Origin of the sequence: Halomonas sp. 113 (assembly GCF_904067645.1) — a bacterium.
GTDB classification, from domain to species: Bacteria; Pseudomonadota; Gammaproteobacteria; order Pseudomonadales; family Halomonadaceae; genus Vreelandella; species Vreelandella titanicae.
This window is the reverse complement of record NZ_LR881453.1, coordinates 2112459-2170129: the sequence shown is the minus strand read 5'-3', so window position 1 is coordinate 2170129 and position 57671 is coordinate 2112459. Positions and strand designations below refer to the sequence as shown.

Below are 57671 nucleotides of genomic sequence, written 5' to 3'. Positions count from 1 at the left end.
CTGAAGCGTCCCGCCCGACCAGGTCAAAGGCACGAAACTGCTGAGCTGAACCTCGCGAAATACCTTGAGGTATTCGCGGAACAGGCTGCCGCGTTGCTCCGGGTCGACACCGAACGCCGGGAACTCTACCGGACGGTCACCGGAAGCTACGCCGAGTAACAGACGGCCACCACTGAGTTGATCGACACTCGTTGCGGCCTTGGCAGTGTGCAGGGGATTACGGATTGGCAGGATGACCGACGCGGTACCCAGCGCAATCGAGCGAGTATGTGCGGCCATAAAACCCAGGTAGACCCAGGGATCGAACACCTGGCCCGAATCCCCGAAGCTGGGGTCGCGTAACGGCACGTCCCGAAACCAGAGAGCAGAGAAACCCAGTTGCTCGGCACGTTGGGCCAAGCTCACCTGGTTGGCCATAGTCGGCATATCGCCGGTAAAGGCTTCGAGAGGGAAGAAAAGGCCTAGGCTCAGGCGGCCCTGGCGGTAGGTGCGCTGAAAGCCAGGTTGTTGCTGATAGGGAATGGAATTCGGAGTAAACATGCTCTTTCCTCCACTTATTCCCGCTGCAAGGCGGCGAGACACTGCGAGACGGTCGAGTACACCGGGTCTATCCCATTAGTCCCCATTAGTCGCTTCTCCCCTGGCCGCAGCTTCCGTGGCTTCGTTACTCCGGTTCGGAGGCAGGCACCCTTGTTTCCTTCTCCCAGCGGACCTCACTTCGCCCCTTGTCGTAGACGAAGCGCAGGCTATCGCCTTCCTCTATTTCGCCGCGCAATACGGCACTCGCAAGGCGCGTCTCGATCAGGGAACGGATCTGGCGACGAAGTTCGCGCGCACCGAACTCTGGCCGGTAGCCGATATCCGCCAAATGGTCGATGAGCGAGTCGTCAAACTCCACGGTCAAGCCCTGCCCGTGCGCGATACGCTTCACGCGTTCGAGCTGCAGACCTACGATGTCACGGATCTGTTTGCGGTCGAGCGCGTGGAACACGATGATCTCATCGATGCGGTTGATGAACTCTGGGCGGAGATAGCGACGAAGCACGTTCAACAGTTCCGACTTCAATTCCGCGGCGTCCTTGCGCTCGTCCTCCGGGGCCTCGAGGTTTTCCCGGATAACATCGGAACCGATGTTGCTCGTGGCGATTATGATGGTATTGGTGAAGTCTACGACACGCCCTTTCCCATCAGTGAGCCGCCCATCATCGAAGACCTGCAGCAGCACGTTCTGGACATCCATGTGTGCTTTCTCGAACTCGTCCAGTAGAACGACACTGTACGGTTTTCTGCGCACCTTTTCGGTAAGCTGCCCCCCTTCCTCGAACCCGACGTATCCGGGAGGCGCCCCGATGAGGCGCGCAACCGTATGCCGCTCCATGTACTCGCTCATGTCAATGCGGATCATCGCCTCTTCATCACCAAAGACCGTTTCCGCAAGGGCTTTGGTCAATTCCGTCTTTCCCACTCCCGTGGGTCCGAGGAAGAAGAAGGTTGCGATGGGACGGCGGCGGTCGCCCAGCCCGGCGCGAGACAAGCGCACGGCATCGGATACGGCTCTTACCGCCTCGCCCTGACCGACGACCCGCTGATGTAGACGCTGTTCCATCTCCATCAGCCTGGTGCGCTCCTCCGTGGTGAGCTCTGCCACCGGAACGCCGGTCAGGCGCGACACGATCTGTGCCACATCCTCGACGCCCACCTGGTTAGCGCTAGTACTCCGGGTCGTGTTCCATTCCTCCAGGCCTTGGTCATAGTCGCCCTGGTGTTCTTCAATACGAGCTTCCAGCGCGCTCGCGCGCTCGAAATTCTTGCGGTTGGATGCGTAGTCACGCTCACGCCGCAGCTGGTCGATCTGTGCACCGAGCTCGTGAAGCTCCGGCGGCCGCGAAGTGCCACCGATTCGTACCCGGGCAGCCGCCTGATCTATCAGATCAATGGCCTTATCCGGCAGGAACCGGTTGGTGACGTAGCGGTCGGCCATCTCCACTGCGGCGACAATCGCCTCATCGGTGATCGTCACCTTGTGGTGAGCCTCCAGTCGATCCCTGAGCCCTCTTAGTATATTGATGGTCTGCTCAATCGTTGGTTCGGCGACGAACACCGGTTGCAGCCGCCGCTCCAGCGCAGCGTCTTTTTCGATGTGCTTCTGGTATTCGCCCAGCGTGGTCGCCCCGACCAAATGCAATTCACCACGCGCCAGTTGGGGCTTGAGGGTATTCGCGACGTCCAGCCCGCTTTCGCCCCCGGTCGATCCGGCGCCGACAATGGTGTGCAGCTCGTCGATGAACAGCACAATCTCGTTTTGGTGGGAAGTAATCTCGTCGAGGACCTGTTTGATCCGCTCCTCGAATTGACCACGATACTGGGAGCCCGCCACCAGCGAGTTGATGTTTAGCTCAACCACCCGTTTGTTCTGCAACAGGTCCGGCACTTCGTTGTGAACAATTCGCTGCGCCAGCCCTTCGACGATGGCGGTCTTGCCGACCCCCGGCTCACCGATAAGAACGGGGTTGTTCTTGCGGCGCCGGGAAAGAACCTCGATCAGGGTCTCGACCTCGGCCGCTCGCCCGATCACCGGGTCGAGCTTGTCCTCGTTAGCCAATGCCGTAAGATCCCGACTGTACTTGTCCAGGGTTGGCGTGTCGCTTTGCTCCGGCAGTCGCCCCTCCTGTGCCCCCTTTCCAACCACCTGCACAGCCTTCTGCCGAAGACCGTGTGCAGAGAGGCCATAACGGTTCAGCAAGTCGCTGGCCAGCCCCTCCTCCTCGGCTAGACCGATCAGAAGGTGTTCGGGACCAATATAGCCATGCCCGAGGTCTCTCGACGCCTGGAAAGCGCGCTGTAGCGCGGCTTTCACCCGTGGGGAGACGCCGATCTTTGTAGGCCCGTCCGTTTCAGGTTCGCTCGCAGCTTTGGGTGTCAATTGCTCAATCTGGGCCTTGAGTTCCTTGGCCGATAGCTGGTATCGCTTGAGGAGCGCCTGCACCACATCGTTATCGGCCAGCGCGTAAAGCAGGTGGCTGGTATCGATGAGCTGCGAACCCCACTCCGTCGCGGTAGCCGCGGCTTGCTGCAGAATCTGCTCGCTTTGCTCGCTAAGCAGGTCACCGAGGGCGACCGATTCGCTATCCTGCGGCCGGCCGTTCTCTCGACTGGCGACACTGCCAAAGCCGAAATTCTCGTCTCGCGCCAGCCGCTCGAAGAAATCGTCGGCGAGTAGCCCGCTTCCAAAAAGGGATTCAAACGGAGAGGCACTTCGTGCTCTCAGGCGCAAATAATCCGTTTGGCATACGTTGAGGGTGCGTCTTCGACCGGCTTGTGAAACGGTGACCTGCAGAGCCGCAGGGCGTTGCCGGCAGATATCGCATGATACTTGGGGTGATTGTTCCGCGCTCTTGCCCATGATGCCTCCGTTGTACCGTTGTGTGGCTTACAACAGTCGTATAGGAACGGCTAAGCCTTGGAGAAGGGGCGGAGCCCAGTGAAACCTGGGAGGGGGCAGAGCCCGGGAGAAGATTAAATAAGTATAGCCCGAGGTAGACTGAAAGCAAGGCGGCACGAAGCAGCAGGGCCCCGCCATCCCGGGCGAATGAACCGCCAGCACCAACTCCATACCCTGGTTCTGTTTTACTGCTGGCCGTGTTCGAACAAGCCGCATCAACACAAACCGCGTCAGAGGTGCCTGCCGACGTGCCCCACACGCAACAGTTTAGTTAGATCCTCTGTCGGCACCGGCCTTGCGAACAGGTAACCCTGCATATACCGACATCCGCTTTCACGCAGCAATCGGCACTGCTCCGGTGTCTCCACGCCCTCGGCGATAACATCCAGATTCAGGCGCTGAGCCATGGCGATGATGGCGTCGGCGATCGCGGCACTGGCCGGATCGCTGGTGATTTCGCGGACGAACGACTGGTCGATCTTAAGCGTATCGATCGGGAAACGCTTCAGGTAGCTCAGGCCGGAATACCCGGTGCCGAAGTCATCCACCGCGATGCTCACGCCGTAATCCTTGAGGCACGTCATCGTTGCGACCGCCGTATCGACATCCTCCATGAGCATGCTTTCGGTCAGCTCGAGTTCCAGGTGTTGCGGGTCAAGTCCGGTCTCCGGAATAACCGGGGCGGTTCACCAACAGCAAATGGAGCCGCCCAGCGCTTGACATATTCCCCTATCAACACGCCGTGCACAGCAGGCATGTCTAGAGCTTGGGGTAGGTTGACCGAAGTAAGCCGTGCATGGGCATGCGGTGAGCGCAACACTGCAGCATGCAAGGTACCCGGAGGTGTAGCGAGATCACCACCATAGCGTCCAAGCCCCCTCAGCAGGGCTTCGTCTTCGACGCGAGCTTGGCTCTTGCCAATAAAGTTGCTGTGCTTACTATTAAGTCCGGTTGGCTCAAGCGCGGTCATGCTCTCCTCCTTGGTGGCGTCATGAAGGCCGACCACCTGTAAGGGAGTCTAAGGAGCACACGTGGGGAAGCCTTGCCTCACAAAATGAGAACTTCCCGAATTGTACTGAGATTTTCCCGAGAGTCTGATCCGTGCAATAGCCCCCAGACACAACGCGCCGCGACAGGGTGGTTCAACACATTAATAGAAGGCAATTGACCTTCCCTGCGCTCGGCGAGCACTGCCGTCTGGCAGGCGTGCGAATCGAAGAAGGCTGTCGAGGGTTGCTAAGATAGTTTTGGAAACTGTTTCACACCTAGGGTGCGAACCGCTGAAAAATATGACATTTCCAGATGAAAGCTAAGCATATCGTCTTCGCTTGCATCGATGCCTGATTCTTACTGAGTCGGGTTAACAATGCTTTTCAAAACCTGCCTCGAAGCTTGTTCAGACAGAACAGCGAGCATCCCAGCAGCGTAAGGCATAATGAATATCGACACAACGCTGATGGAGTATCGCCATCGTCTCACTCAACCTAGCCAGACAAAGGTTCTCTCGACAAGCCAGTGATGGCGTCCGAGTCGTTGATCACCCTCTATGCCCCGGCGAGCGATGCGAGGCTGGATGCCGCGAGCCTGATATGACCGGCGGCAGCGAGAACGCTCTGGTCGGCCCCTTGAAACTGCTGAACACTATCGAGCATCGAGCAGAGCCATCAAAAGCAAACTGTCATGCATGTTGACCCTCGACAGTAGGATGGACAACGGAACATGCGTTTACCATTTATTGATAACGGCCATGGTCAACCTAGAAACGCAAACCAACCTTTCATCGTTATTTTTGATATGTATTTCCCATATCTGAGTAGATCCGCCGATATGTAGCGGCCTCGCTGTTCCATAGACCCAGCCAGACTGCATTGGCCTCACATGGTTCGCATTAATCTCCTGGCCAACGGCGATCTTGCTGCAGTCTTTCAGACAGAAGTTAGCAGCTATACTACCTAGGGTTTCAGCAAGTACTACCGATGCACCACCATGCAGTATGCCGGCAGGCTGAATGGTTCTTGCATCTACTGGCATCCTTCCACTAAGAGAATCATCCCCAATTTTAGTGAATTCAATTCCGAGATGACTTATTAGGGTCTCCTTTGCACTCAAGCCAAGCTCATCAAGAGTTATCTGTTTTTGCCAAATCATAATTCATACCCTGTTATGATAACCAATCACACGATTAATAAAAAACCGCAGATACAAGCGTTGCTATACTATTAGAAAGAATCTACGTATTTCCTGAACCGTTGAACAACAGCTCCTCCCTAGCCGGCAGCTCCGCGTCGGCACTTTCTTTGCCACTCCCCAGCCGGCTATCAGCCCATACATGCTCAAGCCCCATTAACTTAAGCCAGTTCGGCTTATTAGTGAAGTCGAGCAGCCCTCTTATTAAGCGGCATGCTTGCGAGGATGTAGAGCCGAAGGAGCAATATTCAGGCGCTTTCGCTATCGAAACCTTCTTATTAGTGAGGAGCACCCAAAGGTATAGCGATTCCTCACGGGAGCGGTGCCGCCGGACTGGTATCGCCAAAGCGTCGTCGAACCAAGTCCTTCCCATGCGGTCAACATGGACTTCACCTCGCAACTGTACGAGCGCCTATTCAGACCCGGCGGATTATTCATACGGAGCCTAACCGGAAGGCTGGAAGTGCCAAATGACCTTTTCAGTAAGCCTCTATTAATATCCGTAACCATGTTTGCATTACCCTCTCTATGGTCGAGTCCTGTCAAAAAAGGAAACCTGCATCGCTTGTACAAGCGTAAGGCCCTGGGCCGTGCTCAGAGCGAGGAAGTGCTGGATACACTGAAGCTATATGTCGAAGCCGGAAAGGTCTTAGGTGATCGTGATAGCGCCCAGGAGTGGCTGCACAGCGAGGTTCGAGCGCTGAATGGGTCTCAGCCCATCGATATTTTCGATACCTTCGCTGGCCGCGAAATGGTGAGGGATGTACTAGGCAAGATTGAGTTCGGGGAGTTCAGCTAATAATATTTTGGATGCGGGGAGGCAATCATCTCGCAAAGCCACATAAATGCCCTTAGCACTTACCAACACTAAGGGTACCCGAGTCAAGTTATATCGAATCACCTAAGTACGCTATTTGACCACCCTTTCTGGCCAGGGGGCGGAAGCTGCCGAGACGGTGGGCGCTGGAACAAAACCGGCCATTCTTTACTGTATTTCGGCCTGTTAGCTGCGACCGTCATGCTCGAAATGGGGAACTACACCTCGAATCCCCGGCGGCGTTGCCAAAATCATGCACATCACCGCGCCAAGTAGTGACTTCTTCAGGCTACCGCCCTCGGTGAACACCACGAATAAAGCCCATCGTGAACGTAAGCATGGCCACCAAAGTGATGGGCAAAAAAATCCAGCAGCCCATGCCAGAAGTTGGGGTCTCTGCCATTCATAGGGCGTTTCTCTTTTCGTCTTGGGTTCATAGCGCACCTCTCTCGGGCGGGCCTCGTCAGTTAGGCGATGGAAATACCGCCAGCCGCTTCATAAACACTCAGCAGATCATCTGTCGCCAGCTCCCGCTGGCCATAGCCAGCATCTGGGACGCTTGCCCAGATGCACCGACACGCATGAATCGCTTCTTTGATGCGGCCATAATGGATTAGGGAAAATGCCTTGCATTAGCGTATTGGATAGCTCCTAGACTCAGTATTGAGACTGACTATTGCTGAGGAAGGCTAGTACGCTCACCGTACTATAAGACTCCAGGGCAAATAACCAGACTCTAAGGCATGAATGCATATTTCCAGGCAAAGCGTCGCGCCGGGTAATTGGCGAGAATTAGCTTTAAATTTTCGTGCATAAAAACAAGAGCTCGCCATGAATATGCAAAAAAGTATTGCCGAAGCCACCATCGGTCACATCGGAAGTCGTCAGGCTCGAGTCGAGGACGCAGCTCTGCTTCAAGGCCAAGGTCGCTACGCTGACGACATGGCGACACCACCAGGGACCCTGCAAGCCGCTGTTGTCCGTTCTCCCCATGCCCACGCCCGTATCCGTTCGGTGGATGCCTCACGCGCTCTGACTATGAAAGGCGTACATGGTGTGCTCACTGGCGATGACGTCAAGCGCTGGTCTAACCCGTTTCCAGTGGGCGTCAGAGCACCTATGGAGCATTGGCCTCTGGCTGTCGACAAGGTGCGCTACGTTGGCGAACCGGTCTGCGTAGTGATTGCCGACGACCGCTACCTAGCCGAGGATGCTCTGGATGCCGTTCAGGTCGAATACGAGCCGCTGACACCAATCATCGACCCCGAAGCGGCCACCCTAAATGATGCGCCGATTCTGCACGAAGCCGTAGGCAGCAACGTGGTAAACGAACGCAGCTTCCGCTACGGCGACCCGGAGCGGGCTTTCGCCGAAGCGCCACACCGCATCACACTGAAGGTTCAGTACCCGCGAAACTCCTGCACGCCGATTGAATGCTACGTGGTACTGGCGCAGTACCTGCCAGCCTCGGAAACCTATGATGTAATGGCCAATTTCCAGGGCCCCTACGCGCTGCACTCGGTAATGTGCCGGGCACTCAACGTGCCGGCCAACCGCCTGCGCCTGCGTACCCCGCCGGATTCCGGTGGCAGCTTCGGCATCAAGCAGGGGGTGTTCCCCTATGTGGTGCTGATGGGCTTGGCCTCGCGCAAGGTCGGTGCTCCGGTGAAGTGGGTGGAGGATCGCCTCGAGCATCTACAGGCCTCTTCCAGCGCCACCAACCGCGTCTGCGAAATTGAGGCCGCAGTGGAAGCCAATGGCCGCGTCACAGCCCTGCGCTACGACCAGATTGATGATTGTGGCGCTTACCTACGGGCCCCTGAACCAGCCACCTTCTACCGCATGCACGGTAATCTCAGTGGCGCTTACACCATCCGAAACCTGGCGGTGCGCAACCGGGTGGTGCTCACCAACAAAATGCCTACCGGACTGAACCGCGGATTCGGGGGCGGTCAGGTCTATTTCGCCCTTGAGCGGCTGATGCAACACGTCGCTGCAGAACTCGGCCTCGACCCGCTCGAGGTCATCCAGCGCAACCTGGTTCCCGCTGGCGTGTTCCCCTACCGCGCAGCAGCGGGCGCACTGCTCGATTCCGGCGACTATCCTGCTGCTGTGGAACTGGCGCGCCGTAAAGGCAATCTCGACGAGCTCCTACAGCGCCGTGACCAGGCCCGTGCCGAGGGACGTTTGTATGGCATAGGCTATGCCGCTGTGGTGGAACCCTCAATCTCCAACATGGGCTACATCACCGTCGCCATGACGCCCGAAGAGCGTCAGAAGGCTGGACCGAAGAATGGAGCAGTGAGCACTGCCACAGTCAGTGTCGACCCGCTCGGCAGCGTGACCGCTCACGTGTCCTCGACACCGCAAGGTCAGGGCCATCAAACAGTGGTCGCGCAGATCATTAGCGAGTTACTAGGTGTGAAGCTGGAAAGCATCAGCGTGAATGTCGAGTTGGACACCGGCAAGGACGCCTGGTCGATAGCCTCCGGCAACTACTCGAGCCGCTTCTCGGGCGCCGTCGCCGGGTCGGTGTATAACGCCACCTTGAAGATCCGTGAACGCATGGCCGCCATCGCCGCGGACATGTGGCAGGTATCCTCCACTGACGTCCGATTCGCCGACGGCAAGATCTTCGTAGAGAACGGCCCTAGCCAGCCCTTTCATCGTGTGGCTGGTACCACCCACTGGTCACCGGGCCTGCTGCCGGAAGGCGCAACGGGCGGTCTGCGGGAAACTGCCTTCTGGACGCCTCCCCAACTCGAGGCGCCGAACGACCAGGACTGCATTAACAGCTCTCTGTGTTACGGCTTCATCCTCGATTTCTGCGGAGTAGAGATCGATCGTGTCACCGGTCAGGTACGCATCGACAAGTACGTCACTACCCATGACGCCGGGCGCATTCTCAATCCAATGCTGGTCGAGGGACAAATCCTCGGTGCCTATTCCCAGGCGCTGGGCGTGGCGCTAATGGAAGAGTTTGCCTACGGCGAGGACGGCAGCTTCCTTTCTGGCACCCTGGCCGACTACCTGATCCCGACCGCACCGGAGGTAGTCGACCCGGTGATCCTGCACATGGAAACTCCCTCGCCCTTCACCCCGCTGGGGGCTAAGGGTGTCGGTGAAGGCAACAACATGAGCACTCCGGTGTGCATCGCCAATGCCGTAGCCGATGCGCTAGGCCGCTCTGACATCAAGCTTCCTCTGACGCCGTCGCGGGTTCGCTCGATGATCGGCATCGACGAGCCGGCGGCGCCAGAAGGTCTTGTTATGGATGCACCGAAGGTAGCCGGTGGTTCGGCCCTGCAGGCTAACGACTTGGTTGAGATTCCCGCGTCACCGCAGCAGGTATTCGACGCCATTCTCGACCCCGAGACGCTGAAGGCCATCATCCCGGGTTGCCACGCCTTGGAACTGGAAAGCGAAAACCATTACCGGGCCGACGTCACCGTCGGCGTGGGCATGATCCGCGCGCGCTTCGCCGCACGGGTCGCCCTGACCGACCTCGATCCACCGCACTCGCTACGTCTGTCCGGCTCCGGCAACAGCCCTATGGGCTCGGCTACCGGCAGCGCAAAGATCAACCTGGTGGCGCTGGAGAACGGGAATACACGGTTGGAGTACGCCTATGAGGCCGCAGTGACCGGTAAGGTCGCCGCCGTCGGCGGGCGCATGTTGCAGAGCGCCTCGCGCGTAATCATTGGCCAAATATTCACCCGTCTGGCCCAGCGGCTTTCCGGCAAGCCTATCGACACCAGCCTGTGGCAGCGCCTGCGCGCCCTGCTCGGCATGGGAGGTACGAAATGAAACCCGCCGTATTCGACTACGTCCGCGCGGCCAACAAGCGCGAGGTCCTGCAGCAGCTTACAGAGCACGGTGAACAGGCCCGGATCATTGCCGGCGGCCAGTCGCTGATGGCCGTTCTGAACATGCGCCTGGCCCAGCCGAAGGTGCTGATCGACATCAGTCAGGCCAGCGATCTGCATTATCTGAAGGTGGAAAACAACTGCCTTAAGGTCGGTGCGGCAGTGCGTCAGGTCGAACTGCTCGACCGTACAAGCTTAGTCGATGAAGTCCCCCTGCTGGCCCAGGCGATGCCTTGGATCGGCCACTTCCAGACGCGCAATCGCGGCACCGTGTGCGGCTCGGTCGCGCATGCCGACCCGAGCGCCGAAATTCCGCTGTGTCTGGTCACTTTGGGCGGCACTGTAGTGCTCGAATCGCTCAAGGGCAAGCGCCGCGAGGTTCCCGCCGCCGAGTTCTTCCAAGGCGTGCTAACCACTGAGAAGCGGCCGGACGAGATGGTCGTGGAAGTCCAATTTCCACTGCGTGAGGCCGACGTGATCTACCGCTTCTACGAGGTCGCCATGCGCCACGGTGACTTCGCCCTGGTGGCGCTCGCCGCCTGTATCCGTCAAGGCGAGGTGGACCTGGGTGTCGGCGGCGTCGCCGACCGGCCAACGTTGCGCCGCCTGCCCTTGGGGGCAGAACTGAAGGATTCACTCAATACCCTGGCCTGGTCGCTTGGCGCCCAAGACGACGTGCACGCCAGCGCACCCTACCGCCGCCAGCTGGTGCGGGAACTGGGCCAACAACTGATCGAGGACAACGACCATGCACGTGCGAGCTGATCAGCGCTTCCCCATACAGATAGAACTCAACGGCCGTCAACGTGAAGGGCTCGCCGAGCCACGCATGCAGCTGTGTGATTTCCTGCGACACGAATTGGGCACCACCGGCGTTCATGTCGGTTGCGAACACGGCGTCTGCGGCGCCTGCACCGTGCTGGTCGATGGCGTTGCCTCACGCTCCTGCCTAATGCTCGCCGTGCAGGCCCACGAGCGCCGGGTCGACACGGTGGAGTCGCTGTCACGCGACAACATCATGAACGACCTGCAGCAGGCCTTCAGCCGCCATCACGCTCTGCAGTGCGGCTTCTGCACCGCGGGCATCCTAATGTCCTGCGTGGAATTCCTCGAGCGCGTCCCGAGCCCGGACGAAACCCAAGTTCGCGACATGCTCTCCGGGCATCTGTGCCGCTGCACCGGCTACACCGGCATGGTCCGGGCGGTGCTAGAAGTGGCGCAGCAACGACAAGTAACACTTGTGGAGAACAACAACGATGTTTGACCTTGGACGCAGCTTTCTCGCCGCGGTCGAGCGGCGCCCTAATGCCATAGCGATCAGCGACGGCGACCTGAAGAAGAGCTACGAGGCTTGGTTCAGCGACATCCAGCGTGCCGCGCACGGGCTCGAAAGGCTCGGCCTGAAAAAAGGTGACCACCTCGTGGCGGTAATGCAGAACCGCTGGCAGATGGCGACCCTGCACTGGGCCTGCCAGTTCAGCGGTATCATAATGACCCCGCTCAACTGGCGCTCCTCCGCCGACGAACTCGCTTGGTGCACCAATGACGCCGAAGCGCGTGTGGTTATCCATGACGATTCAGCCCAAGAAGCCGTTGCCGGTTGCGGCAGGAGCACCTGGCAGTGCGTCAGTGTTGGCCAGCCGGGCAACGATAACGCGATCAGCTTCGAAGAACTGTGCGCCGAAACGCCGAGCGAAATCATCCTGCGCGCCGACCCCGAGGACTGGTCGTTGATGCTCTACACCTCCGGCACCACCAGCCGGCCCAAGGGCGTGCCGCGCCGCCACCGCGCCGAACGCGCCGCCGCGGTCGCCCACTTAGCGCAGAACATGTATAGCCAAGAGGAATGCACCCTCGGCGTGATGCCGCTCTACCACACCATGGGCGTGCGTTCGCTACTGTCGATGGCATTGCTAGACGGGCATTTCGTCTGCGTGCCAAAGTTCGATGTGGAAGCCACGCTGGACGCCATCGAGCGCGAGAAGATCACCAACCTGTACTTGGTGCCGACGCTCTACCACATGCTGATTGAACATTCGGCCTTCAGCCCCGAGCGGGTAGCCAGCGTCACCAAGTTAGGTTTCGCCGGCGCGTCCATGAGCGATGGGCTGCTGCAACGTGTCGAGGCCGCGTTCAAGCCGGAGCTGTTCGTCAACCACTATGGCAGCTCGGAAATCTACACCTTCACCATCGACCAGAAGGCCAGCGCCAAGCCTGGCTCGTCTGGTCGCAGCGCGCTGAACCAACGCATTCGCGTGGTGGCGCTGGGCAGCGAGTCGCCGGACGACCTCTGCAAGCACAACGAGGAAGGCCAGATCATCGCCGACCTGTCCAGCGACGAGGCCTTCGAAGGCTACTGGAAGCGGCCCGACGCCGATGCCAAGTCGATCCATGAGGGTTGGTACTTCACCAGCGATACTGGCTTCTTCGACGAGGACGGCGACCTGTTTGTGACTGGTCGTGTCGACGATCTGATCATTACCGGTGGCGAGAACGTCAGCCCGGCGGAGATCGAGAACGCCCTATCGCTGCACCCTGCGGTCGAGGAAGTCGCCGTGGTCGGCCTACCCGACGAACAATGGGGCAAGCTGGTCGTCGCCTTCATCAAGCTGCGTCATCCGATTACTGAGGAAGAGCTGGACGCCCACTGCGTATCCTCGGGTCTGGCGCGCTTCAAGCGCCCGCGCCGCTACGAATTCATCGACCAGATCCCCAAGTCCCCGGTCGGCAAGATCTTGCGCCGCGTACTGGTGACCGATTACGGCCACCCCACTTCCGCCAACTAACACTATTGCTTTACACGAGGAAAGAACTTACATGAATACTCAGCAGATCGAACAATTCCTGAGCACTGAGTTCGACGGCTTCACCGTGGAACTGAACCTCGAGCACGAGCGCGGGGACATCATCCTCGGCCGCCCGCCGTTCAACGTCATCGCCATGAGCCAGCGTGACATCCTGCGCCAGGTCTTTGAAGCGTTTGATGCCCATTCCGGGATCCGGGTGATCGTGTTACGTGCCCAAGGCGAACACTTCTCGAGCGGCGGCGATATCAAAGGCTTTTTGGAGGCCTCGCCGGAGCACGTTTCTAAGCTGGCCTGGAACGTCGCCGCGCCGGAGCGGTGCACTAAGCCGGTGATCGTGGCCAACCGCGGCTACACCTTCGGCGTCGGCTTCGAGCTGTCGCTGGCCTGCGATTTTCGCATTGCGTCGGAAACCACCCGCTATGCTCTGCCCGAGCAAAACCTCGGCCAGATTCCTGGCTCTGGCGGCTCGGCTCGGCTACAAAAGATGATCGGCATCACACGCACCAAGCACATCGTTATGCGCGCCAAGCGCATCTCCGGCCAGCAAGGTTATGACTGGGGCTTCGTCACAGAGTGCGTGCCCGACGCAGATCTAGAAAGCACCGTCGATGCGATGGTCGATGAACTGCGCCGATTCTCGCCGCTCGCCCAGCGTACGGCGAAGAAACTGATCAACGACAACGAGGACGCATCACTAAAGGTCGCCATTGAGATGGAAGGCCACTGCTACAGCCGCCTGCGTAGCTCGGCGGACTTCAAGGAGGGCGTCGAGGCGTTCCACAGCAAGCGTCCGGCCGTATTCCGCGGCGAGTAATACCTATGTGACTGCGACGGTTGCACGTCTGGGCAACCGTCGACCTAGCACCTGATGGCCTGTATGGGCTAAGCGCTAAGCGCCCCGCCACCGTATGCCAAACCGCCCTGACTCTTATAAAACAATTAACTAGCGGAGCACACCCATGTCTAGCCCCGTCGCACCCGATGCAAACGCTTCCCATGCCGAACCAGTTACGAAGACCCCCTTGCGCCATGCATTCAACTCGAAGTCCATCAGTGCAGGTGTTGTCGCCGCGCTGTTCGGTTGCACTGGCCCTGCGCTGGTCATTATCAATGCCGCCGAAGCAGGGGGCCTGACCAATGGCCAGACGGTCGCCTGGCTGTTCGCCGTGTACGTGCTGGGCGGCCTGATCAGCCTTTTCATGGCGCTGCGTTATCGTCAGCCGATCTGCGGTGCCTACACCATTCCCGGCGCAGCGATCCTGGTCGGTTCGCTCAGTGTCATTCCCTTCAGCGAGGCTATCGGGGCCTTCATCATGAGCGGCCTGCTAGTGCTGATCCTCGGTGTCACCGGGTTGATCGGCCGGTTAATGCGCTGGCTACCGATGCCGATCGTGATGGCGATGATCGCAGGTGCGCTGATCCGCTTCGCCACCGGTGCGGTGGACTCGGTTGTCACCGCGCCCATCATCGCAGGAGCCGCGGCGCTGAGCTTCTTCCTCGTTACTCGGTTCGCCAAATCGGTACCACCGGTGCTGGTGGCTGGCGTTGTTGGGCTGGTCCTGGCCTTCGCCATGGGCCAACTGCAGCCGGCTGACGTGAATATCGGTTTCGTCATGCCGGCTTTCACCCTCCCTAGTTTCTCTCTGGACGCTTTCCTGGCTATCACCATCCCGCTGACGGCACTGGTGATTGGTGCAGAAAACGCTCAGGCGACCGGTGTGCTGATTACAGAGGGCTACCGCCCTCCGGTCAATGCAATGACGGTAATCAGTGGCATCGGAGGCATGCTCGCCGGGCTACTCGGCGGTCACAACGCTAACATTGCCGGCCCGATGACCGCCATATGCTCCTCTGAGCAGGCCGGTGAGGACCGCAACCTGCGTTATGGTGCAGCCTTGGTGAACGGTGCGCTGTTCGCGCTGTTCGGCTTATTCGCCGGGCTTGCCGTACCATTCATCCTGGCTTTCCCCAAGGCGCTGATCGTCGTGATCGCTGGCCTGGCCATGCTGGGCGTACTGCTCGGCGCACTGCAGCAGGCCTTCCAAAAGGGCGGTTACTGCCAGATCGGCGCCTTTATTGCGCTAGCCGTGGCGATGAGTCAGTTCTCCTTCATGGGCATCAGCTCGCCATTCTGGGCACTGTTGTTTGGAGTGTTGGTATCCGGGCTACTGGGCGAAATCAAGCGCTGATCGGATGCGACTACCGTACCAGGCGCACGGTAGTCGCCTTTAGTGGACTGTGATTACGCGCACCAAAATTCATTAATAAACAGTGCTTTACCTATATTCCTAACTTTTCCTCAAGCCGGTCAGGACGACGACCACGCCCTGCAGCGGCATTTGTGGTGTCGTCGCAATACGGTCGGTTCCGTACAGGCGATGTCGATTCATATAAACACAACTATAACTAACAGATATTCGAGCTTGGCTATGGGGTTCTCAATGAATTGTCGGCGCGTGACCAAATTCGGTTCCAGCTATCAGTGCCTCGAAGGTTAACTGACTGGAACACTCCTCTCCAGAGCTGCACAGGCTATAGTGCAGACATAAAGAATAAGATGAAAAACGACCTCATCACTCCCGAGGTCAAGGGCTAAACCTAGATAAAGGAGGCGCAGCACAACATAAAAAAACTGATTCAGGGCAAGCCCTGTTGATCCCTGAGAGCAGCATGAGTCTGAGCTGCGGTGAAAAAAGGGGCCTTGGGCTAAGCCAGAGCCATTATCAAACGCCGCTAGAGCCGGTGCTACAACGAAGAACGGCCACATCGGTCTCTTAGCTATAAAATCCGGGCATACTCTTCAGTAGCAACGTGGATGTGCAGAACCGTAGACATTACAGACTTACGCGGCGCCTCATGCGACCGCGCCCATAACGAGGATGCTGTTATGCGTCAACTCGACCTTCAGGTCGTTCACACCGCTTTGCAGTGGGCTCGCAAGGGTCACTCCTTTTGGCTGTGCACGGTGCTTTCAACCTACGGCTCGGCACCCCGTACACCCGGCGCGATGCTGGCCGTGCGGGCAGACGGCCAACTCACCGGCTCCCTTTCGGGCGGCTGCGTCGAGGAAGCCTTTCTCGAAAGTCTCGCTGACGGCGAGCTGCGTGCACCGACCCAGATCGTCCTGTATGGGGAGAGCGATGAAGAGCGTCAGCGGCTGCAACTGCCGTGCGGCGGTGTTCTTAAGGTACTAGTCGAGCATCGCGCACCGGACAAAACCTGGGTCGACCATCTGCAGGGCATGTACAACGCACTGCTCGGCCAACATCGGTTGGTGCGTGAACTCGACCTGTCCTCCGGTGCCTTCGTGCTCATGGCGGACGATCATGGCGGCGAGATTGCGCAGCTCCTGAACGAACGCGTGCGAATACGCATCGGCCCTGTGCTTAGGCTGATTCTTGCCGGGTTGTCGCCGGTGGCCGAATACTGCGCCAGCTTCGCTCGTACCATCGGCTGTGAGGTGATTGCCTGTGATCCGCGCGAAGAGATGCTGCGACGCCCACCCGAGGGAGTTCAAGTACATCCAGTGCTGCCTTCCGAATTCATCGCCGCTGGCCATTGCCACGAAGCTACCGCTGTGGTCGCACTGACCCACGACCCACGCATCGACGACCTGGCGCTGATGGAAGCAGTGCGCTCTCCGGCCTTTTACATCGGCGCTATGGGCTCGCGGCAAACCTCCATCCGGCGTGCTGAACGGCTGAGCCGGGTCGGCGGACTGTCTTCACAGCAGATCGCGCGTATCCACATGCCTATCGGGCTTGACCTCGGCAGCAAAACGCCTGCCGAGATCGCCTTGTCAGTGGTCGCCGACGTACTGCGCGTTTATCACGGGAAAGGTCGCGATGCGCTCTGAAACGAAAGTAGTAGACTTGTCGCTGGTCGACCTACACCTGCCGCGGCAGGTTGGGTGATAAACTTATAGAGCACACCATCCTGCCACTACACCCGCGACCATAAGGAGCTAGCGATGTCCACCGCGCAACGCGTCTTCCACGGCAAGTTCGGGAGAGTCGCCCTCCTCGATATGGACCGACCACTTGTAACCCATTCGCACCACGAATGCCATGTGCTGGTGAAAGTGTCAGGCTCCGACACATTTTTCAACGTCAATGGCTATCAGGTACCTCTTACCGACCGCAATGCGGTACTGATCAACGCTTGGCAGCCGCATTTCTTTGATTACCAGCCCAGCGCCGAGCAGACACAGATTCTCGCACTCTATATCGAACCGGCCTGGCTGGCTGAAGCCCAGCATACGTTAGCCCTTAGCTCGCATCCGGGATTTTTTGCCCAGCCTAGTATTGAGCTTAACAGCAAGAAACGGGCGATGGCCGACCGGTTAATAGCCGAGGCCTATAGTGCCGGGCTAATTCCCCGAGAGCACATTGAATTTTTACTATTCGACTTTCTAATCGAGCTTATCGAGGATTTCTCGCAATGGAAGCACCTGTGCCGCCTCGGCACTCAGATGCGCCAAGGATTCAATGATGCACGCATCCGCCGTGCTTGCGCCTACCTGCAAACCCATCTTGACGACCCTGATTGCGTAGCCAACGCTGCAAAGGCCGCCGGGTTATCCCGTGCGCACTTCTTTACCTTATTTCGCAAAGACACTGGCATGACACCAAGGCTCATGCTCAATGATGCGAGAATGCGGCGGGCCTTCATTTGGCTTGAGCGAGAGCGCAGCGGTACTCTAGGCCAACTCGCTGAGAACCTTGGCTTTACCGAGCAGGGTCACTTTACTCGATTCTTCCGCCAACACATTGGCGCATCTCCAAGCCAGTATCGATGTGTAGTGGACAGTTATTGGACAGGAGAGATGTGACCACGATAGCGTGACCCACAAGGTCTTCGCGAAACTAGCTCAACGAACATAAAGATAAAAGAGCTTGCTCTTTGTGCGTTTGAATATGAGTCTGTACAAAAACAGCGGCAAAAACTGAGACTAAAATCGACACTCACCGCAATAAGCCTACTTATCTAGGTTGGTAAATATCTTAAGGAAACGTTGAACAATTCGTCTCGGAGCAACAGAAGCATTCAACGTGGACTTTATTATTGTCTCAGTCATAGATATTTAACCACCTCAAGTAGCCTGCTTACCTGGCAGCCGTGTTATCCGGCTGGCAATACTGAATCGCCCCGGGTTTTTTAGACACTACCTGGTCTTATACTTGGGGTTTGAGAGGGTAGCCTGAATGGTCGATTTGAGTTCGTGGATAGATTATGTGGTGTTACATTAGCTTTAATTAATTGACCGCTTTGGGTCGCTAGCAAACTTTCCTCAACGCTTTTTTAAAAGAAACACACCTAGCACGACTTCCCAACCAACAACCCATCCTCAAAATCTTCTTAGCTTTACGCTAGCAGACTATGCTTACCGGCGTCACTATCAAATAGTCCCGTTCCTAGTGCTTTTTTCTACCTTCGCCTCCTTACATTGAACGCGGTAAGCTTGTCGGCATTCCCGCTGATGATGATGTTTAGACAATGACGACCCACTGGATTCTTGGTCCTGGCGCGATTGGCCGATTATTGGCGCATTCGCTGGCACCATTTGCAGAAGTGGCGCTGATCGGCCGCCGTGACTTGCCCGCGCAGCAGAGGTTAATGACGCCGGAGGGCGAAGCGCGTACCCAGCGCTTATCCTCGCTTACCGCTGGGCAGTTGGCGGTTGATGCGCCTGAGCCGCCTGCGCTTGTGCATATCACTACCAAAGCTATGAGCGCTGAGGCGGCGCTGGAAAGCGTTGCTGACTCCCTATCCCCCATTACGCCGCTGGTGCTGTGGCAAAACGGTTTTTTGGCCCAGCCTCGTATTACCCAGACGTGGCCAGGGCCGGTGCTGTGTGCGACCACCACGGAAGGGGCTTACTTAACCGGTGATGATGGCGTGGTGCATGCGGGGCACGGGCATACCTTTTTGGGCGATTTAAATAACCACCACGGCGCTCTAGCGGAAGAACTGGCGCAAGCATTAACCCAGGCAGGGCTTGCCGCCACAAAGGTGAGTGATATTCGCCAACGCTTGTGGCAGAAGCTGGCGGTGAACGCGGCGATTAACCCACTGGTGGCATTGAATAGCGTACGTAACGGCGAGTTGCGCGGTGAAGCTTATGCGGGCCGGATGGTGGCGGTGGTAAAGGAAGTCGCGGCGATTATGCTGGCCGAGGGCATTGCGCCGCCCAATGATGGCAATGGTGAAGATGAGTGGTTGGCGTTGGTGTGGCAGGTGGTGGAGAACACGGCAAACAATAAGGCTTCGATGTTGCAGGACGTGGAGGCCAAACGCCCCACCGAGCGCGGGGCTATATTGGGGCCGTTGATTGAGAGTGCCCAGCGCCATGGGTTAGCGTGCGAGGTTTTGCAGGCGCTGGATAATGAGTTGGCGGAGGTTGAGGCGAGCTTTTAGGCATTACCACGCGTTACCCCATTCCTACATTGTACAGGCTTAATGGCTTAGCACCGGGTATAGCGACGCGATTAACAGCAAAGCCATGGTGATATTGAATATGCGATAACGACGGTGGCTGGTCAGCCATTGGCGCACCATGATGCCCAACCAAGCCCATACCGAGATGGCGGGAAAGCTGATAATGGCAAACACACTGGTCACCATCAGCACCGAGAAGATCGATTTGTTGGGGGCGTAGAGCGTAATGGCGGAAAGGCCCATGGCCCAGGCTTTGGGGTTTACCCACTGAAACGCTGCGGCTTGTAATAGCGTCATCGGACTACCTTTATGATTGCTCTCGTTGAGAGGTGTGGCTGTTGCGATTTTCCAAGCTAACCACAACAAATAGCCCGTCGAGAGGATGCTTAGCCATGTGTTGAGTACCGGATAGGCTTCAAATAGCGCCATTAAACCACCGCCCACCACCAGCGTTAGCCCACTCAACCCCACCACTATGCCGAACATATGGGGCAGCGTTTTTTTAAAGCCGAAGTTGGCGCCAGAGGCCAGCAGCATCAAGTTGTTAGGGCCTGGGGTTACCGTCGTGACAAATGCAAACGCTGCCAGCGCTGCTAAAACCGACGAGGTCATTGCGCCTCTCCTTGCGTTTATGAGTAGTTAGAGAGGAATTTTACGAGCTTCAAGGCGCAACTTTTGATTTAATCACACCCTCTTTTCACTATTTATGCAACAAAACATGAAGATTGACGCGATTGATCGCAGAATATTGCAAGCACTAAAACAGGACGGAAGAATCAGCAACGTGCAACTAGCTCAGCGCGTTGATCTCTCTCCTTCTGCCTGTTTGCGGCGAGTTCAAGAGCTTGAAAAAAATGGTGTAATCAAGGGTTACCGTGTCGTAACCTCACCTGAGCACATGGGCAGAGGTTTTGTGGCCTATGTCACAGTGGGCTTATCGTCACACACCAAAGCTGCCCAGGAGGGGTTTGAGCGAGCCATGTTGGTGGCCCAGGAAGTAGCTGAGTGCCATAACATTGCAGGCTCTTTTGAATATCTGCTGCGAGTGGAAACCAAAGACCTCAGCAGCTATAAGCGTTTTCATACCGATGTACTTGGCACCCAAGCCCATGTGAGTGCCATCTCTACCCATATTGTGATGAATTCTTCAAAGGATGAGCGAGGCTAACCCCCACTCTTCCATCAAAGCCTCCTATTTACGTAACAGGAATCACCACCACTTTTTGGTAGGCGGGACGTTCAGCGATTTGTTGGTACCAGCGCTCTAAATGGGGGCGCGGCTGCCAGGTTAAACCGATATGCCATAAGTTGTAGATAAAGGGTACAACGGCAATATCGCCCAGGCCAAATTCATTGCCCGAGAAGAACGTTTGCTTGGCCAGCACGTTATCCATCAACTCAAACAGCTCTTCACACGCCTGCATACCCGCTTCAATGGCAGCGTTATCGCGTTTTTCGGGTGGGGTTCTGACATAACCCATCAGGATTGTGCGGTGCCTGGGTGATAGCGTGCTGTTCGACCAATCCATCCACTTTTCAGCCTGCGCCCGTTCGGCGGGGGCTTCGATCCATAGCTTGCTTTGCCCGTACTGCGCGGCAAGGTAGCGAATAATCGTATTGGATTCCCACAGCACGCTGTTGGTGGCGTCATCTTTGAGTAGCGGCACTAGCCCGGTGGGGTTCATGGCCAGGTATTCCGGAGTGTTGTTTACCCCGTGCTCCAAGCCAGCCTGGATCTGCTCGAACGGTAGTTCCAGCTCTTCTAGCACCCAGCGCACTTTCTTGACGTTGGTGGAGTTATTGCGGCCCCAAAGCGTGATCATGGCAGTCCTTGTATATGAGCAGTTTCTTTAAGTTTGCCCGCCCTTGAGATCGGAGACAAGCTGTGGCTTTGGTGGGATAGCTGGGGCGGCTTCGCCGCCCTCTCGCGGGTGCCTCGTTTCTCGCTGCGCTCGCTACTCGTTACCACGCGCTACAAAACCTATTCACCACTCACCACTCACCATTTACCATTCACACCTCACACCTCACACCTCACACCTCACGCCTCACTCTTTATCCTGATAAAACTGCATCAGGCTTGAGAAGTCGAGTTTGCCGTTGCCTTTGGCTTTATGCAGGGTGAACAGTGAGCGGGCGGCGGAGCCCATGGGGACTGCGGAGGCGCTTTGCTGGCTGACATCCATGGCGAGGCCTAAGTCTTTGATCATCAGGTCGACCTGGAAGCCACCCTGATAGTTTTTGGAGGCGGGTGCGTTTTCCATGACGCCTGGGTAGGGATTGTAAACATTGAGCGCCCAGTTACCGCCGGAGCTCTGCTTCATGATTTCCGAAAGCACCGCGGGATCCAGGCCGTTTTTGACGCCCATATTGATCGCTTCGCAGGTGCCCGCCATCAAGATAGAGAGCAGCATGTTGTTGCAGGCTTTGGCCACCTGCCCTGCGCCGTGATCTCCGGCGTGGAAGATGTTTTTGCCCATGGCTTCCAGCACCGGCTTGGCCAGCCTGAACTCGACCTCGCTGCCGCCCACAATAAAGGTCAAGGTGCCCGCTTGCGCGCCGCCCACGCCACCGGAAACCGGCGCATCGATAAAGCCGATACCCAGCTTCTCGCCCTCCTCAGCAACGCCTCGGGCAGTGGCACCGTCAATGGTAGAGCAGTCGATGACCAGCGCTCCACGTTTGATCACTTCAAACAGCGGCGCATCGTCTTCAATATATAGCCCGCGTACATGCTTTCCGGCGGGCAGCATTGAAATAATAAAGTCGGCGTCGGTGGCAGCTTCCTGGGCCGAGAAAGCCACTTCACAGCCATTCACTTTGGCGGTCTCTTGCGCCTCTTGAGAAAGATCAAAGGCGCGCACGTCAAAGCCTGCTTTTACTAGGTTGGCAGCCATGGGGCCGCCCATATTGCCCAGGCCGATAAATGCGATGGTGTTCATTTTATTATCCTTATTAGCCGGTAATGGGAAGATTATATTAGCGTAGATCCGCCAGCGGATTTTGCGACCATGCGGAAGATAGCAGCTCGTTGATAAAGCTCTCCTCTACCGAGGCCACATCGGGATACGTCCAGTTCGGTTGCCCGTCTTTATCGACCAGCAGTGCGCGCACACCCTCAGGGAACTCGCGGTGGCGGCAGCACTGCACAGATAGCGCCATTTCGGATTGGAACACTTCTGCCAGCGACATATGCTTGGCCCGCTTTAGCTGCTCATCAATCAATTTCACTGACACCGGGCTACCGTGGGCCAGCGTTTTCTGTGCCTTGCCAAACCACTTATTATCGCTTTTTACCGCCGTAATAGCGGCGACAATTTGCTCCACGCTGTCGTGATCCATCAACTCGCGAATCAGCGGTGAGTGCTGGTATACGGGCGCTTCCAACTCGGCAAATACAGGCTGGGATGTTTGCTCAAGCTCACGCATGATGCGGTTAACCACACCGTTGGCATCGGTATTCTCACCGGCTCCCCAGGATGCGTCGGTCAGTTGCTGCAGCATGGCATCACGGTGGTGGCTGGCGATACAGCGGTCAGCCAAACCTAGATGAACAGCATCTGGCGCATTGATCTGGCAGCCGGTCATGGCTAAAAAGCGCCCCGCGCCGTTGGGAAGCCGGTTTAAAAACCAGCTGGCGCCAACATCTGGGTACAGCCCGATAGTGACTTCCGGCATAGCCAAACGCGAGGTCTCGGTCACTACGCGGTGGCTACTGGCGCTTAACAGCCCCATGCCGCCACCCATCACAATGCCATTGCCCCAGCAGATCACTGGTTTGGGGTAAGTATGTAAGAGGAAATCGAGCCGATACTCGGTCTCGAAAAAGCGCTCCGGAAAGCTGGGGTCGCCCACGCCAGTAATCGTTTTATACAGATTCACCACGTCGCCACCGGCACAAAACGCTTTTTCGCCTGCGCTATCCAGCACAACTGCCACCACCCGCTCGTCGGTGGCCCAGGCGCGCAGGCGGGGCAGCATCTCTTCACACATTTCAAGCGTTAAGGCGTTGAGCGAGCGCTCAGCATTGAGCTTAACCTCGGCAATAACGTGGCCATCTTGGGTGGGGTGTTCGGTAAACAGTACGCTGCTCATTGGTATTCCTTATTCTCTTACAGCTCGGTGGCGCCGTCTGCCAGCACCCGGCGGGAGATGATCAGCCGCATGATTTCGTTGGTGCCTTCAAGAATCCGGTGTACCCGGGTGTCGCGCACGTAACGCTCCATAGGATACTCCTTGATATAGCCATTGCCGCCGTACATTTGCAGCGCTTCATCGCACACCTTGAAGCCCACATCGGTAGCAAAGCGTTTAGCCATGGCACAGTAGGTCGGTGCGTCGGCGTGGCCAGCGTCCAGCTTGGTAGCGGCCATGCGCACCAGCTGCCGTGCAGCGACCAGCTCAGTGACCATATCGGCTAAGCGGAACTGCAGCGCCTGGAACTCGGCTAAGCGCTTACCAAACTGTTTGCGCTCCAGCATATACTCCCGCGCTTTGTTGATCGCCTGCTGGGCGGTGCCGATTGAGCAGGTAGCAATATTGATACGCCCGCCGTCGAGGCCCTTCATGGCGATTTTAAAACCGTCGCCTTCATTGCCGAGCAGATGATTGGCGGGTACTCGCACGTCTTCAAAGGTGATCATGCGGGTTGGCTGGCTGTTCCAGCCCATTTTCTCTTCCTTGCGCCCATAGCTAATGCCGTCACTCTTGGCATCAACCGCAAACGCCGAAACCCCGCTGGCGCCCTCACCGCCGGTGCGCGCCATCACCACGAGAAAATCGGTGCTACCGGCGCCGGAAATAAACATCTTGCTGCCGGTCAATACGTAATGGTCGCCGTCGCGCTTGGCAGTGGTCTTCAGCGAGGCGGCGTCGGAGCCTGAATTAGGCTCGGTTAAACAGTAAGAACCCAGCAGCTCGCCTGTGGCCAACCTTGCGCCCCACTGCTCTACCGCTTCCGGCGTACCGAAATCCGCCAGCATCCAGGTGACCATATTGTGAATGGTTAGGTAGGCCGTGGTAGAGGTGCAGCCCATAGAGAGCTGTTCAAAAATGATGCTGGCGTCCAACCGCGAGAGGCCTAGCCCACCCACGCTTTCAGGTGCATAAAGAGAGCAGAAGCCCAGCTCGCCCGCTTTACGAATCACATCGACGGGAAAGAAGGAGGTTTGATCCCACTCGGAAGCGTGGGGCTCTAACTCGTTTTGGGCAAACGCCCGGGCCATATCGGCAAAGGCGACCTGGTCTTCGTTGAGTTCAAAATTCATGGCGTATCTCCGCAAATGCGCGTGCGCACTGCTGTTGTCGTTATAATTGACGTTAACGTTAACTTATCCATTTACTCGGCTACAAGCAACCTGCCAACGCTTGCGACCTTAGGCGTAGGCCTTATAAAAGAATCAAAAAAAGGGCGCCCAACGGCGCCCAAAATCGGACAGAGAGAGTGCTATTTAAAAAAAACGCTTACTTAAAGTTTTTGCGATACATCTTGTCCAGTTCACCGATTATTCCGCTACGGAAACTGAGTACACAGACCACAAAGATGATACCGAGAATAACGCTAACCCAATTCCCCAGCGGTGACTGCGCCAGGATATGCTGCAAGCTGACCACAATACCTGCGCCCATTAACGGGCCCAGCAAGGTGCCCACACCGCCCAGCAGGGTCATCAGTATTACCTCACCGGACATATGCCAGTGCGCATCGGTCAGCGAAGCCAACTGGAAGACCACGGTTTTAGTCGAACCCGCCAAGCCGGCTAAACCTGCAGAGATCACGAACGCCACTAGCTTGTAGGCATCGGTGTTATACCCCAGCGAAACCGCGCGGGGCTCGTTTTCACGAATCGCTTTTAGCACCTGGCCAAACGGCGAGTGCACCGTGCGTTGAATCAGCGCGAAGCCGAAGATGAAAATCGCGAACACAAAGTAGTACATCGCCAGGTTGCTGCTCAGGCTGATAAACCCAAACAGTTCGCCACGGGGCACGCCATGCAAGCCATCCTCACCGCCGGTAAACGGCGCCTGTACAAACATGAAGTAGACCAGCTGGGCGATAGCTAAAGTCACCATGGCAAAATAGATGCCCTGACGCCTGATGGAGAGCACCCCAAACACCACTCCAAGCAGCGTGGCTAGAACAGTCCCGGCGATAATACCCAGCTCAGGCGTCAGCCCTGGGTAGCTTGCCAACAGGTAGCCGGTTACGTAACCACCAGTGGCCAAGAAAGCCGCATGGCCGAAAGACAACAGACCCGCATAGCCAAGCAACAGGTTGAACGCACAGGCAAACAGCGCAAAACAGAGCACTTTCATCAAGAACACGGGGTAGGCCAAAAACGGCGCGACCAGACCCACCACGATTAGCGCCAGATAGAACATATTGCGGCGAAACTTGGCCCGCTTTTGACGTTCCAGTACCGCGGATGGCGCCGCCATTGATTGAGATTCTGCCATGTTCATGCCTCCTTACCGAACAGCCCAACGGGGCGCAACATGAGCACGAGGATCATGACAAGAAAGATCACCGTATTAGAGGCTTCGGGGTAGTACACCTTGGTCAGCCCTTCGATGATGCCCATGGAAAGCCCGGTAATAATGGCACCTAGAATCGAGCCCATCCCACCGATGACCACCACCGCAAACACCACGATTAACAAACTCGACCCCATGGTCGGCGATACCGGATAGAGCGGCGCTGCCAACACGCCGGCAAACGCAGCAAGACCAACCCCAAACCCATAGGTGAGCGTGATCAGCAGCGGTACATTAACGCCAAACGCCTGCATCAACTGCGAGTTCTCAGTACCTGCGCGAAGGTAAGCACCCAACCGCGTACGCTCGATCATAAACCAGGTAAACAGGCACATCGCCAGCGCTGCCACCAGCACCCAGGCGCGATATGTCGGTAGGAACATAAAGCCCAGGTTCAAACCGCCCTGAAGGATCTCCGGTGTAGCGTAACGCGCCCCGGAAACACCGAAGAAGTTGACCAGCGTGCCCTCAAAAATCAGCGCTAAGCCGAAGGTCAGCAGCAGCCCATAGAGGTGATCCAGATGGGCGATCCTGCGCAGCAAAAAGCGCTCTAGCAGCACACCGAAAGCGCCGACCACTAACGGCACCAATATGAGCGCCAGCCAGTAATTAATGCCCAAATAGCGAAAGCCTAATAGCGCGGCGAAGGCTCCCAGCATGTATTGCGCCCCATGGGCAAAGTTGACGATCTTCAACAGGCCGAAGATGACCGCCAGGCCCAGGCTAAGCAGTGCGTAAAAGGCGCCATTCACAAGACCCAGCGTTAGCTGGCCCATGAAGACGGCCATTGGCACGCCGAATATCATCGTCATAACGCGACTCTCCTCGCCCTCAAACAGTTGGCGGCAACTTGCCGCCAACCGGTTCTACACATCACTTGCGATGGCTATCTGGCTCAAGCTCAGCCGGGAAATTAGTTTTGCACCAATTTGCACTGGCTTTCAGATAGCGGGCGGTAGGCTTCTTCGGCGGGAATGGTGCTGAGGATTTCGTAAAGATCCCACTCACCGGTGGACTCATCCGGCGTTTTAACCTGGGCCAGATACATGTCGTGGATCATGCGGCCATCTTCACGAATGCTGCCGTTACGGGCAAAGAAGTCCTCAATAGGCATCTCGGCCATTTGTGCACGTACGGTTTCAGGGTCGTCGGTGCCAGCGGCTTCAACGGCTTTCAGGTAGTGCATGGTGCTGGAGTAGATACCCGCTTGTACCATGGTCGGCATGCGGCCTACTTCATCGAAATAGCGCTGTGCCCATTCGCGGGACTGCTCATCCATATCCCAGTACCAGCCGGTAGTTAGCAGCAGGTTCTGAGTGGCTTCCAGGCCAAGGGCGTGAACGTCATTCAAGAAAATCAACAGGCCTGCTAGCTGCTGCCCAGATTGAGTCAAGCCAAACTGGCTGGCCGTAGTGATCGCGTTAACGGTATCGGCACCGGCGTTGGCCAAGCCAATAATTTTCGCGCCGGAGCCCTGAGCCTGAAGAATGTAAGAAGAGAAGTCGTTAGTCGGGAAGGGATGACGAACGCCGCCCACAATTTCACCGCCGCTCTCTTCCACTACTTTGGTGACGTCAGCTTCAAGCGCATGACCGAAAGCGTAGTCTGCGGTCAGCATAAACCAGCTGTCGCCGCCCTGCTCTACGACGGCTTTGGCGGTACCGTTAGCGAGCGGATAGGTGTCGTACACCCAGTGGATGTGGTTAGGAGTACAGTGTTCGTTGGTAATGCTAGAAGCCGCCGAACCGGACACGATACCCAGGCCATTGTTCTCTTCCAGCACTTTGGTCACCGCAATGGACACAGAAGACGCTACTAAGCCGCCCACCATATCGACGTTATCCTGATCGATCCAACCACGCACGGTATTCGCGCCGACGTCAGCGCTGTTGCGATCATCTGCACTGGAAATAACGATGGGCGCGCCATCTACACTGCCGCCAAAATCGGCCACCGCCATCTCCATGGCGGTTAAGCCGCCGGGGCCTGCGAGGTCGCGATAAGTGCCGGACATATCGGCCAGGTACCCAATGCGGACTTCACCATCACTCATATCAGCCTGGGCGGTAGACACAGCTAGGCTTGAAGAGGCCGCGACGGCGATACTGGCGGCCAGCGTTTTTTTCATAAAGGTCATATTCGTCTCCTGGCCCGGAGGCCTTTGTTGTTGTGTTGTTTTTGAGCTGTTGTGTAGTCTTTGAGCTGTCGTGAAAGTGCGTACTGCAAATTACTGATTTATATTGTTGTTTTGTGAGCAGGGAAACTGTTGGCGGAATGAACATTTAAGTGTCTAGCCGTGTTTTATACCCCTAGCATTGAGTTGAGATGTTCCCGACGCGATGGCAGCTGCGCGGCGCTGATTTCTTCGACAATCTGACCGTGATCCATCACGAAGTGGCGATCCGCAAGCGGCGCCGCAAAGCGAAAGTTCTGCTCCACAAGCACAATGGTCATACCGCGCTCTTTCAACTGAACCAGCACTTCGGCAAGTTTCTGCACAATGACGGGGGCAAGCCCTTCGGTAATTTCATCGAGCAGCAGCATGCGCGCGCCAGTGCGCAAGATGCGCGCCATGGCTAACATCTGCTGTTCACCCCCGGAAAGCCGCGTCCCCTGGCTTCTACGCCGTTCATAAAGGTTCGGAAACATGGCGTAGATTTCGTCAAGGCTCATACCGCCGGAACGCACAGTGGGTGGAAGCAATAGGTTCTCGTGCACATCCAAGCTTGCAAAAATACCGCGCTCTTCCGGGCAGTAACCCACCCCGAGACGCGGGATATGGTGCGGCTTCATATGCAGCGTTTCATTACCGTTAATCACAATAGAGCCCGTTCTGCGCCCCACCATGTTCATGATCGATTTCAATGTGGTACTACGCCCGGCGCCGTTGCGGCCCAGCAGCGTCACCAGCTCGCCACGCTTCACATCAAAATTGACGCCATGCAGGATGTGCGACTCGCCATAAAAGGCGTGTAGATCCTGCACCCGCAGCATTTCCAGGCTTTGCGTGTTTTCAACCGGCGCTTCGGCCTCAGCGATATTCATACGGCAGCTCCCTCTTTTTCAGAACCATCCTCTTCCGCGGCATCGCTGCCCATATAGGCTTCGCGTACCAATGGATTCCGAGAGACAGCGTCGTAATCGCCCTCAGCCAAAACAGCGCCTCGCGCCAACACGGTGATGCGATCACATAGGCGGCTAACAACGCTCAGGTTGTGCTCCACCATTAATACGGTGCGCCCCTGGGAGACACGCTTAATCAGCGCCACGATGCGGTCAACGTCTTCTGCGCCCATGCCTTGGGTAGGTTCATCAAGCAGCATCATGGTGGGGTCGAGCGCAAGCGTAGTGGCCAGCTCAAGTGCTCGTTTACGACCGTAGGGCATTTCTACCGTTAGCGTATCGGCATATTCCCGCAGACCCACTTCTTCCAGTAGTTCAAGCGCGCGCTCATTAAGGTGATCCAGGGATTTCTCAGATTTCCAGAAATGAAACGAGGTGCCCAGTTTTCGCTGTAGCGCTACCCGCACATTCTCCAGCGCGGTCATATGGGCGAATACCGCAGAAATCTGAAACGAACGCACCAACCCTAACTGGGCTATTTCGTTGGATTTTTTACTGGTGATTGAGTTGCCGCGATACAAAATATCGCCGCGGGTAGGCGGCAGAAATTTGGTCAATAAGTTAAATACGGTGGTTTTACCCGCACCATTGGGGCCAATCAGTGCGTGAATATGCCCTTCCTGTACCTGGAGATTGACATCGTCCACGGCGGTGAAGCCGCGAAACTCTTTGGTCAGCCCTCGGGTTTCGAGGACAGGTCCCTGAAGGACATCGTTTGCACTCATAGAGTGGCAAGCCTCTTATTGTTGTTGTGCTAATTCTTTACAGGCATGGCAAAAGCGGCTGCTACTGCCTTACCTGAACGTAAGGTGTATGTGCAAACTAGCAACTGTCGCTATAGCAATACAATTACAACTTTGGTCTATCGACGACATTCCCCTGAATTAATAACTGCCTTCAAAACATAAATATCAACAACTTACCTGATTTCAACGCTTTTCAACTGCTAGCAACAATTGCTTTACGTTAACGTAAACTTGTTTTAGCCTCAGTGGCAGTGTTCCATAGGAGTCATATATTGGGAACAACGCCTTATTGAGAGAACGTCACCATGAGCAAAACTTACTCGATCAGTGAACTAGCCAACGAGTTTGATTTAACCACCCGTAGCATTCGCTTCTATGAAGATCAGGAACTGCTCCACCCTACGCGCCGCGGGCAAACCAGGGTTTACAGCAGCAAAGACCGTGTACGGCTGAAGCTCACCATTCGTGGCAAGCGACTGGGTTTTTCATTGGCAGAGATTCGCGAACTGTTCGAGCTTTGGGACGAAACCCGCAGCGGCAGCAAAAAGCAGCTGCACCTAATGCTAAGCAAAATAGGCGAGCGCCGTGCGGCGCTGGATCAACAAATGAAAGACATCACCATGGTTCAGCTAGAGCTTGAAAGCGCTGAAATCCGCTGCCGCCAAGCGCTCGAAGAACTACTCGAGAAAGAGCCGCAAGAAACACAAAACGAAGAAGAGCACGCGAGTTCGGCCGATAAAGCCTCAGCCCCCTCTTCCGCCACTATGCACTGACGCGTCCGCCAACTCGATTAGCCGACACAGCTACGCCAGCCCAGATGGCTAATTACAGATAGCAAACACAAATAATCAGCACAGGTGATTGACCATGTTTTCACACTACTCAGAACTCAATTTTGGCCTCGAAGACGAACTGAACATGTTACGCGAGCAGGTCAACGCCTTTGCTGCCAGCGAGATTGCCCCCCGTGCGGCCGAAATCGACCGCAACAACGAGTTCCCTAACGACCTGTGGAAGAAGTTTGGCGATATGGGGCTATTGGGGATTACCGTCTCTGAAGAGGATGGCGGCAGCGGCATGGGCTATCTGGCCCACTGCATCGCCATGGAAGAGATCTCCCGGGCCAGCGCATCGGTAGCGCTCTCTTACGGCGCCCACTCCAACTTGTGCGTTAACCAGATCAAGATCAACGCCTCCCCCGAACAGAAAGCCAAGTACCTCCCCAAACTGATCAGCGGCGACCACGTGGGCGCTTTGGCCATGTCGGAACCCGGCGCAGGCTCGGATGTTGTGTCGATGCAGCTGCGTGCCAAGCAGAATGGCGATCACTACATCCTTAACGGCAATAAAATGTGGATCACCAACGGCCCCGATGCCGATGTGCTGGTGGTGTACGCCAAAACAGATCCAGACGCCGGTTCCAAAGGCATCACCGCGTTTATTATCGAAAAAGGCATGCCCGGTTTCTCCACCGCCCAAAAGCTCGACAAGCTGGGCATGCGCGGTTCCAACACCTGTGAACTGGTATTCCAGGATTGCGCCGTTCCCGCTGAACACATTCTCGGTGAAGAAGGCAAAGGCGTACGCGTACTGATGAGCGGGTTGGACTATGAGCGTACCGTACTGGCCGCTGGCCCGATCGGCATTATGCAGGCCGCCATGGATGTGGTGATGCCCTATATCCACGAGCGTAAACAGTTCAACCAGTCGATTGGTGAGTTCCAACTGGTGCAGGGCAAAGTGGCGGATATGTACACCACCCTGAACGCCTGCCGCGCCTATTTATACGCTGTAGCCGGTGCCTGCGACCGTGGCCAAACGTCCCGCAAAGACGCTGCCGGGGTGATTCTCTACTGCGCCGAAAAAGCCACTCAGGTCGCGCTGGATTCCATTCAGCTACTCGGCGGCAACGGCTATATCAACGAATACCCCACCGGGCGCCTGCTACGAGACGCCAAGCTGTATGAGATCGGCGCGGGCACCAGCGAGATTCGGCGGATGCTAATTGGTCGCGAACTCTTCACCGAAAGTCTTTAATTAAATTCAGCAGGGTCCTGTCATGAGCTCCATTTCCACTCAGATCAACCCGCGTAGCGATGTATTTCAGGCCAACGAAGCCTCAATGCTCGGTGAAGTGAACAAACTGCGTGAACTGACCGCTGCCGTCGCCCAGGGTGGCGGCGCCAAAGCCCGCGAGCGTCACGAAAGCCGCGGCAAGCTGTTTGTACGCGACCGCATCGATCACTTGATCGATGAAGGTTCGCCGTTTCTAGAGTTTTCAGCCCTTGCGGCGCATAACATATACGATAGCGAGATCCCTGCCGCTGGTGTGGTCACCGGTATTGGCCGTGTTTCCGGCGTGGAGTGTGTGATTGTCGCTAACGATGCCACAGTTAAAGGCGGCACTTACTTCCCGCTGACCGTCAAAAAGCACATCCGCGCCCAGGAGATTGCCCGCAAGCATCGCCTGCCGTGCATCTATCTGGTCGATTCCGGCGGTGCCTTCCTGCCCCGCCAGGATGAAGTCTTCCCCGACCGCGATCACTTCGGGCGCATCTTCTATAACCAGGCGACCATGTCGGCGGAAGGCATTCCGCAAATCGCCGTGGTGATGGGCTCCTGCACCGCAGGCGGCGCTTACGTGCCTGCCATGGCAGACGAGTCGATTATCGTTAAAGAGCAGGGCACGATTTTCCTGGGTGGCCCGCCCTTGGTGAAAGCCGCCACCGGTGAAAGCATCAGCGCCGAAGATCTTGGCGGTGCTGATGTTCACGCCAAGGTCAGCGGTGTCGCCGACCACTACGCAGAAAACGATGCTCATGCGCTGCAGCTAGCTCGCGCCTGTGTGTCGCGGTTGAACTGGCAAAAGCGCGGCAAGCTGGCCATGCAGGCACCCAAGCCACCCAAGCTGGATCCTGCTGAGCTGTATGGCATTGTCGGCACCGACCTGAAAAAGCCCTATGACGTGCGCGAAGTCATTGGCCGCATCGTCGATGACTCCGACTTTGACGAGTTCAAGCGCTACTACGGTGAAACCCTGGTCACCGGCTTTGCCCATATTCACGGCTACCCGGTGGGTATTGTGGCCAATAACGGCGTGCTGTTTTCCGAAAGCGCGGTGAAAGGCGCGCACTTTATCGAGCTCTGCGCTCAGCGCAAGATTCCGCTGATCTTCCTGCAGAACATCACCGGCTTTATGGTCGGCTCCAAGTACGAGCACGAAGGCATTGCCAAGCACGGCGCCAAGCTGGTGACTGCCGTAGCCTGCGCCAAGGTACCCAAATACACCGTTCTGATTGGCGGTAGCTTCGGCGCCGGTAACTACGGTATGTGTGGCCGCGCTTACGACCCCAACCTGCTGTTTATGTGGCCCAACGCGCGCATTTCAGTGATGGGCGGCGAGCAGGCGGCGGGCGTGCTGGCCCAGGTTAAGCGCGAGCAGCATGAACGCGAAGGCCGCGAGTGGAGCAAAGCGGACGAAGAAGCCTTTAAGCAGCCCACTCGCGACCAGTACGAGCATCAGGGCCACCCCTACTACGCCAGCGCCCGCTTGTGGGACGACGGCGTGATTGATCCGCTGCAAACCCGCGATGTGCTTGGGCTCTCTTTAGCTGCCGCGATGAATGCAGAAATCGAAGAGACGCGCTTCGGCGTGTTCCGGATGTAAGGGGGTCCTACCATGGCTTACTCAACGCTGATTATCGAAGAGGGCGTGGCGCGCCTGACCTTAAACCGCCCCGAGGTGCATAACGCTTTTGACGACAGCCTTATCGCTGAGCTAAACGCGCACCTTGACCAGTTGCATACGTTGGCCGAATCAGGCGATGTACGCGCGGTAGTGCTGGGTTCAGAAGGCAAAAGCTTCTCCGCGGGTGCCGATCTGAACTGGATGAAGCGCATGGTCGATTACGACCTGGAAGATAACCTCGCCGATTCCCGCAAGCTCGCCGCACTCATGCACGGCCTGGATACGCTGCCCTGCCCTACCGTCTGCCGTGTGCAAGGCGCCGCCTTTGGCGGCGCGGTGGGCTTGGCCGCCTGCTGCGATGTGGTGATCGCCTCAGGCAAAGCCAAATTCTGCCTTTCGGAAGTCAAAATTGGCCTATCGCCCGCGGTCATCAGCCCTTACGTGCAGCGGGCCCTGGGCGAGCGACAGATGCGCCGCTATGCGTTAACCGCAGAAGTCATGGACGCCGAAATAGCGCTCGCGCTGGGTTTAGTCCATCTAGTGGTGGAGCACGATAAGCTAGACGACGAAGTGGACGCCATGCTGGCCACTCTGTTAGCCGGCTCGCCCCAAGCCCAGCGCGCCACCAAGGCGCTGATGGCCTCGGTCGCTCAAGCACCTGACAGTGACGCCACTCGGGAACATACCTGTCAGGTGATCGCCAAACTGCGGGTAAGCCAAGAAGGGCAAGAGGGTTTATCCAGTTTCTTTGAAAAGCGCCGCCCCGCCTGGGCCGATTCTAATAACACACCCCACGCTTCGGAGCGTCGCTCATGAGTCATTCACCCCCTATTGAAAAAAACGAAAGAGCCGAAAAAGCCGCTCGCACGACGCCTTTTGACACGCTTCTAGTCGCCAACCGCGGTGAAATCGCCTGCCGCGTGATGCGCACTGCGCGCCGTATGGGCCTGAAAACCGTCGCGGTTTACTCTGACGCCGATGCCAGCGCACGCCACGTGCGTGAAGCCGACGAGGCCGTTCGTCTGGGGCCTGCCGCCGCCCGGGAAAGCTATCTCAATATTGATGCGGTGATCGAAGCTGCCAAGCGCACCGGCACCGGCGCGATTCACCCCGGTTACGGCTTTCTTTCCGAAAACGGTACCTTCGTCAAAGCCCTTGAAGAAGCGGACATTACCTTCGTTGGCCCGCCCGCCTCGGCGATTGCCGCCATGGGCGATAAATCCGCTGCCAAGGCGCGCATGGCCAATGCGGGCGTGCCGCTGGTGCCGGGCTACCACGGTGACGACCAGGACGACGCCCTGCTGCGCAGCGAAGCCGACAAAATTGGCTACCCGGTGATGCTCAAAGCCAGCGCCGGTGGCGGTGGTAAAGGCATGCGCGTGGTTGAATCTGGCGATAGCTTCCAGGCCGCGTTAGACGGCTGCCGCCGTGAATCCAAAGCCGCTTTTAGTGATGACAGGATGCTGATCGAGAAGTATCTGGTGCAGCCCCGCCATGTGGAAGTGCAGGTATTCTGCGACCGCCATGGTAACGGCGTTTACCTGTTCGAGCGGGATTGCAGCGTTCAGCGCCGCCATCAAAAAGTCATTGAAGAAGCCCCCGCCCCCGGTATGACGGCGGAGCTGCGTAGCGCTATGGGCGATGCCGCCGTCCGCGCCGCCCAGGAGATCGGCTACGTGGGCGCGGGCACCGTCGAGTTTCTTTTAGACATTGACGGTTCGTTCTACTTTATGGAGATGAACACTCGCCTCCAGGTCGAGCACCCGGTCACCGAAATGATCACTGGCCAGGATCTGGTCGAGTGGCAGTTGCGCGTCGCCATGGGCGAGCCGCTCCCTTGCAGCCAGGATGAGCTGACGATCACCGGCCATAGCTTTGAAGCGCGTATCTACGCCGAAGACCCGGATCAGGATTTCCTGCCCGCTACCGGCCTGCTCACTCGCTTTGCACTGGATTTAGAAGGCGCTGGTCTAAGCGGCGACCAGGTACGTTTAGATAGCGGTGTAGAGAGAGGCGATGCGGTGTCGATGCACTACGACCCCATGCTCGCCAAGCTGATCGTTCACGGTGCCGACCGAGATGCGGCGTTGGCCACGCTTAACCGCGCACTAGCAGCGCTGGACGTTCAAGGGGTTGTCACTAATCGCGCCTTCTTGATGCGCCTGGCAACGCATCCGGGCTTTAAGAACATAGAGCTGGATACCCGCTTTATCGAGCGCAACGAAGCGACGCTGTTTGCAGCCCGTACTTACAGCATGGAGGCCTACGCGAGTGCCGCGCTGATTGGCCTGAATCAACTTACCCAGGAGTGCGAAAGCGACTCGCCCTGGGATCGCCACGACGGCTTCCGCCTCAACGCACCGCACACCATTCGCATTGCCCTGTGTGACCCGGCAAGTGCGCAAGCGCCGGATAGCGATGAAGCGGTAGTGATCGTCGAAGGTAAACGCAGCCCTGGCGAGTCGCTGTGGAATCTCACTATTGGCGACGAAACCCTTACCGCGAGTTTGCAGCCGCTCACCGGCGATGCGGTAGCGGTTACCTTGAATGGCCACCGCCGCCGCCTGCAGGCCCGCCGCGACGGTCACGTGGTGGTTATGGCCGACCCAAGCGGTGAAACCCGCCTGTTCTGGCGGCGCATCGATGCCATTGATCACGGTCACCACGAGGCAGAATCCACGCTGACCGCACCCATGAACGGCACGGTCGTTGCATTGCTGGTAGAGCCCGGCGTTAATGTCGAAAAAGGCATGCCGCTAATGGTGATGGAAGCGATGAAAATGGAGCACACCATGACCGCCCCCGCCGATGGCAGCGTGGAGACGTTCCACTTCCAAGCCGGGGACACCGTGAGCCAAGGCGCCGTGCTGCTCGACTTTGCGGTCAACGAATAGGAGTCACTGATGCCATTGCCTACCTCTGTAAAGCTGTTTGAAATGTCGCCCCGTGACGGCCTGCAAAATGAGCCGGGGGCCATTGTGCCCACCGGGACTAAGATTGCTCTGATCGAGCGGCTTGCTAAAGCGGGTATCACGCATATCGAAGCCGCCAGCTTTGTATCACCCAAATGGGTGCCACAAATGGGCGACGCCGTTGAGGTCATGGCCGGCATCAAACGCCAGCCAGGCGTGGTGTACTCCGCGCTGACGCCTAATCTAAAAGGGCTCGAAAACGCGCTAACCGTGGGTGTTGAGGAGGTCGCGGTATTTGGTGCGGCGTCTGAAGCCTTCTCGCAAAAGAACATTAACTGCTCCATTGCTGAATCACTGACCCGCTTTGAGCCGGTGTTAGAGCGCGCCCGAGAGGCTGGCGTGCGCGTGCGCGGCTACGTCTCCTGCGTATTGGGCTGCCCCTACGAAGGCGAGATAGCCTCCGCCAAAGTGGCTGAAGTGGCCAAGGCGCTTTATGAGATGGGCTGCTACGAGGTGTCCCTGGGCGACACCATTGGCGTCGGCACGCCGCTGGCTGCTAAACGCATGATTGAGGCGACGCGCCAACAGGTGCCCATTGAGTTTCTGGCCGCTCACTTCCACGACACCTACGGCATGGCGCTGGCCAATCTTTATGCCGTCCTAGAAGAAGGCGTTAGCGTTATTGATGCCGCTACCGCGGGACTTGGCGGTTGCCCCTATGCCAAGGGCGCTTCCGGCAACGTAGCCACTGAAGACGTGCTCTATCTGCTGGAAGGGCTGGGGATTGAAACGGGCATCGACCTACAGGCCGTGATTGAAACCGGCTACTGGATCACCCACGAGCTAGGCCGCAAGCCCAGTTCAAAGGTGGCCTTGGCAAAAGGCCTTAGCCGTTGAAATAAAACATGAATAATAAAAATTAAAAGCAGCGAGTTATCCCCTGCCTTCCCGTTCGGACAAGAAAAAATATCGGAGAGATACACCATGGCATCACCTGCGCTTACCCAACCCAGCTACTCCAGCAGCATGGCTGACAAGCCGCTTCTTGGCATGACGATCGGCGATAAATTTGACCAAATCGCGACACAACATGCTGATAATGACGCGCTGATTGTACTGCATCAGAACATTCACTGGAGCTATCGCCAGCTCCAGGAAGAGGTCAACCGCTGTGCCCGTGCGCTGCTCTCCATCGGCGTCAAGAAAGGCGACCGTGTGGCCATTTGGGCACCCAACTGCAGCGAATGGACATTGACTCAGTTCGCCACTGCCAAAATCGGTGCCATTCTGGTCAACATTAATCCCTCTTACCGTACCCATGAGCTGGAATACGCACTGAACCAGTCTGGTGCGCGCTTTCTGGTCACTGCCAACAGCTTTAAAAGCTCTGACTACAGCGCCATGCTGTATGAGCTGGCACCCGAGTTAAAAACCAGTAACGATGGCGAGCTGAAGTCGCAAAAGCTGCCCGACCTTGAGTGCATTATTAATTTAAGCAGCGAAAAGCTGAGCGGCATGTGGCGCTGGTCTGACCTGATGAAAGAAGCCAATAAGGTTAGCCAAACCGATGTTGACGATCTGCAGGCGACGCTGCAGTTTGATGATGCGATCAATATTCAGTACACCTCGGGCACCACTGGCTTTCCTAAGGGCGCGACGCTTTCCCACCACAATATTCTCAATAACGGCTTCTTCGTGGCGGAGAGCATGGGCTTTACCAGTGAAGACCGCCTGGTGATTCCGGTGCCGCTTTACCACTGCTTTGGCATGGTGATGGGCAACCTGGGCTGTATGACCCACGGCGCCACCATGATCTACCCGGATGAGGGCTTCGATCCCGGCAAGGTGCTCAAGGCAGTGCACGATCAAAAAGCCACCGCGCTCTACGGCGTGCCCACCATGTTTATCGCCGAGCTTGAACACGAGGGTTTTGCTAGCACTGACTTCTCCACACTGCGCACCGGGATTATGGCGGGCTCGATCTGCCCTGCGGAAATCATGAAGCAGGTCATCAACAAGATGAATATGAAGGGCGTGCAGATCGCCTACGGCATGACGGAAACCAGCCCGGTCTCCACTCAAACGGGTGCCAACGACAGCATTGAGAAACGCGTTTCCACCGTGGGCCGTACCCAGCCTCACTTAGAGAACAAAATTGTCGACCCTGGCAACGGCGGCATTCTGCCTCGGGGCGAAATCGGCGAGCTGTGTACCCGCGGCTACAGCGTAATGCTGAAGTACTGGAACAACGATAAAGCCACCGCCGAGGCCATCGACGAAGCGGGCTGGATGCACACCGGCGATCTGGCCACCATGGATGAAGAGGGCTACATCCAGATCGTCGGCCGCATCAAAGATATGGTCATTCGCGGCGGCGAGAACGTCTATCCCAAAGAGATCGAAGAATTTCTCTACGCCCACCCGGCGATCTCAGAAGTACAGGTCACCGGCGTGCCCGACAAGAAGTATGGTGAAGAGCTGATTGCCTGGGTGAAACTCAACAGCACCGCGGGTGACGTCACCGGTGAAGAGCTACGCGAGTACTGCAAAGGCAAGATCACCCACTTCAAAATTCCGCGCTACTTTAAGTTCGTTGACGAGTTCCCGATGACCGTCACCGGCAAGATTCAGAAATTTAAAATGCGTGAAATTTCCATTCAAGAGTTGGGCTTGGATCAAGAATCGTAAGCGATGACCCCTTCCAACCCTTTAGCCAACCACTATCAGCGCGCCCTGCGCGCTGATGAGATATTGGCGCAGATCAATGCTCACTACCCTGCTGGCCCTACGCTGCACCAATTGGCGCCTTTGGATCAGCTGCATATTGGCGGTGTGGCAGCCTCTACTCGGCTGCTGGAACGACTCACCCCTGACGACCACGGAAAAGTTTTAGATATTGGCGCGGGGCTGGGCGGGCTAATGCGCCAAGGTGCTTCACTCGGTTTTCAAATGACGGGGCTGGATATTACCCACGGCTTCAGTGCGCTCAATAAATCGCTGAGCTTACGGGTAAATCAGCCAGACGCCCCACCGCTTGCCTGGGTAACGGGCGATGCTAGCGCTCTGCCCTTTGCGGATAACAGCTTTGATGCCGTGCTGTTTCAGCACAGCCTGCTCAATATGCCCAATGTCTCCAAGGTAATCACAGAAAGTCGACGAATTCTGCGCCCCGGTGGGCAGTTAGTGATGCACGAGGTCGTCAGTGGCCCCAACGTGGCGCAACTTCGCTACCCAGTGCCTTGGGCAGCCTCCTCCAAGCACTCCCATCTACTTACCTTGGTTGAACTAACTCGACTGCTTGAAGTGGGCGGCTTTCAACTTGAACACGTGGACGACTGGAGCGAAATGGCTTTGGCGTGGCGCCAGCGGCAACGTCAAAAAGAGCAGACACCCCGGCAAGCGGTGCTGTCCCCCCAGTGGGTATTTGGTGAGCGCTTTATCACTATGGGTAAAAATTTAGTCGATAACCTAGCCCAGGGCGCAATTAAAGTGGTGGAAATCCAAGCCAGTTGCTAATCTGAATAGAATTGCTTTTTCCTCTCTACCCATGGCTATACGACAACACTTGGGTATGTACCGATAGGTGTAAGAGAAATGCCAATCAAACGCTTGGCAAGCACCCTGCTCTGCTGCTCCGTTCCCTGGTTTAGCAGCTACGCCGACGACACTCCGCCGGTGATGGCCTATACCGCCCCTAATAGCGAACTCATGCAGCTGGATAACGGCGTTATCTTAGAAGGCAGTGACCTTCAAAGCCTTGATAACTATACCAGCGGTTTTCGGGTCACCGCAGGCTACAGCCCCTGGCGACTCCCCCAACTCGATATTGGCGCTGAAATTGCCTACCGGGAAAGCGACGAAATCTCCACTTCCTCCGGTGTTAACCCCCTCATTATGGATACACTCAGTTTGGGTGGCGCCATTGTTGCCGGAGTTCGCATGGGCGCCTTTAGCGTCTATGCGAAGTCCGGCATCACAGAATGGCGTGGTGAAAGCGACCTGGAAGGCGCCGATGAAAGCGGTACTGCATTGCTGCAAGGTTTCGGCGCCACGGTGACGATCAACCGACTCGTCAGTCGCCTAGAGTATGAACGCATCGACGCTCCAACCCTCAGCCACCTCAATATGCTAAGTGCCTCATTGCATCTTCCGTTCTAACGCCCAACCTAAATTAATTTAAATTCGCTTTTCTCTGATTACCCATCGATTTGTAAGATATGGCTTAAAATTTTGTAAGCCATTTCTTACAAGCGTGTAAGCCATTAACGCTTCGTGCCCTCAAGGGGTTGCGCTTCAACTCTGCCTCGCTATTCTGACCGCTTCTCATTAGCAGTTAATGATCCAAGGAGCGGAGCGATGGCGGACAAAACGGGCCTGCAATTTACCCTGACCCTACCCGGGGCCGATGACACCGCCGTGGTGCGCTTTACCCATCGCGAGGCGCTGTCTGAGCCGTTTGCGCTCGGCGATGCTCAAGGACTACACCTTTAAAAACCCGCCCTATGCGCAGATCCATGAGCACCTCGCTCCCAACTTGGGCGAACACGCCCAGCGGGAGGATTACGAACACTTTGACTACCCCGGCCGCTATAAGAAGGACGCTTCCGGTAAGCCCTTTACCCGCCACCGCTTAGAATCCCTGCGCGCCGACGCCACCACCGCCGAAGCCGAGAGTGACCTGCCCGAGCTCGCCCCCGGCATCTGCTTTACCCTCACCGACCACGATATCGATAGCCTTAACCAAGCGTGGCAGGTGGTCTCAGTGATCCACCACGGCGAACAGCCCCAAGCGCTGGAAGAGGACGGCATGGCCCGGGGTGGTAATGGCAGTAATAACGGGAACAGTGCCCAATCAGGCGAGCTGATGACCCGCTACCACAACGACGTGGTGATCATGCCTCGGGACCAGACTTTCCGCCCGGTGCCCAATCCCAAGCCGCGGGTCGATGGCCCCCAGGTGGCCTTTGTGGTCGGCCCCGAAGGCGAAGAGATCTACTGCGACGAACATGGCCGGGTCAAGGTGCAGTTCCCCTGGGATCGCTACGCCGAACCCAACGAGACCGCCAGCTGTTGGGTGCGGGTCGCCCAGGGCTGGGCAGGCGGTGGCTACGGCAGTATGGCGATCCCCCGGATCGGCCATGAGGTCATTGTCTCGTTTTTAGAGGGCGACCCTGATCAACCGCTGGTCACCGGCCGCACTTACCACGCGGTGAATACCCCGCCTTACCCGCTGCCGGAGCACAAGACCCGCACGGTGATCCGCACCCAGAGTCATAAATCGGAAGGCTTTAACGAACTGCGCTTCGAGGACGCCACTGGCGAAGAGCAGATCTGGCTCCACGCTCAGAAAGATCTGGAGCTGCTCACCCTTAACGACCGCACCGAGGAGATCCGCAGAGACAGCCACCTCAAGCTGCACCGCAACCGCTTGAGCGAAATCCGTAACGACGATCACCTCACCGTACACGGCAAGCGCTACACCCAGATCAAGGGCGATGACCACCTTCAGGTCGATCAAACCCGCCATGAGGTCTACGGTGAAGCCCAGCTGGTGGAGACCGGCCGCGAGCTGCACCACAAAGCGGGCAGCCAAATCGTGTTGGAAGCGGGTAGCGAGATCACCCTTAAAGCCGGGGGCAGCTTTATCAAGCTCGACCCCGGCGGCGTGACCATTGTCGGCCCCCAGGTCAAGATCAACTCCGGCGGTAGCCCCGGCCGCGGCCAGGGCCAGGCGATTGTACTGCCCCGCTTACCCGGGGAAGCCGAGCCTGAGGAGAGCGAGGACGTTACCCTTGAGCCGCACCAGACCCCACTGCTCAGCAGCGACATCACCGCCGCCACGCCGTTGGCGTTAGACGATATCGACATCACCGATGGCCTGGCCGACGACTGCAGTGCCTGCCAACCGGCGGTGGGTAGCCCGGTGAACCCGCTGCTGGGCGCCAAGCTGCTGCCCGCCGAGACCGATTTTGCACTCCCCGCGCCACGGCCGTTTGTGTTTAGCCGTGGCTACCTCTCCAGCAACGGAGCGGTAGGCGCCCTGGGTCAGGGTTGGTCGCTCCCCGGCGAGTCTCTGGCCATTACCCTCAATGACGACGCCTGTATTGTCCAAGATGCCCAGGGCCGTGCGATTACCTTTGGTTCACTGGCCCCCGGCCAGGCACGCTTCTCGCCCACCGAACAGCTATGGATACGCCGCGGGGGTGCCTCAACCGCTGAAGATAGCAACGCGCCCCGCTGGCAAGCCCTGGACGAGACGTTGCGCAATGATCCTGAGCGTATCGTGTTAAGCGATGCCAGCGGGCTTTACTATGTGTTTGCTAACCCAACAGACGTGGCAACCATTGGCGCGAGTTCAGGCGATAACGTAGGAAATAATAGCGCCCGCTGGCCCTTAATCGAAGAGCGCGACCGCAACGGCTACACCACCCAGTACCGCTGGGAGGGTGATCTGTTGGTGCGGGTGATCGACAGCGCCCAGCGCCACTACCAGCTGGTCTACGATGCCCTGTTACCCGCGATGCAAGGCGACACCGGGCAGCGCTTGACCGGCGTCAAGCTGGTGCAGGCCCACGACGGTGAGTCGGCGGACGAGTGGTTAGTGCGCTACTCCTATAGCCCGGTGGGGGATTTGATTGCGGTGCGTCACCGCCACGGTGAAGTGGTGCGCGAGTTCGAGTGGCAAGCGCATATGCTTACCGCCCACCGGGTACCCGGCGGCATGGAAGCCCACTACACCTGGGATCGCCACGCCCCGGATGGCCGCGTGGTCGGCCAGCAGGAAGCCGGTGGCTTGGCGCGGACGTACAGCTACCAAGTGGATCATACGCTGGTCACCGACAGCCTGGGCCGGGAGGAGCGCTACCACTTTGTGGGCAGCGGCCCCGGCCGCCGCTGGACGGCCCATACCCGCGCCGATGGCTCGCGGATCGAGTTCCGCTATGATCGTGCGGGTCTCAAAGTAGCCACCGTGGATCCGTTGGGTCACGAGACATTGATTGAACGGGACGACCACGGCCAGGTGATCGCCCAGACCGGCCCGGACGGCACCCGCTGGGCCATTGAGCGGGATGCTCTCGGGCAGCCGGTGAGCATCGAAGGCCCTGACGAGCAGCGCTGGCAGATCACACGTAACGAGCGCGGCCACCCGCTGAACGTCACCGGGCCGGAAGGCACCACTGCCTTCGCCTATGACCATGCCGACTTGCCCAACCGCCCTACCACTGTCACCGATGTGGTGGGCGCTACCCACCAGCGGAAGTGGAACGCCCTGGGCCAGGTCACCGCCCAGATCGACTGCTCTCAGCAGCGTACCGAGTACGCCTACGACCGCCACGGCTATCTGGCCAGCGTCACCAATGCCCTGGGTGAGACCACCCGCACCCAGCACGACAAGATGGGCCGACGCATCGCCACCCAGCTTCCCGACGGGCTCTACTGGCACCACCATGTGGATGCCCTTGGACGTTTGGTAGAGCTGGAAGGCCCGCAAGGGTTTAGGCAACAATTCTTCTTTAATGACCACGGCCGCCAGGTGCAACGCATCGAGGCCGACGGCAGCCAGCAGTTCACCGCTTACGATGACATTGGCCGCCTCAGCGAGCTGACCCTGGGCAACGGCGCGGTCTACCGCTTTGCTTATGACGAGATGGATCGCTTAGCCAGCGAGACCGGCCCCGATGGCCGGGAGCAGCAGTACCGCTACGATGACGCCGGGCGACTGATCGAACGCATTGAGGCCAATCGCCCCGGCCCTGATGGTCAGCCGCTGGTCACTAAGTACGACTATGACGAAGCTGGTCGCCTCACCGCCCGGCACCTGCCCGCCACGGAACACGCCCCGGCCAGCACGGAGCAGTACCAGTGGGGCACCAATGGCCAGCTACTCAGCGTCACCAACGACCACGGCGAGGTCAGTTTTAACTACGACCACGCCCAACGCTTAATCGGCGAACAGCAGCAACATGCAGGAGAGAGTGGTTGGAGCTGGCAACACCAGCATAGCCTGACGGCTACCGGCGCGCCCCAGGCTAGTCAGTTCGGTGAACTACCGGCGCTCAACTGGCACACCTACGGCAGCGGCCACCTGCACGGCCTAAGTGCCCCAGGCCTGGATCTGGAAATCGCCCTGGAACCCGATGCGCTGCACCGGGAGACCCAGCGCCGCCTCAGCACCGGCGCCAAGGCGCACAACCAGCCGCTGGTGTTGGAGCGCGGGTACACGAACCTGGGCCAACTGGATCACCTCACCCTGCGCAGCCCGGACACCGCCAGCCAGCAGAGCTATCGATACGACGCCCTGGGCCGGATGAGCTTCCGCAGCCTGCAAGGTGATCCAGCAGAAAAAGTCATCGCCTACAGCTACGACGCCGCCGGGCGCTTGATCGGCAGCCAGCACGGCGACCACGCCCACCGCTACTCAGTGGACGCGGCGGGCAATCGGTTAGAAGGCCAACAGGCCCTTTCTGATAATCGACTGGGGCAGTTAAACGGTACCCGCTTCCGCTACGACGGTGCCGGTAACCTGATCGAACGCCAACAGCCCAACGGCGAACGCCTAACCCTGGGCTACGACGGCGCGAATCGCCTAGTGCACCTGATCCACGCCAGCGAGCTGGGGGCGACCCGCGAAGCCACCTACCGCTACGACGGCCTGGGAAGACGCATCAGCAAAACCGTACGTCACACCAATGGCACCACCGCCACCACCCACTACGGCTGGGATGGTGACCGCATTGTAAGGGAAGAAACGGATAGCCAGCGCACTACCGTGGTCTATGAGCCTGGGAGTTTTGTGCCCATGCTGCGCATTGATGACACTCAACAAGGCCAGGTACTCAGCGCCTACATCACCGACGCCCTGGGTACACCGATGCAACTGGTCACCCCCAACGGCCAACCCCGCTGGCTCGCCGAACCCGACGACTGGGCAGCCGTCAAAAACCAACGCGCCGTGCGCAACGTCACCCAACCAATCCGGTTCCAGGGCCAATGGCACGACGAAGAGAGTGGCCTCTACTACAACCGCCACCGCTACTACGACCCGCAGCAAGGCAGGTATATCAGCCAGGATCCGATTGGTCTTAACGGTGGCACTAACTTGTATGGGTATGTGACCAACCCGACAGGGATGGTGGATCCGCTGGGGCTGAGTGGTTTTTTAGGTGCTGACTTTAGCGATCTTATGGGCTCTACCACATCCTGCCCCCAAGAGGGTGAACTTGGTAACTGCAAAAAATGGCCTCCACTCGCGCCCTCAGGCGCTGACATCGACAGTAATATAGCAAATGCAAGTGATAAATGGAGTCCGTGGTGGTTTAGGAATCAAGTGAAAAATGGAGGGCCCTGGGATTACAAGCAGCAAGGTAGTGATTATGAAGACTTCGGCAATTTTAACTATGGCGCTACTGGGGCAGCTTTTGGCTTTCCTGATACAATCCTCTTGAATGAAGCAGGTCGAGCGCAGCAAGCTGCGGGAACTTCTTTACCCTCCTGGGGTAGCCCAGGGCCTAGCTTATTCCCCTTTCTCGGCACAGCTCCTTTTGGCGATGATCCGCAAGATCAGTACTGGATTAAGGAAGGAATAGATTTTTATCGTAATAGAGAACAGTGGAACACTCCTATTCAACTCGGACCATGATGAGATGAAAGTTTTGAAGATAATAATCATTGGTAGTAGTTTTGTTTTACTCGCTCTTTTAGGTATTGTGGTGTGGTTTTTTTTCAGTGGAGGTATTTTTTCAGATTGTGAAACACATGAAATTTCCCGCAGTAAATCTCCGAGCGGTAAATATGAAGCCATGGTTTATATCAAAGGCTGTGGAGCAACGACACCATCTGCGACGATAGTAGCACTTAGACAAGATGAAAAGGTTAGCGCCTTCGAAGATATTTTCATTATAGAGGCTGCTGTATCTATAGATTTTGAATGGACAGGCCCCGACCAATTAAAGATTTTCTCACCCAAAATTATAACTAATGCAGATATATTTAGAAAAGAAATGAATTGGCAAACAGTGTCTATTGAATATCAATAGAAGTGGGCAGCCAATTGGCTTTCTTTAGGCAGGGAAGAGCAGTACCATGACGATACCCTGAGTCGGATGAGCTTCCGTGCACTGTAAGGCGATCAAGCATCAAAAGTCATCGCCTGCAGCTACGACGCCGCCGGGCGTCTAATCGGCAGCCAGCATGGTGACCACGCCCACCGCTACAGTGTGGCGCGGCCGGTAATCGGTTAGAAGGCCAACAGGCCCTTTCTGATAATAGCCTGGGACAGCTAAACGGTACCCGCTACCGCTACGACGGGGCCGGTAACCTGATCGAACGCCAACAGCCCAACGGCGAACGTTTAACCCTGGGCTATGACGGCGCGCATCGCCTACCACGCCAGCGAACTGGGGGCTACCCGCGAAGCCACCTACCGCTACGACGGCCTGGGAAGACGCATCAGCAAAACCGTGCGCCACACCAACGGCACCACCCACTACGGTTGGGACGGTGATCGCATCGTGCGCGAAGATACGGACAATCAGCGCACCACCGTGGTCTACGAGCCGGGCAGTTTTGTGCCCATGCTGCGTATTGATGTCACCCAGCAAGGCTAGGTACTCAGCGCCTACGTCACCGACGCCCTGGGTACGCCGATGCAGTCAGCCACCCCCAACGCCAACCCCGATGGCTCGCCGAACCCGACGACTGGGCCGCGGTCAAAAACCAACGCGCCGTGCGCAACGTCACCCAACCGATCCGCCTCCAGGGCCAGTGGCGCGACGAAGAAAGCGGTATCTACTACGACCCACAGTAAGGCAGATGCATCAGCCAGGATCCGATCAGCCTCAACGGCGGCACGAACTTGTGTGGTTATGTAAATAATCCGACGGGGATGGTGGATCCGCAGGGGTTAGTGGCCCAAGTATGCGCGGTACCAGGCCCCACGATGGCAGCTTGTGTTTCAGCTGGACAATGGCTTTTAGGTGCATTGGGAATAGGGGCCACTGCGACTGCAGTATCTACCATCTCTAGCCCTACAAATGATACGTTTCAAACACGCCCTGGCGCATATACTGGCACTCATTCAAGTACAGAAGAAATAATGCACCGCGGAAGAATTCAGGCACAAGGTGGTGGCCTAGAGGCGTCAGTTGCTTGGTCACAAATGAGCTCTCCCAGTTCAGCAGAAGAGCTATTGATGCTTGATGAGAGGCAAACACAGTTGACAAAAATGTAAATACGAAAGCGAGCTAGAGATTTTAATCAGGCAGAACGCTTTATCAATAACGCAGGAAATGCTGGCGGTGTTATGGCCCCCGTTTCTAGAAGTTTCCCTCGGGGTAATGCTATTCGTGTTGATATAGAAGTCATTACGGGTGAAGCATTTGTTCCATAAAAGATTACTGAGGCTAAATATGATGATTTTCGAAGTTTGGGAAGATGAGGACGGCACGACGCTGTCTACTGTAAATAATATAGCCGAATAAAAAAAGAAAGTGCTGCTTTCTCAGAATGCGAAGCTACTATATAGAATAGAGGCTGATAGTTATGAAGAAGCAATGATTAAATACCATCATAAAATGGGTTGGGAACGATACAAACCTATGAAAGAAGAATAATATTGGCAGCAGTTCATCGCGTTTGATCACCACTTAATCTATGTAATGATGCGGTTTACGGTGGAGGGGAGCTAATAAATCAGCGCACCACAGCAAACCGCCATTATTTACGTCATTACCTATGCATTGTGCTCCTGATCAACTTCAGGCGGTGTCCAAATAGGCACATCTTGCCGCTGGGGTTCGGGCCAATCCTGCTTCATTGCGCTGTTCAACGACTCTTCCAGCTTCATAAATAGCTCGCCGTAGCGGGGGCTGAAGCTGATGCCCTCTTCGATCTCTTTCCAGGCTTCAAACAGTTCATCTTCGTGGGCATCTTCGTTCTGTACAAAGGCCCAAGTCATCTGCTTAGCTCGCATAGGGTGCACGCCCATGGCAGTCAGTGCGTGCCCACCCAACTCCAGCGCTGAATGATAGGTTTCACTGATAACGTCGTCGGCCCCTGCATCACGTAGTTGATAGCCATGACCACGGTCGAACGCACGGGCCAGCACCCACACTTGGGGGTAAGCATGCTTCACATGCTTAACCATCTGCACGGCACGCTCACGATCGTCTAACGCGATAACTAGTAACCTAGCGTGCTCAATCCCTGCGGTCTCAAGCAAGTCGGAGCGGCTGGCGTCGCCAAAGTAGCTTTTGATGTTAATTTTGCGCAGATTCTCGATCTGCTCGATCTCATGATCCAAAGCCACGATGGGAATGTTGTTGGCGCGCAACAAGCGGCAGATAATTTGTCCAAACCGCCCTACGCCCGCAACGATAACCGGTGCCTGCTCCTCGATTGTATCGGCCTCTCGGTCGTCATTTTTGGCCATTTGGTATCGCGGAAGTACTAAGCGGTCGTAGGCAATAAACAGCAGTGGGGTTAAGAACATCGATAGCGCCACGACTAACGAAAGCACCTGGGAGATATCGGTAGGAATCACGCTGTTTTGAACGCTATAGGTCAGCAGCACAAAGCCAAACTCACCGGCTTGGGCAAGGCTTAAAGTGAATAGCCAACCGTTGCTACCATGTACCCGAAATAGCAGCGCCAAGCCCAGCAGAATCAGACCTTTAACAACGATAACCGCCAAACCTAGCGATAGCACCGCGCCCCACTCCGCCGCTAACACCGAGAAGTTGATGCCCGCTCCTACGGTAATAAAGAACAGCCCCAGTAGTAGCCCTTTGAAGGGCTCAATATTGGCTTCCAGCTCGTGTTTAAATTCACTGTTGGCGAGCACCACCCCCGCTAGGAAGGCACCCAGGGCGGGGGATAAATTGACCACACTCATCAGGGCGGCGATGCCAATTACCAGCATCAGCGCAGTAGCGGTAAATACTTCACGCAGGCCAGAGCCAATCACATAGCGAAACAGCAGCGGCATCAAATAGTAGCCAGCGGCAATAACGCTTGCGATAGCTGCCACGACCACTAAAGCGTGCGCCCAGCCGGGCAAGTGGGCTACCAGGCTTAAGCTGGCGTGGCCATCATCACCGCCCGCCCCCATCAACTCAGGCAGCGCCAGAAGCGGGATCAGTGCCAGCATGGGGATCACCGCAATATCCTGAAACAACAGCACCGAGAAAGCGCTGCGCCCGCCCTCCGTTTTGGCGAGCCCCTTTTCATTCAGTGTTTGCAGAACAATCGCCGTGGAAGAGAGCGCGAAAATCAGTCCCACCGCCAGGGAGGTTTGCCACACCAGTCCCAGCCACCAGGCAATAGCGGTGCCAGCTGCAGCGGTTAGCACGACCTGAAGCCCACCCAGACCGATCAGCCGAACCCGCATTGCCCATAGCCCTTTGGGGTCAAGCTCCATGCCCACCAAAAAAAGCATCATCACCACGCCAAACTCGGCAAAGTGCTGAATGGTGGTGGTCTCCTGCCCCACCAGCCCCAGGATTGGGCCAATCACTACCCCGGCGACTAAGTAACCCAGTACCGACCCCAGGCCAAAACGCTTGGCAAGAGGTACGGCGATCACCGCGGCAACAAGATAAATAAAGGCTTGAATGAAATAACTGGTCATCGGGGCTCCTTAAATTGACAGGCGCTACTTGACTTCCCAGAGCAATCAGGTAGCGTACTAGTACGTTAGTACATCACTAATTACTCGGTAGCGAACTATGCCTTCAAACGGTCACTATCAGGCTGAGCTAATCGACCACCTACTCTCCATTGATTCACCTGAAGCAATGGATCGAGCGCTGGCGAGCCTGCTAACGCCTGCAGAGTACCAAGAAATCAGTAAACGCCTACAAATTTTTAAGCTGCTGCGTGAAGGCGTGCCCCACCGCAAAATTGCCGAAACCCTGGGTGTGGGCATCGCTACGGTTTCACGGGGCTCCCGCGCGCTTACCACGTTACCCTCTTCAAGCCCTTCTTCACGGAATGATGCATCATGACCACTGCAAATACACAGGCCTCACCAGGCCCGCAGCCTTTTACGCTGCCGCGCAAACCTCACTATGTGACCTTGGCGGCGGACTGCGACTTCTTTGCCCTGTTTCAGAAAATCGAGCGCCGGTTTGATACCTGCTACATGCTGGAGTCATTGGGCGAAGATAGCCATATGGCGCGCCACTCGATCATTGGCTTTGATCCCGAGTACACGCTTTACGCCAACGGCAACACGCTGACGATCGAAGACCGCAAAGGCAACGCCAATCACTACCCCAGCGATAACCCCTATGAGCTGCTGCGCAGTCTGATCCCGCAGAATATTATTTCCCGCAAGTACGCCGGGGGGTTAAGCGGTTACCTTGGTTACGATGCCATGCAGTATTTCGAGCCATCGCTTACGTTAAAAGCCAACGATGATTTCGACACCTTCCGTTTCGGGCTTTACAAAGATGGCCTGATCCTCGACAAGATGACCGGAGAAGTCACCTATTTCTATTACGACAACAGCCGCTACGAATTTCTACAGACGTTAATTGATGCAGACGATGAGCCGGCAGGCCCGCTGAAAATCACCGCCTTAGGCGACACTATGAGCCAGGCAGAACACGCCGAGGCGGTGGCCAAGGTGAAACAGGATATTATCGACGGCAAAGTGTTCCAGTGCGAAGTTGGCTTTAAAAAACGCTTCAGTATTAAAGGCGACGCCCTGGCGCTGTATGACCAGCTACGCACCATCAACCCGTCGCCGCAAATGTACTACGTCAAATTTGGCGAGCAGAAGCTGATCGGCGCAAGCCCAGAGCTTTTATTTCGGCTTCGCCAGGGCGAGATGGAGACCTTCCCACTGGCGGGTACCACCACCCGGGGTCAAACACTCCAGGAAGACACCCAGCTCGCTAGGGCACTGCTTAACGATCCCAAAGAGATCGCCGAGCATAATATGATCGTGGATCTACACCGCAACGATATTGGCCGGGTAGCGCAGTTTGCCACGGTGAAAGTACGCAGTTTGATGGATATCAAACGCTTTAGCCACGTGCAGCATATCTCCAGCGAGATCGTCGGCATTATCGCCGAAGGTGAAGATATGTTTACCGCGCTGGCCAGCAACTTCCCCGCGGGCACCCTCACCGGCGCACCCAAAATCGAGGCGATGAAAATCATCGATGATCTGGAAACCGACGGGCGCGGCCCCTACGGAGGCGCAGTGGGTCAGTTCTCGTTCAACGGCGACTGTACCTTTGCGATTCCGATTCGTACCGTGTTTGTGAATGGTGAGCGTGCCTACGTGCAAACCTGCGGTGGCAATGTGTTTGATAGCAATGCCGACGATGAGTATGAGGAGATCCGCCGCAAGTTTGCCGGTACTCGCAAAGCCCTTACCCCCTTTATGGAGACGGACATGGAGAGCCCAGCATGAAGGTACTTATCATCGATAATTACGACTCCTTCACCTACAACCTCTACCAGTTTATTGGTGAGATTCTAACCACAGAGAAGAACCGCGGCGGGCTGGCCAATTTTGAGATTATCGTTAAGCGCAACAATCAGATCGATTACGACGCCATCGAAGCCATGGCCCCGGATCGTATTATCATCTCCCCCGGCCCCGGCTCGCCGGATGACCCGCGCTACTTTGGTGTATGCGCTGAAGTGATCGAGAAACTGGGCAAGACCACACCGCTGCTGGGAGTGTGCCTGGGTATGCAGGGCATTGTGCACGTATTTGGCGGCAAGGTGGTGAAAGCTCCGCTACCGATGCATGGCAAGATCAGCCCGATCAACCACAATAACGCATCGGTGTTTAACGGCGTGCCCGACCAGCTTGAGGTAATGCGCTACCACTCGCTAATTGCCGATGCGACCACCCTGCCCGAGTGCCTGGAGGTGACCGCCACCGTGGGCGCACTGGCAGCTGATAGCTTTGAGCAGCGTAGCAGTTGGCAGGCATTGGGTGAATTCGAACTGATGGGCGTTAAACATCGGGAGTACCCGATTCACGGCATCCAGTTTCACCCGGAATCGTTTGCCACCGAAGGCGGCAAAGAGCTGATCGCTAATTTTCTTTTCGCGCACGGCAATCACGCCAGAGCGTAGGCACCAAGTATAGGGTGGCTAAACGGGTGGCTAAATGAGACTCAATGAAACCGTTAGCCATCCTAGACAGGCCAGATTTACGACAACCGTCAGCCAGAACGTAACTTGAAAGGCGGTTTTCTGGGTTTTATGCCTCAGTTGCTGTTGGGCCAGTAGCGCACCCGGCCAGCCACCCACTACCCCAAGCAGATGTAGCGACTTTTCACTCACCCGACGGCGGTTTTTAATAGCCGCCTTTTTGTCGATAGCGTAAGTGATATAAGCGATAACGCTCACTACAGCGTAAAAGGCGACGATTGGGATCACAGTGAAGACTCTTGAATGATGGGGAGTTACTTGCGCCGCTGGGAAGGCTTTCCGACCGCCGCTGGCTTACCGCGGCCTTTACCAACGGGCTTACCTTTAGCTCCAGGCTTGCTTTTAGCACCAAGCTTGCCGGGGGCTTTGCTGCCCTTGGAGTGCGGCTTGCCTAACGTACTGCCTTTCGGGCCGGTACCTGTTTTTCCACTGACGGCTTTTTTACCCTTGACGGGTGGTTTAGCCCCGGCCGCTTTGGCACCAGCCGCCTTCGCGCCTGCTTTGGCCGGGCGCCCTTTCGCGGAAGGCGGTTTTGCCTTTCCTGCGCCTGAGCTGTAGTTGGGTCTTTCCGGCTTAGCTTTACTTTTCTTCTCGGGTGCCGCCTCTGAGCGTTCGGTCAGCGCGATAATGGTATCGATCTCTTTGGCAGTAAGATCGCGCCAGTCGCCCAGGGCCAAGCCTTTGAGGGGTACATTCATAATACGCGTGCGAATAAGCTGGGTAACTTCATAGCCGAAGTATTCGCACATACGGCGAATTTGCCGATTGAGCCCCTGCACCAGAGTGATGGTGAACACAAAGGTGGACTCTTTTTGCACCTTGCAGCGCTTAGTCACCTTGCCAAGAATCGGCACACCACTCTGCATGCCCTCGATAAACTCGTCGGTGATCGGCTTGTTCACCGTCACCTGGTACTCTTTTTCGTGGTTGTTATTGGCGCGCAGAATCTTATTAACCAGATCGCCGTTATTGGTTAAAAAAATCAGCCCCTGAGAGTCTTTATCGAGCCGCCCAATGGGAAAAATACGCACGCCATGCTTCACAAACTCAACGATATTGTCCTTTTCGCTGGACTCAGTGGTACTGACAATGCCCACCGGTTTGTTCAGCGCGATCAGTACCAGATCCTCCTCTTCCTGAGGCTCGATCTCCTGACCGTTTACTTTAACCAAGTCACCCGCCACCACTTGATCACCGGTAGTCGCACGGCGACCGTTTATCCATACGTTGCCCTGCTCCACAAAACGGTCGGCTTCACGGCGAGAGCACATCCCGCTCTCGCTAATATATTTATTGATACGGGTAGTTTTTCGAAACGACATAAAACGCCATGTGGCTATAAGAGGATAAGCAAACAGTTAAAAAGAGGAGCCGGGCTCCTTTAAGAAGGCCAACTCCTCGTCGGTAGAGCCCCGCCCCAACAGTGCGTTGCGGTGCGGGTAGCGCCCAAAACGATCAATAATCGCCTTGTGGCGCACTTCAAAGTCGTAGTTATTCTCTAACCCCGGCTGGTCAAACAGCTGCATCGCCAGCTCATGAATGGCCGCGGATTCGCTATGCATATAGGGCATATACAAAAACGCACGCTGCTCGCTGGTTAGTTCTGCGTCTGCCCCAGCGGCTACCGCCTCTTGAGCTAGCGCCAGCGCTAAGGGATCAGTGGCAAAGGCGCGAGCGTCATCGCGATAGATATTGCGCGAGAACTGATCCAGCACAATGATCTCCGCAAGCCGCCCTTGCGGCGTTTGACGCCATGCGTAACATTCACACCGCGCGGTTTGGGCATGCAGCGCGCCAAACCGCTGCGAGATTGTACGATCCAACTCAGCGTCTTTTTTAAACCACTGAGCAGGCGTCAACTCCTCAAACCAAAAGTCGAGTACCGCTTGAGCATCTGAGGACATTGACGCCTCCCTGTTGTAGTAGAACGTTGTAGTAAAACGTTACGGTAAAAAATCGTGTTAAAACAGCCTAGCCGGTGTTGCGCAGACCTGCCGCTATGCCCGCCATAGTGACCATTAACGCCCGAGAAAGATCGGCGCTGATCGCCCCGTCGGCGTCGCGATTACGCTGCAGCAACTCCGCCTGCAAACCGTGCAGCGGATCGATGTAGGGGTTGCGAACATCGATCGCCTGGCGAATCAGCGGCGTGTTTTCCAATAGCTTCTCTTGCTGAAGAATATCCAGCACTGCTTCTTCCAACGACGCGAAGCGCTGGCGTAACTTTTTACCCAACGCCTTCAGTGAGGGCTCGTCGACCAAGCGGTGCTCGTAGTAAGCGGCAATGGCGACATCGGCTTTGGCCAGCAGCATCTCCAGCATGTCCAGATAGGTGCCAAAGAAAGGCCACTCGTTGCGCATCTCCTGTAGCACATCGCGTCCACCGGGCTGCTCCAAGCGCCGCGCAAAGGCTTCGCCGCTGCCCAGCCACGCGGGTAGCATCAGGCGAATCTGCGTCCAGGCGAAAATCCATGGAATGGCGCGCAGGGTTTCCACCCCGCCATCCTGGCGCCGCTTGGTGGGGCGTGAACCCAACGGCAGCCTACCCAAGGCGCCTTCCGGTGTGACCGCGCGGAAATAGGGTACGAAGTCTGGGTCTTCACGCACCACGCCCACATAGGCACCATGCGCTACCTTGGCGAGCTGATCCATCTCTTCACGCCAGTGCGGTTCCGGTGCACGCGGTGGCAACAGCGTGGCTTCCAGCACTGCACAGGCATAGATCTCCATGGAGCGCAGGGCAATATCGGGTTGGCCAAACTTGAAGCGAATCATCTCGCCCTGCTCAGTCACCCGCAGACTGCCGTTTACCGAGCCTGGAGGCTGGGAGAGTATCGCCGCATGGGCCGGACCGCCACCGCGGCCGACGGTGCCGCCGCGGCCGTGGAACAGGGTTAAATCGACACCGTGTCGGTTACACACATTGACCAGCGACTCTTGAGCACGGTACTGCGCCCAGGCAGCGGCCAGCTGGCCGGCATCTTTTGCCGAGTCGGAGTAGCCGATCATGACCTCCTGACGGTCATCGATCAGCGAACGGTAGCCCGGTATCGCCAGCAGCTGATCCACCACATCGCCTGCGTGATCCAGGTCGTTAAGGGTTTCAAACAGCGGTGCAATAGGTAGCGTTACCTGCCCCCCGACCTCTTTCATCAGCAGTGCTACGGTGAGCACGTCCGAGGGTTCAGCGGCCATGGAAATGATGTAAGTTCCCAGCGCTTCGGAGTGCTCCTGGGCGATAACTTTGAAGGTATCCAGCACTTCGCGGGACTCGGCGGAACACTCCCAGCGGCGCGGAATCAGCGGGCGACGTGAGGCCAGCTCCTCAAGCAGAAATTCCTGACGTTTGGCTTCGTCCCACTCCTGGTAGTGACCCAGGCCAAGGGAGCTTGTTAGCTCTTCAATGACCTGGGCATGGCGACTGGCTTCCTGACGTAGGTCAAGCTTGGTCAGCGTAACGCCAAACACCGCTACTCGGCGCAGCGTATCCAGCAGCGCGCCGTTAGCGATGGTGTCGAGGCCCACATCACACAACGAACGGTAGCAGGCGAGCAGCGGTGAGTAGAGCTGATCGCGGGTTTCAATAATCGGCCCGCCGTCGTAGTTGCGCCCTTCCAGTTCGGCCTTGGCCCAATCCCGGGTCGACTCCACCTTAGCCAGTAGACGTTTCAACACTTCGCGGTACGGCTCGGCTACATCACCCGCCTCAGCTTTGAGCGCGCTATTGGCCTTCCACATGGAGAGTTCGGTTTTGAGCTGTTCAAGATCGCGCAAATAGAGGTCGGCGGCCATCCAGCGGCCAAGCAGCAACACTTCACGGGTCACTCGGGCGGTCACGTTGGGATTGCCGTCGCGGTCGCCGCCCATCCAGGAGGCGTAGCGTATCGGCGCGGCGTCCAGGGGCAGGCGCTCACCGGCGGTATCCAGCAGCAGGTTATCCAAATCTCTATGGAAATCTGGCACTGCCTGCCACAGGGAGTTTTCAATTACCGCAAAGCCCCACTTGGCTTCATCCACCGGGGTGGGCCGCTCGTGGCGAATCTCGTCGGTGTGCCACGCCTGGCTAATCAGCTCCTCCAGGCGGCCCTGGGCACGGGTTCCACGCTCTGGGTAATCTTCGGAGCTCTCAATGGCGGTTAAGCACTCATCGATGGCATCATATTTTTGAATCAAGGTTCGGCGGATAACTTCGGTGGGGTGCGCGGTGAGTACCAGCTCAACGCGCATATTGGCGAGGGTCTCGACCAGTTTACGCGGTGAGTTGCCCGCCTGCTCGGCACGCGCAAGCAGTTCCCCGAGCACCGGCTGGGAGCCGGGCTTGTAGTCCTCTACCCGGCGAAAGCGCGCCCGATAGTGCTGTTCGGCAATGTTCGCGAGGTTTAAGAACTGGTTAAACGCCCGGGTGACCGGCAGCAGATCCTGCTCGGGAAGCTCACGCAGGTACTCGATCAGTTCGCGCTGCTGCAGTGAATCGCCCTGGCGCCCGCGCTTGGCGTGGGCGCGAATGGTTTCAATTTTATCGACAAATGCTTGGCCCAAATCGTCGGCAATGGTTCGCCCCAGGCTGTCGCCCAGAATACGCACATTATCGCGCAGAGATTCGTGTAGGTCGTGACTCATTGGCATGGCCTCCTTGCAGGGGTCGCGTCATTATTAGATCAGGAATGGGTAGATTGTTTTTCTTCTGCTTTGGCTGCCTGCCAGTGGGCTTCCATCTCGTCTAGGGAAGCCTCTATTAATGGCCGCTGGGCAGCGCTAAGCTCGCGCTCGACAAAACGAAAGCGGCGCTCGAACTTGGCATTGGTAGCGCGCAGGCACTGCTCTGGATCGGCATTCAGCGTGCGGGCAAGATTGGTCACTGCAAACAGCAAATCGCCGACTTCTTCCTGGGCGTGCTGTTGATCACCGGCGGCGAGCGCCTCTTCTACTTCCGCC

At 57.0% G+C, this 57671-nt stretch carries 50 protein-coding genes and 1 pseudogene (2 of these 51 cut by a window edge); 30 read left to right on the top strand and 21 right to left on the bottom strand.

The window, feature by feature from the left end:
• From YERSI8AC_RS10135 to YERSI8AC_RS10115, 5 genes are all read right to left on the bottom strand, one after another.
• On the bottom strand, nucleotides 1–540 hold the 5' portion of the coding sequence (locus YERSI8AC_RS10135; protein WP_022523783.1) for an LLM class oxidoreductase. Its footprint begins 429 nt before the window's first position; 540 of the gene's 969 nt are visible here — the first part of the coding sequence; its start codon is at nucleotides 538–540; its stop codon lies off the left edge, out of view.
• A gap of 124 nt (nucleotides 541–664) precedes the next feature.
• Nucleotides 665–3403 (bottom strand): ATP-dependent Clp protease ATP-binding subunit, encoded by a 2739-nt coding sequence (locus YERSI8AC_RS10130; protein ID WP_022523784.1) that lies wholly within the window; start codon nucleotides 3401–3403, stop codon nucleotides 665–667.
• 269 nt (nucleotides 3404–3672) lie between these two features.
• Nucleotides 3673–4056: an EAL domain-containing protein gene (locus YERSI8AC_RS10125; RefSeq protein ID WP_272946855.1), complete on the bottom strand. Its 384-nt coding sequence runs from the start codon at nucleotides 4054–4056 to the stop codon at nucleotides 3673–3675.
• Nucleotides 4057–4070: 14 nt separating this feature from the next.
• Nucleotides 4071–4412 (bottom strand): hypothetical protein, encoded by a 342-nt coding sequence (locus YERSI8AC_RS10120; protein WP_022523786.1) that lies wholly within the window; start codon nucleotides 4410–4412, stop codon nucleotides 4071–4073.
• Between the two features lie 755 nt (nucleotides 4413–5167).
• Nucleotides 5168–5590, bottom strand: a complete 423-nt coding sequence (locus tag YERSI8AC_RS10115) for a hotdog fold thioesterase (protein WP_022523788.1) — start codon at nucleotides 5588–5590, stop codon at nucleotides 5168–5170.
• A gap of 604 nt (nucleotides 5591–6194) precedes the next feature.
• On the opposite strand from YERSI8AC_RS10115, the gene YERSI8AC_RS10110 reads away from it, so the two are divergent.
• The 12 genes from YERSI8AC_RS10110 (at nucleotide 6195) to YERSI8AC_RS10055 (ending at nucleotide 19536) form a co-directional block, all read left to right on the top strand.
• The gene (locus YERSI8AC_RS10110) at nucleotides 6195–6428 is read left to right on the top strand and encodes an MbcA/ParS/Xre antitoxin family protein (protein ID WP_053857075.1); all 234 of its coding nucleotides are present in this window, start codon (nucleotides 6195–6197) and stop codon (nucleotides 6426–6428) included.
• Nucleotides 6429–6518: 90 nt separating this feature from the next.
• Nucleotides 6519–6722, top strand: coding sequence for an RES domain-containing protein (locus YERSI8AC_RS10105; RefSeq protein ID WP_141224406.1), 204 nt, complete (start codon nucleotides 6519–6521; stop codon nucleotides 6720–6722).
• 62 nt (nucleotides 6723–6784) lie between these two features.
• Nucleotides 6785–7063: a hypothetical protein gene (locus YERSI8AC_RS10100; RefSeq protein WP_053857076.1), complete on the top strand. Its 279-nt coding sequence runs from the start codon at nucleotides 6785–6787 to the stop codon at nucleotides 7061–7063.
• 214 nt (nucleotides 7064–7277) lie between these two features.
• The gene (locus tag YERSI8AC_RS10095; protein ID WP_022523791.1) at nucleotides 7278–10253 is read left to right on the top strand and encodes a xanthine dehydrogenase family protein molybdopterin-binding subunit; all 2976 of its coding nucleotides are present in this window, start codon (nucleotides 7278–7280) and stop codon (nucleotides 10251–10253) included.
• On the top strand, nucleotides 10250–11077 hold the full coding sequence (locus YERSI8AC_RS10090; RefSeq protein WP_022523792.1) for an FAD binding domain-containing protein: 828 nt from the start codon (nucleotides 10250–10252) through the stop codon (nucleotides 11075–11077). The genes YERSI8AC_RS10095 and YERSI8AC_RS10090 overlap by 4 nt, the downstream gene beginning before the upstream one ends.
• Nucleotides 11061–11576, top strand: coding sequence for a (2Fe-2S)-binding protein (locus YERSI8AC_RS10085; protein WP_022523793.1), 516 nt, complete (start codon nucleotides 11061–11063; stop codon nucleotides 11574–11576). The genes YERSI8AC_RS10090 and YERSI8AC_RS10085 overlap by 17 nt, the downstream gene beginning before the upstream one ends.
• On the top strand, nucleotides 11569–13098 hold the full coding sequence (locus YERSI8AC_RS10080) for an AMP-binding protein (RefSeq protein ID WP_022523794.1): 1530 nt from the start codon (nucleotides 11569–11571) through the stop codon (nucleotides 13096–13098). Before YERSI8AC_RS10085 ends, YERSI8AC_RS10080 begins: the two co-directional genes overlap by 8 nt.
• Before the next feature lie 31 nt (nucleotides 13099–13129).
• Nucleotides 13130–13933, top strand: coding sequence for an enoyl-CoA hydratase/isomerase family protein (locus tag YERSI8AC_RS10075; protein WP_022523795.1), 804 nt, complete (start codon nucleotides 13130–13132; stop codon nucleotides 13931–13933).
• 145 nt (nucleotides 13934–14078) lie between these two features.
• A complete protein-coding gene (locus YERSI8AC_RS10070; RefSeq protein ID WP_089690937.1) occupies nucleotides 14079–15308 on the top strand; it encodes a benzoate/H(+) symporter BenE family transporter in 1230 nt (409 codons plus the stop codon).
• 698 nt (nucleotides 15309–16006) lie between these two features.
• The gene (locus YERSI8AC_RS10065; RefSeq protein ID WP_022523797.1) at nucleotides 16007–16975 is read left to right on the top strand and encodes an XdhC family protein; all 969 of its coding nucleotides are present in this window, start codon (nucleotides 16007–16009) and stop codon (nucleotides 16973–16975) included.
• 114 nt (nucleotides 16976–17089) lie between these two features.
• Nucleotides 17090–17950 carry a helix-turn-helix transcriptional regulator gene (locus tag YERSI8AC_RS10060; RefSeq protein WP_159176682.1) on the top strand — a complete coding sequence of 287 codons (861 nt, stop codon included), beginning with the start codon at nucleotides 17090–17092 and terminating at the stop codon, nucleotides 17948–17950.
• Nucleotides 17951–18615: 665 nt separating this feature from the next.
• Nucleotides 18616–19536, top strand: a complete 921-nt coding sequence (locus tag YERSI8AC_RS10055) for a ketopantoate reductase family protein (protein WP_159176681.1) — start codon at nucleotides 18616–18618, stop codon at nucleotides 19534–19536.
• Nucleotides 19537–19575: 39 nt separating this feature from the next.
• Here the strand turns inward: YERSI8AC_RS10055 and YERSI8AC_RS10050 are convergent, their stop codons facing one another.
• A complete protein-coding gene (locus YERSI8AC_RS10050; RefSeq protein ID WP_159176680.1) occupies nucleotides 19576–20169 on the bottom strand; it encodes a LysE family translocator in 594 nt (197 codons plus the stop codon).
• Between the two features lie 106 nt (nucleotides 20170–20275).
• Here YERSI8AC_RS10050 and YERSI8AC_RS10045 point away from each other — a divergent pair, with 106 nt between their 5' ends.
• A complete protein-coding gene (locus YERSI8AC_RS10045; protein WP_159176679.1) occupies nucleotides 20276–20725 on the top strand; it encodes an Lrp/AsnC family transcriptional regulator in 450 nt (149 codons plus the stop codon).
• Between the two features lie 28 nt (nucleotides 20726–20753).
• Here the strand turns inward: YERSI8AC_RS10045 and YERSI8AC_RS10040 are convergent, their stop codons facing one another.
• The 9 genes from YERSI8AC_RS10040 to YERSI8AC_RS10000 form a co-directional block, all read right to left on the bottom strand.
• Nucleotides 20754–21380, bottom strand: coding sequence for a glutathione S-transferase family protein (locus YERSI8AC_RS10040; RefSeq protein WP_159176678.1), 627 nt, complete (start codon nucleotides 21378–21380; stop codon nucleotides 20754–20756).
• A gap of 225 nt (nucleotides 21381–21605) precedes the next feature.
• Nucleotides 21606–22499, bottom strand: a complete 894-nt coding sequence (mmsB, locus tag YERSI8AC_RS10035; protein WP_159176677.1) for a 3-hydroxyisobutyrate dehydrogenase — start codon at nucleotides 22497–22499, stop codon at nucleotides 21606–21608.
• Between the two features lie 37 nt (nucleotides 22500–22536).
• On the bottom strand, nucleotides 22537–23652 hold the full coding sequence (locus YERSI8AC_RS10030) for an enoyl-CoA hydratase/isomerase family protein (RefSeq protein ID WP_159176676.1): 1116 nt from the start codon (nucleotides 23650–23652) through the stop codon (nucleotides 22537–22539).
• 17 nt (nucleotides 23653–23669) lie between these two features.
• On the bottom strand, nucleotides 23670–24824 hold the full coding sequence (locus YERSI8AC_RS10025) for an acyl-CoA dehydrogenase family protein (protein WP_159176675.1): 1155 nt from the start codon (nucleotides 24822–24824) through the stop codon (nucleotides 23670–23672).
• A 196-nt stretch (nucleotides 24825–25020) separates the two neighbouring features.
• Nucleotides 25021–26013 carry a branched-chain amino acid ABC transporter permease gene (locus YERSI8AC_RS10020; protein WP_027959159.1) on the bottom strand — a complete coding sequence of 331 codons (993 nt, stop codon included), beginning with the start codon at nucleotides 26011–26013 and terminating at the stop codon, nucleotides 25021–25023.
• Between the two features lie 2 nt (nucleotides 26014–26015).
• Nucleotides 26016–26903 (bottom strand): branched-chain amino acid ABC transporter permease, encoded by an 888-nt coding sequence (locus tag YERSI8AC_RS10015; protein WP_022523807.1) that lies wholly within the window; start codon nucleotides 26901–26903, stop codon nucleotides 26016–26018.
• Between the two features lie 101 nt (nucleotides 26904–27004).
• A complete protein-coding gene (locus YERSI8AC_RS10010) occupies nucleotides 27005–28228 on the bottom strand; it encodes an ABC transporter substrate-binding protein (protein WP_159176674.1) in 1224 nt (407 codons plus the stop codon).
• Between the two features lie 164 nt (nucleotides 28229–28392).
• Nucleotides 28393–29136, bottom strand: coding sequence for an ABC transporter ATP-binding protein (locus YERSI8AC_RS10005; protein ID WP_027959156.1), 744 nt, complete (start codon nucleotides 29134–29136; stop codon nucleotides 28393–28395).
• A complete protein-coding gene (locus tag YERSI8AC_RS10000; protein ID WP_022523811.1) occupies nucleotides 29133–29939 on the bottom strand; it encodes an ABC transporter ATP-binding protein in 807 nt (268 codons plus the stop codon). Before YERSI8AC_RS10000 ends, YERSI8AC_RS10005 begins: the two co-directional genes overlap by 4 nt.
• 326 nt (nucleotides 29940–30265) lie before the next feature.
• Here YERSI8AC_RS10000 and YERSI8AC_RS09995 point away from each other — a divergent pair, with 326 nt between their 5' ends.
• The 14 genes and pseudogenes from YERSI8AC_RS09995 (at nucleotide 30266) to YERSI8AC_RS09930 (ending at nucleotide 47167) form a co-directional block, all read left to right on the top strand.
• Nucleotides 30266–30733, top strand: a complete 468-nt coding sequence (locus YERSI8AC_RS09995) for a MerR family transcriptional regulator (RefSeq protein WP_022523812.1) — start codon at nucleotides 30266–30268, stop codon at nucleotides 30731–30733.
• A 94-nt stretch (nucleotides 30734–30827) separates the two neighbouring features.
• The gene (locus YERSI8AC_RS09990; protein ID WP_159176673.1) at nucleotides 30828–31997 is read left to right on the top strand and encodes an isovaleryl-CoA dehydrogenase; all 1170 of its coding nucleotides are present in this window, start codon (nucleotides 30828–30830) and stop codon (nucleotides 31995–31997) included.
• A 22-nt stretch (nucleotides 31998–32019) separates the two neighbouring features.
• The gene (locus tag YERSI8AC_RS09985; protein WP_035578659.1) at nucleotides 32020–33627 is read left to right on the top strand and encodes a carboxyl transferase domain-containing protein; all 1608 of its coding nucleotides are present in this window, start codon (nucleotides 32020–32022) and stop codon (nucleotides 33625–33627) included.
• 12 nt (nucleotides 33628–33639) lie between these two features.
• Complete coding sequence (locus tag YERSI8AC_RS09980; RefSeq protein ID WP_159176672.1) at nucleotides 33640–34464, top strand: enoyl-CoA hydratase/isomerase family protein; 825 nt, start codon at nucleotides 33640–33642, stop codon at nucleotides 34462–34464.
• Nucleotides 34461–36542, top strand: a complete 2082-nt coding sequence (locus YERSI8AC_RS09975) for an acetyl/propionyl/methylcrotonyl-CoA carboxylase subunit alpha (protein ID WP_159176671.1) — start codon at nucleotides 34461–34463, stop codon at nucleotides 36540–36542. The genes YERSI8AC_RS09980 and YERSI8AC_RS09975 overlap by 4 nt, the downstream gene beginning before the upstream one ends.
• 9 nt (nucleotides 36543–36551) lie before the next feature.
• Nucleotides 36552–37457, top strand: coding sequence for a hydroxymethylglutaryl-CoA lyase (locus YERSI8AC_RS09970; protein WP_022523817.1), 906 nt, complete (start codon nucleotides 36552–36554; stop codon nucleotides 37455–37457).
• 87 nt (nucleotides 37458–37544) lie between these two features.
• Nucleotides 37545–39248 carry an AMP-binding protein gene (locus YERSI8AC_RS09965; protein ID WP_022523818.1) on the top strand — a complete coding sequence of 568 codons (1704 nt, stop codon included), beginning with the start codon at nucleotides 37545–37547 and terminating at the stop codon, nucleotides 39246–39248.
• Between the two features lie 3 nt (nucleotides 39249–39251).
• Complete coding sequence (locus YERSI8AC_RS09960; RefSeq protein WP_022523819.1) at nucleotides 39252–40076, top strand: class I SAM-dependent methyltransferase; 825 nt, start codon at nucleotides 39252–39254, stop codon at nucleotides 40074–40076.
• Nucleotides 40077–40154: 78 nt separating this feature from the next.
• Nucleotides 40155–40718 (top strand): hypothetical protein, encoded by a 564-nt coding sequence (locus tag YERSI8AC_RS09955; RefSeq protein WP_009286455.1) that lies wholly within the window; start codon nucleotides 40155–40157, stop codon nucleotides 40716–40718.
• Between the two features lie 198 nt (nucleotides 40719–40916).
• Nucleotides 40917–41051: a hypothetical protein gene (locus tag YERSI8AC_RS09950; RefSeq protein ID WP_268892475.1), complete on the top strand. Its 135-nt coding sequence runs from the start codon at nucleotides 40917–40919 to the stop codon at nucleotides 41049–41051.
• Nucleotides 41023–42378 (top strand): annotated as a pseudogene (gene tssI / locus YERSI8AC_RS09945) (type VI secretion system tip protein TssI/VgrG); the annotation flags it as partial. The gene YERSI8AC_RS09950 and the pseudogene tssI, both read left to right, overlap by 29 nt.
• A gap of 93 nt (nucleotides 42379–42471) precedes the next feature.
• Complete coding sequence (locus tag YERSI8AC_RS09940; protein ID WP_236557439.1) at nucleotides 42472–46200, top strand: RHS repeat-associated core domain-containing protein; 3729 nt, start codon at nucleotides 42472–42474, stop codon at nucleotides 46198–46200.
• A 4-nt stretch (nucleotides 46201–46204) separates the two neighbouring features.
• A complete protein-coding gene (locus YERSI8AC_RS09935; protein ID WP_022523821.1) occupies nucleotides 46205–46597 on the top strand; it encodes a DUF5412 family protein in 393 nt (130 codons plus the stop codon).
• A 327-nt stretch (nucleotides 46598–46924) separates the two neighbouring features.
• The gene (locus YERSI8AC_RS09930; RefSeq protein ID WP_022523822.1) at nucleotides 46925–47167 is read left to right on the top strand and encodes a hypothetical protein; all 243 of its coding nucleotides are present in this window, start codon (nucleotides 46925–46927) and stop codon (nucleotides 47165–47167) included.
• 1124 nt (nucleotides 47168–48291) lie between these two features.
• Here the strand turns inward: YERSI8AC_RS09930 and YERSI8AC_RS09925 are convergent.
• Nucleotides 48292–50187: a monovalent cation:proton antiporter-2 (CPA2) family protein gene (locus YERSI8AC_RS09925; RefSeq protein ID WP_159176669.1), complete on the bottom strand. Its 1896-nt coding sequence runs from the start codon at nucleotides 50185–50187 to the stop codon at nucleotides 48292–48294.
• 97 nt (nucleotides 50188–50284) lie between these two features.
• On the opposite strand from YERSI8AC_RS09925, the gene YERSI8AC_RS09920 reads away from it, so the two are divergent.
• From YERSI8AC_RS09920 to YERSI8AC_RS09910, 3 genes are read left to right on the top strand one after another with little or no spacing between them, the layout of a single operon-like run.
• Nucleotides 50285–50563 (top strand): Trp family transcriptional regulator, encoded by a 279-nt coding sequence (locus tag YERSI8AC_RS09920; RefSeq protein ID WP_027959142.1) that lies wholly within the window; start codon nucleotides 50285–50287, stop codon nucleotides 50561–50563.
• On the top strand, nucleotides 50560–51981 hold the full coding sequence (locus tag YERSI8AC_RS09915) for an anthranilate synthase component I family protein (RefSeq protein ID WP_159176668.1): 1422 nt from the start codon (nucleotides 50560–50562) through the stop codon (nucleotides 51979–51981). The genes YERSI8AC_RS09920 and YERSI8AC_RS09915 overlap by 4 nt, the downstream gene beginning before the upstream one ends.
• On the top strand, nucleotides 51978–52658 hold the full coding sequence (locus YERSI8AC_RS09910) for an anthranilate synthase component II (RefSeq protein ID WP_022523828.1): 681 nt from the start codon (nucleotides 51978–51980) through the stop codon (nucleotides 52656–52658). Before YERSI8AC_RS09915 ends, YERSI8AC_RS09910 begins: the two co-directional genes overlap by 4 nt.
• Before the next feature lie 30 nt (nucleotides 52659–52688).
• On the opposite strand, the gene YERSI8AC_RS09905 is transcribed toward YERSI8AC_RS09910, so the two are convergent.
• The 5 genes from YERSI8AC_RS09905 to mazG all read right to left on the bottom strand — a co-directional run.
• Entirely contained in the window at nucleotides 52689–52964 is a 276-nt protein-coding gene (locus YERSI8AC_RS09905) for a DUF1294 domain-containing protein (RefSeq protein WP_022523829.1), read from the bottom strand.
• A gap of 26 nt (nucleotides 52965–52990) precedes the next feature.
• Nucleotides 52991–54058 (bottom strand): 23S rRNA pseudouridine(2604) synthase RluF, encoded by a 1068-nt coding sequence (rluF, locus tag YERSI8AC_RS09900; protein WP_053857080.1) that lies wholly within the window; start codon nucleotides 54056–54058, stop codon nucleotides 52991–52993.
• A 36-nt stretch (nucleotides 54059–54094) separates the two neighbouring features.
• Complete coding sequence (locus YERSI8AC_RS09895) at nucleotides 54095–54640, bottom strand: DUF924 family protein (RefSeq protein WP_022523831.1); 546 nt, start codon at nucleotides 54638–54640, stop codon at nucleotides 54095–54097.
• A 67-nt stretch (nucleotides 54641–54707) separates the two neighbouring features.
• The gene (gene ppc / locus YERSI8AC_RS09890) at nucleotides 54708–57356 is read right to left on the bottom strand and encodes a phosphoenolpyruvate carboxylase (protein ID WP_089690692.1); all 2649 of its coding nucleotides are present in this window, start codon (nucleotides 57354–57356) and stop codon (nucleotides 54708–54710) included.
• 38 nt (nucleotides 57357–57394) lie between these two features.
• On the bottom strand, nucleotides 57395–57671 hold the end of the coding sequence (gene mazG / locus YERSI8AC_RS09885) for a nucleoside triphosphate pyrophosphohydrolase (protein ID WP_022523833.1). The gene runs 563 nt beyond the window's last position; only the last 277 of its 840 coding nucleotides appear in the window; the start codon falls outside the window, past its right edge — the gene reads right to left on this strand; the stop codon is at nucleotides 57395–57397.

Bases quoted from the DNA above. Each gene is read 5' to 3' on its own strand.
- YERSI8AC_RS10130 (WP_022523784.1), bottom strand. From the start codon at position 3,403: ATGGGCAAGAGCGCGGAACAATCACCCCAAGTATCATGCGATATCTGC.
- YERSI8AC_RS10125 (WP_272946855.1), bottom strand. From the start codon at position 4,056: ATGGAGGATGTCGATACGGCGGTCGCAACGATGACGTGCCTCAAGGAT.
- YERSI8AC_RS10120 (WP_022523786.1), bottom strand. From the start codon at position 4,412: ATGACCGCGCTTGAGCCAACCGGACTTAATAGTAAGCACAGCAACTTT.
- YERSI8AC_RS10115 (WP_022523788.1), bottom strand. From the start codon at position 5,590: ATGATTTGGCAAAAACAGATAACTCTTGATGAGCTTGGCTTGAGTGCA.
- YERSI8AC_RS10100 (WP_053857076.1), top strand. From the start codon at position 6,785: ATGGCCACCAAAGTGATGGGCAAAAAAATCCAGCAGCCCATGCCAGAA.
- YERSI8AC_RS10095 (WP_022523791.1), top strand. From the start codon at position 7,278: ATGAATATGCAAAAAAGTATTGCCGAAGCCACCATCGGTCACATCGGA.
- YERSI8AC_RS10090 (WP_022523792.1), top strand. From the start codon at position 10,250: ATGAAACCCGCCGTATTCGACTACGTCCGCGCGGCCAACAAGCGCGAG.
- YERSI8AC_RS10085 (WP_022523793.1), top strand. From the start codon at position 11,061: ATGCACGTGCGAGCTGATCAGCGCTTCCCCATACAGATAGAACTCAAC.
- YERSI8AC_RS10080 (WP_022523794.1), top strand. From the start codon at position 11,569: ATGTTTGACCTTGGACGCAGCTTTCTCGCCGCGGTCGAGCGGCGCCCT.
- YERSI8AC_RS10075 (WP_022523795.1), top strand. From the start codon at position 13,130: ATGAATACTCAGCAGATCGAACAATTCCTGAGCACTGAGTTCGACGGC.
- YERSI8AC_RS10070 (WP_089690937.1), top strand. From the start codon at position 14,079: ATGTCTAGCCCCGTCGCACCCGATGCAAACGCTTCCCATGCCGAACCA.
- YERSI8AC_RS10065 (WP_022523797.1), top strand. From the start codon at position 16,007: ATGCGTCAACTCGACCTTCAGGTCGTTCACACCGCTTTGCAGTGGGCT.
- YERSI8AC_RS10060 (WP_159176682.1), top strand. From the start codon at position 17,090: ATGTCCACCGCGCAACGCGTCTTCCACGGCAAGTTCGGGAGAGTCGCC.
- YERSI8AC_RS10055 (WP_159176681.1), top strand. From the start codon at position 18,616: ATGACGACCCACTGGATTCTTGGTCCTGGCGCGATTGGCCGATTATTG.
- YERSI8AC_RS10050 (WP_159176680.1), bottom strand. From the start codon at position 20,169: ATGACCTCGTCGGTTTTAGCAGCGCTGGCAGCGTTTGCATTTGTCACG.
- YERSI8AC_RS10045 (WP_159176679.1), top strand. From the start codon at position 20,276: ATGAAGATTGACGCGATTGATCGCAGAATATTGCAAGCACTAAAACAG.
- YERSI8AC_RS10040 (WP_159176678.1), bottom strand. From the start codon at position 21,380: ATGATCACGCTTTGGGGCCGCAATAACTCCACCAACGTCAAGAAAGTG.
- mmsB (WP_159176677.1), bottom strand. From the start codon at position 22,499: ATGAACACCATCGCATTTATCGGCCTGGGCAATATGGGCGGCCCCATG.
- YERSI8AC_RS10030 (WP_159176676.1), bottom strand. From the start codon at position 23,652: ATGAGCAGCGTACTGTTTACCGAACACCCCACCCAAGATGGCCACGTT.
- YERSI8AC_RS10025 (WP_159176675.1), bottom strand. From the start codon at position 24,824: ATGAATTTTGAACTCAACGAAGACCAGGTCGCCTTTGCCGATATGGCC.
- YERSI8AC_RS10020 (WP_027959159.1), bottom strand. From the start codon at position 26,013: ATGGCAGAATCTCAATCAATGGCGGCGCCATCCGCGGTACTGGAACGT.
- YERSI8AC_RS10015 (WP_022523807.1), bottom strand. From the start codon at position 26,903: ATGACGATGATATTCGGCGTGCCAATGGCCGTCTTCATGGGCCAGCTA.
- YERSI8AC_RS10010 (WP_159176674.1), bottom strand. From the start codon at position 28,228: ATGACCTTTATGAAAAAAACGCTGGCCGCCAGTATCGCCGTCGCGGCC.
- YERSI8AC_RS10005 (WP_027959156.1), bottom strand. From the start codon at position 29,136: ATGAATATCGCTGAGGCCGAAGCGCCGGTTGAAAACACGCAAAGCCTG.
- YERSI8AC_RS10000 (WP_022523811.1), bottom strand. From the start codon at position 29,939: ATGAGTGCAAACGATGTCCTTCAGGGACCTGTCCTCGAAACCCGAGGG.
- YERSI8AC_RS09995 (WP_022523812.1), top strand. From the start codon at position 30,266: ATGAGCAAAACTTACTCGATCAGTGAACTAGCCAACGAGTTTGATTTA.
- YERSI8AC_RS09990 (WP_159176673.1), top strand. From the start codon at position 30,828: ATGTTTTCACACTACTCAGAACTCAATTTTGGCCTCGAAGACGAACTG.
- YERSI8AC_RS09985 (WP_035578659.1), top strand. From the start codon at position 32,020: ATGAGCTCCATTTCCACTCAGATCAACCCGCGTAGCGATGTATTTCAG.
- YERSI8AC_RS09980 (WP_159176672.1), top strand. From the start codon at position 33,640: ATGGCTTACTCAACGCTGATTATCGAAGAGGGCGTGGCGCGCCTGACC.
- YERSI8AC_RS09975 (WP_159176671.1), top strand. From the start codon at position 34,461: ATGAGTCATTCACCCCCTATTGAAAAAAACGAAAGAGCCGAAAAAGCC.
- YERSI8AC_RS09970 (WP_022523817.1), top strand. From the start codon at position 36,552: ATGCCATTGCCTACCTCTGTAAAGCTGTTTGAAATGTCGCCCCGTGAC.
- YERSI8AC_RS09965 (WP_022523818.1), top strand. From the start codon at position 37,545: ATGGCATCACCTGCGCTTACCCAACCCAGCTACTCCAGCAGCATGGCT.
- YERSI8AC_RS09960 (WP_022523819.1), top strand. From the start codon at position 39,252: ATGACCCCTTCCAACCCTTTAGCCAACCACTATCAGCGCGCCCTGCGC.
- YERSI8AC_RS09955 (WP_009286455.1), top strand. From the start codon at position 40,155: ATGCCAATCAAACGCTTGGCAAGCACCCTGCTCTGCTGCTCCGTTCCC.
- YERSI8AC_RS09950 (WP_268892475.1), top strand. From the start codon at position 40,917: ATGGCGGACAAAACGGGCCTGCAATTTACCCTGACCCTACCCGGGGCC.
- YERSI8AC_RS09935 (WP_022523821.1), top strand. From the start codon at position 46,205: ATGAAAGTTTTGAAGATAATAATCATTGGTAGTAGTTTTGTTTTACTC.
- YERSI8AC_RS09930 (WP_022523822.1), top strand. From the start codon at position 46,925: ATGACGGCGCGCATCGCCTACCACGCCAGCGAACTGGGGGCTACCCGC.
- YERSI8AC_RS09925 (WP_159176669.1), bottom strand. From the start codon at position 50,187: ATGACCAGTTATTTCATTCAAGCCTTTATTTATCTTGTTGCCGCGGTG.
- YERSI8AC_RS09920 (WP_027959142.1), top strand. From the start codon at position 50,285: ATGCCTTCAAACGGTCACTATCAGGCTGAGCTAATCGACCACCTACTC.
- YERSI8AC_RS09915 (WP_159176668.1), top strand. From the start codon at position 50,560: ATGACCACTGCAAATACACAGGCCTCACCAGGCCCGCAGCCTTTTACG.
- YERSI8AC_RS09910 (WP_022523828.1), top strand. From the start codon at position 51,978: ATGAAGGTACTTATCATCGATAATTACGACTCCTTCACCTACAACCTC.
- rluF (WP_053857080.1), bottom strand. From the start codon at position 54,058: ATGTCGTTTCGAAAAACTACCCGTATCAATAAATATATTAGCGAGAGC.
- YERSI8AC_RS09895 (WP_022523831.1), bottom strand. From the start codon at position 54,640: ATGTCCTCAGATGCTCAAGCGGTACTCGACTTTTGGTTTGAGGAGTTG.
- ppc (WP_089690692.1), bottom strand. From the start codon at position 57,356: ATGAGTCACGACCTACACGAATCTCTGCGCGATAATGTGCGTATTCTG.